The sequence below is a fragment of the Cytobacillus sp. T106 genome, assembly GCF_040492155.1.
Taxonomy (GTDB): domain Bacteria; phylum Bacillota; class Bacilli; order Bacillales; family Cytobacillaceae; genus Bacillus_AB; species Bacillus_AB infantis.
Window position 1 is genome coordinate 56,671 of the sequence record NZ_JBEUMK010000009.1, and the last position, 57,671, is coordinate 114,341.

At 48.2% G+C, this 57,671-nt stretch carries 55 protein-coding genes, 1 pseudogene and 2 riboswitches (2 of these 58 only partly in view); of the genes and pseudogenes, 15 read left to right on the forward strand and 41 right to left on the reverse strand.

The genetic code is table 11. The features are described 5' to 3' along the window. The 5 genes from ABU165_RS16175 to cax all read right to left on the reverse strand — a co-directional run. A protein-coding gene (locus ABU165_RS16175) for a GNAT family N-acetyltransferase (RefSeq protein ID WP_311225024.1) crosses the window boundary here: on the reverse strand, positions 1-280 show its 5' portion. Its footprint begins 206 nt before the window's first position; 280 of the gene's 486 nt are visible here — the first part of the coding sequence; it begins with the start codon at positions 278-280; its stop codon lies off the left edge, out of view. A 485-nt stretch (positions 281-765) separates the two neighbouring features. Beyond that, the gene (locus ABU165_RS16180; RefSeq protein WP_318060466.1) at positions 766-1,743 is read right to left on the reverse strand and encodes a ring-cleaving dioxygenase; all 978 of its coding nucleotides are present in this window, start codon (positions 1,741-1,743) and stop codon (positions 766-768) included. 162 nt (positions 1,744-1,905) lie between these two features. After that, a complete protein-coding gene (locus ABU165_RS16185) occupies positions 1,906-2,727 on the reverse strand; it encodes a YfkD famly protein (protein ID WP_318060467.1) in 822 nt (273 codons plus the stop codon). 64 nt (positions 2,728-2,791) lie between these two features. Continuing rightward, on the reverse strand, positions 2,792-3,403 hold the full coding sequence (locus tag ABU165_RS16190) for a YczE/YyaS/YitT family protein (RefSeq protein WP_009792115.1): 612 nt from the start codon (positions 3,401-3,403) through the stop codon (positions 2,792-2,794). Between the two features lie 332 nt (positions 3,404-3,735). Next, positions 3,736-4,806: a calcium/proton exchanger gene (cax, locus tag ABU165_RS16195; protein ID WP_022543387.1), complete on the reverse strand. Its 1,071-nt coding sequence runs from the start codon at positions 4,804-4,806 to the stop codon at positions 3,736-3,738. A gap of 168 nt (positions 4,807-4,974) precedes the next feature. Between cax and ABU165_RS16200 the strand changes: the two genes are divergently transcribed. Beyond that, positions 4,975-5,436 carry a pyridoxamine 5'-phosphate oxidase family protein gene (locus ABU165_RS16200; protein WP_318060468.1) on the forward strand — a complete coding sequence of 154 codons (462 nt, stop codon included), beginning with the start codon at positions 4,975-4,977 and terminating at the stop codon, positions 5,434-5,436. A gap of 43 nt (positions 5,437-5,479) precedes the next feature. On the opposite strand, the gene ABU165_RS16205 is transcribed toward ABU165_RS16200, so the two are convergent. Beyond that, entirely contained in the window at positions 5,480-5,866 is a 387-nt protein-coding gene (locus ABU165_RS16205) for an OsmC family protein (RefSeq protein ID WP_094769329.1), read from the reverse strand. 152 nt (positions 5,867-6,018) lie between these two features. Between ABU165_RS16205 and ABU165_RS16210 the strand changes: the two genes are divergently transcribed. Next, on the forward strand, positions 6,019-7,200 hold the full coding sequence (locus tag ABU165_RS16210) for an MFS transporter (protein WP_318060469.1): 1,182 nt from the start codon (positions 6,019-6,021) through the stop codon (positions 7,198-7,200). A 244-nt stretch (positions 7,201-7,444) separates the two neighbouring features. Continuing rightward, positions 7,445-9,364, forward strand: coding sequence for a heavy metal translocating P-type ATPase (locus ABU165_RS16215; protein WP_318060470.1), 1,920 nt, complete (start codon positions 7,445-7,447; stop codon positions 9,362-9,364). Positions 9,365-9,400: 36 nt separating this feature from the next. On the opposite strand, the gene ABU165_RS16220 is transcribed toward ABU165_RS16215, so the two are convergent. The 4 genes from ABU165_RS16220 to ABU165_RS16235 all read right to left on the reverse strand — a co-directional run bounded on the left by ABU165_RS16220 (position 9,401) and on the right by ABU165_RS16235 (position 12,565). Beyond that, on the reverse strand, positions 9,401-10,393 hold the full coding sequence (locus ABU165_RS16220; protein WP_318060471.1) for a DUF3231 family protein: 993 nt from the start codon (positions 10,391-10,393) through the stop codon (positions 9,401-9,403). 462 nt (positions 10,394-10,855) lie between these two features. Beyond that, positions 10,856-11,668: a YihY/virulence factor BrkB family protein gene (locus tag ABU165_RS16225; RefSeq protein ID WP_022543383.1), complete on the reverse strand. Its 813-nt coding sequence runs from the start codon at positions 11,666-11,668 to the stop codon at positions 10,856-10,858. Positions 11,669-11,685: 17 nt separating this feature from the next. After that, positions 11,686-12,072 carry a YtxH domain-containing protein gene (locus ABU165_RS16230; RefSeq protein ID WP_022543382.1) on the reverse strand — a complete coding sequence of 129 codons (387 nt, stop codon included), beginning with the start codon at positions 12,070-12,072 and terminating at the stop codon, positions 11,686-11,688. Positions 12,073-12,097: 25 nt separating this feature from the next. Continuing rightward, the gene (locus ABU165_RS16235; protein ID WP_224950995.1) at positions 12,098-12,565 is read right to left on the reverse strand and encodes a low molecular weight protein-tyrosine-phosphatase; all 468 of its coding nucleotides are present in this window, start codon (positions 12,563-12,565) and stop codon (positions 12,098-12,100) included. A gap of 170 nt (positions 12,566-12,735) precedes the next feature. Here ABU165_RS16235 and ABU165_RS16240 point away from each other — a divergent pair, with 170 nt between their 5' ends. The 3 genes from ABU165_RS16240 (at position 12,736) to ABU165_RS16250 (ending at position 14,789) form a co-directional block, all read left to right on the forward strand. After that, positions 12,736-12,960, forward strand: coding sequence for a DUF1128 domain-containing protein (locus ABU165_RS16240; RefSeq protein WP_094769334.1), 225 nt, complete (start codon positions 12,736-12,738; stop codon positions 12,958-12,960). A 59-nt stretch (positions 12,961-13,019) separates the two neighbouring features. Further along, complete coding sequence (locus ABU165_RS16245) at positions 13,020-13,841, forward strand: MBL fold metallo-hydrolase (protein ID WP_101551221.1); 822 nt, start codon at positions 13,020-13,022, stop codon at positions 13,839-13,841. A 225-nt stretch (positions 13,842-14,066) separates the two neighbouring features. Next, positions 14,067-14,789, forward strand: a complete 723-nt coding sequence (locus ABU165_RS16250) for a class I SAM-dependent methyltransferase (protein ID WP_318060472.1) — start codon at positions 14,067-14,069, stop codon at positions 14,787-14,789. Positions 14,790-14,959: 170 nt separating this feature from the next. Here the strand turns inward: ABU165_RS16250 and ABU165_RS16255 are convergent, their stop codons facing one another. From ABU165_RS16255 to treR, 7 genes and pseudogenes are all read right to left on the reverse strand, one after another. Beyond that, positions 14,960-16,165: a hypothetical protein gene (locus tag ABU165_RS16255; protein WP_129613714.1), complete on the reverse strand. Its 1,206-nt coding sequence runs from the start codon at positions 16,163-16,165 to the stop codon at positions 14,960-14,962. 27 nt (positions 16,166-16,192) lie between these two features. Then, entirely contained in the window at positions 16,193-17,380 is a 1,188-nt protein-coding gene (locus ABU165_RS16260) for a hypothetical protein (protein WP_318060548.1), read from the reverse strand. A 23-nt stretch (positions 17,381-17,403) separates the two neighbouring features. Continuing rightward, positions 17,404-18,379, reverse strand: a pseudogene (locus ABU165_RS16265) (collagen-like protein); the annotation flags it as partial. A 742-nt stretch (positions 18,380-19,121) separates the two neighbouring features. Beyond that, a complete protein-coding gene (map, locus tag ABU165_RS16270) occupies positions 19,122-19,871 on the reverse strand; it encodes a type I methionyl aminopeptidase (RefSeq protein WP_009792130.1) in 750 nt (249 codons plus the stop codon). Positions 19,872-20,468: 597 nt separating this feature from the next. Next, positions 20,469-20,993, reverse strand: a complete 525-nt coding sequence (locus ABU165_RS16275) for a type 1 glutamine amidotransferase domain-containing protein (protein ID WP_318060473.1) — start codon at positions 20,991-20,993, stop codon at positions 20,469-20,471. 61 nt (positions 20,994-21,054) lie between these two features. Beyond that, positions 21,055-22,374, reverse strand: coding sequence for a lysine N(6)-hydroxylase/L-ornithine N(5)-oxygenase family protein (locus ABU165_RS16280; protein WP_318060474.1), 1,320 nt, complete (start codon positions 22,372-22,374; stop codon positions 21,055-21,057). 108 nt (positions 22,375-22,482) lie between these two features. Next, the gene (treR, locus tag ABU165_RS16285; RefSeq protein ID WP_318060475.1) at positions 22,483-23,208 is read right to left on the reverse strand and encodes a trehalose operon repressor; all 726 of its coding nucleotides are present in this window, start codon (positions 23,206-23,208) and stop codon (positions 22,483-22,485) included. Between the two features lie 116 nt (positions 23,209-23,324). Then, a riboswitch (cyclic di-GMP riboswitch) is annotated at positions 23,325-23,407 on the forward strand. A gap of 51 nt (positions 23,408-23,458) precedes the next feature. On the opposite strand from treR, the gene ABU165_RS16290 reads away from it, so the two are divergent. Beyond that, on the forward strand, positions 23,459-26,767 hold the full coding sequence (locus tag ABU165_RS16290; RefSeq protein ID WP_318060476.1) for an EAL domain-containing protein: 3,309 nt from the start codon (positions 23,459-23,461) through the stop codon (positions 26,765-26,767). 56 nt (positions 26,768-26,823) lie between these two features. On the opposite strand, the gene ABU165_RS16295 is transcribed toward ABU165_RS16290, so the two are convergent. The 5 genes from ABU165_RS16295 to ABU165_RS16315 form a co-directional block, all read right to left on the reverse strand. After that, positions 26,824-27,813 carry a class I SAM-dependent methyltransferase gene (locus tag ABU165_RS16295; protein ID WP_094769340.1) on the reverse strand — a complete coding sequence of 330 codons (990 nt, stop codon included), beginning with the start codon at positions 27,811-27,813 and terminating at the stop codon, positions 26,824-26,826. Beyond that, on the reverse strand, positions 27,810-29,129 hold the full coding sequence (locus ABU165_RS16300; protein WP_101551211.1) for an FAD-dependent oxidoreductase: 1,320 nt from the start codon (positions 29,127-29,129) through the stop codon (positions 27,810-27,812). The genes ABU165_RS16295 and ABU165_RS16300 overlap by 4 nt, the downstream gene beginning before the upstream one ends. A gap of 1,055 nt (positions 29,130-30,184) precedes the next feature. Next, positions 30,185-31,858, reverse strand: a complete 1,674-nt coding sequence (locus tag ABU165_RS16305; RefSeq protein ID WP_318060477.1) for an acyl-CoA dehydrogenase family protein — start codon at positions 31,856-31,858, stop codon at positions 30,185-30,187. Between the two features lie 13 nt (positions 31,859-31,871). Beyond that, complete coding sequence (locus ABU165_RS16310; protein WP_318060478.1) at positions 31,872-33,389, reverse strand: class I adenylate-forming enzyme family protein; 1,518 nt, start codon at positions 33,387-33,389, stop codon at positions 31,872-31,874. Continuing rightward, positions 33,386-33,769, reverse strand: a complete 384-nt coding sequence (locus tag ABU165_RS16315) for a MerR family transcriptional regulator (protein ID WP_101551202.1) — start codon at positions 33,767-33,769, stop codon at positions 33,386-33,388. The genes ABU165_RS16310 and ABU165_RS16315 overlap by 4 nt, the downstream gene beginning before the upstream one ends. Positions 33,770-34,000: 231 nt before the next feature. Between ABU165_RS16315 and ABU165_RS16320 the strand changes: the two genes are divergently transcribed. Beyond that, complete coding sequence (locus ABU165_RS16320; RefSeq protein WP_009792142.1) at positions 34,001-34,324, forward strand: helix-turn-helix domain-containing protein; 324 nt, start codon at positions 34,001-34,003, stop codon at positions 34,322-34,324. A 139-nt stretch (positions 34,325-34,463) separates the two neighbouring features. On the opposite strand, the gene ABU165_RS16325 is transcribed toward ABU165_RS16320, so the two are convergent. From ABU165_RS16325 to sipW, 5 genes are all read right to left on the reverse strand, one after another. Next, positions 34,464-34,604, reverse strand: a complete 141-nt coding sequence (locus tag ABU165_RS16325) for an anti-repressor SinI family protein (RefSeq protein ID WP_101551199.1) — start codon at positions 34,602-34,604, stop codon at positions 34,464-34,466. Between the two features lie 35 nt (positions 34,605-34,639). Continuing rightward, a riboswitch (cyclic di-GMP riboswitch) is annotated at positions 34,640-34,746 on the reverse strand. A 243-nt stretch (positions 34,747-34,989) separates the two neighbouring features. Then, positions 34,990-35,187 carry a hypothetical protein gene (locus ABU165_RS16330; protein ID WP_094769819.1) on the reverse strand — a complete coding sequence of 66 codons (198 nt, stop codon included), beginning with the start codon at positions 35,185-35,187 and terminating at the stop codon, positions 34,990-34,992. A 49-nt stretch (positions 35,188-35,236) separates the two neighbouring features. Continuing rightward, positions 35,237-36,160 carry an LPXTG cell wall anchor domain-containing protein gene (locus tag ABU165_RS16335; RefSeq protein ID WP_318060479.1) on the reverse strand — a complete coding sequence of 308 codons (924 nt, stop codon included), beginning with the start codon at positions 36,158-36,160 and terminating at the stop codon, positions 35,237-35,239. A gap of 73 nt (positions 36,161-36,233) precedes the next feature. Continuing rightward, positions 36,234-36,827: a CalY family protein gene (locus tag ABU165_RS16340; RefSeq protein WP_318060480.1), complete on the reverse strand. Its 594-nt coding sequence runs from the start codon at positions 36,825-36,827 to the stop codon at positions 36,234-36,236. Between the two features lie 82 nt (positions 36,828-36,909). Continuing rightward, positions 36,910-37,503, reverse strand: a complete 594-nt coding sequence (sipW, locus tag ABU165_RS16345) for a signal peptidase I SipW (RefSeq protein WP_318060481.1) — start codon at positions 37,501-37,503, stop codon at positions 36,910-36,912. A gap of 273 nt (positions 37,504-37,776) precedes the next feature. Between sipW and ABU165_RS16350 the strand changes: the two genes are divergently transcribed. Further along, positions 37,777-38,124 carry a helix-turn-helix domain-containing protein gene (locus ABU165_RS16350; protein WP_318060482.1) on the forward strand — a complete coding sequence of 116 codons (348 nt, stop codon included), beginning with the start codon at positions 37,777-37,779 and terminating at the stop codon, positions 38,122-38,124. Then, positions 38,121-38,741: a class D sortase gene (locus ABU165_RS16355; protein WP_318060483.1), complete on the forward strand. Its 621-nt coding sequence runs from the start codon at positions 38,121-38,123 to the stop codon at positions 38,739-38,741. The genes ABU165_RS16350 and ABU165_RS16355 overlap by 4 nt, the downstream gene beginning before the upstream one ends. Positions 38,742-38,850: 109 nt before the next feature. On the opposite strand, the gene ABU165_RS16360 is transcribed toward ABU165_RS16355, so the two are convergent. From ABU165_RS16360 to ABU165_RS16370, 3 genes are all read right to left on the reverse strand, one after another. Then, entirely contained in the window at positions 38,851-39,762 is a 912-nt protein-coding gene (locus tag ABU165_RS16360; RefSeq protein WP_318060484.1) for a pseudouridine-5'-phosphate glycosidase, read from the reverse strand. 17 nt (positions 39,763-39,779) lie between these two features. Next, the gene (locus tag ABU165_RS16365; RefSeq protein ID WP_318060485.1) at positions 39,780-40,877 is read right to left on the reverse strand and encodes a carbohydrate kinase; all 1,098 of its coding nucleotides are present in this window, start codon (positions 40,875-40,877) and stop codon (positions 39,780-39,782) included. Between the two features lie 158 nt (positions 40,878-41,035). Then, positions 41,036-42,421: an alanine/glycine:cation symporter family protein gene (locus ABU165_RS16370; protein WP_009792152.1), complete on the reverse strand. Its 1,386-nt coding sequence runs from the start codon at positions 42,419-42,421 to the stop codon at positions 41,036-41,038. A 154-nt stretch (positions 42,422-42,575) separates the two neighbouring features. Here ABU165_RS16370 and ABU165_RS16375 point away from each other — a divergent pair, with 154 nt between their 5' ends. Both ABU165_RS16375 and ABU165_RS16380 read left to right on the forward strand, forming a co-directional pair. Next, the gene (locus tag ABU165_RS16375; protein WP_318060486.1) at positions 42,576-42,995 is read left to right on the forward strand and encodes a MarR family winged helix-turn-helix transcriptional regulator; all 420 of its coding nucleotides are present in this window, start codon (positions 42,576-42,578) and stop codon (positions 42,993-42,995) included. 78 nt (positions 42,996-43,073) lie between these two features. After that, positions 43,074-44,276 (forward strand): MFS transporter, encoded by a 1,203-nt coding sequence (locus ABU165_RS16380; protein WP_094769810.1) that lies wholly within the window; start codon positions 43,074-43,076, stop codon positions 44,274-44,276. Between the two features lie 424 nt (positions 44,277-44,700). Here the strand turns inward: ABU165_RS16380 and ABU165_RS16385 are convergent, their stop codons facing one another. The 5 genes from ABU165_RS16385 to ABU165_RS16405 all read right to left on the reverse strand — a co-directional run bounded on the left by ABU165_RS16385 (position 44,701) and on the right by ABU165_RS16405 (position 48,986). Then, on the reverse strand, positions 44,701-45,918 hold the full coding sequence (locus ABU165_RS16385; RefSeq protein ID WP_318060487.1) for an MDR family MFS transporter: 1,218 nt from the start codon (positions 45,916-45,918) through the stop codon (positions 44,701-44,703). Positions 45,919-46,025: 107 nt separating this feature from the next. Next, the gene (gene motB, locus ABU165_RS16390; protein WP_094769808.1) at positions 46,026-46,838 is read right to left on the reverse strand and encodes a flagellar motor protein MotB; all 813 of its coding nucleotides are present in this window, start codon (positions 46,836-46,838) and stop codon (positions 46,026-46,028) included. Then, positions 46,831-47,625 (reverse strand): flagellar motor stator protein MotA, encoded by a 795-nt coding sequence (motA, locus tag ABU165_RS16395; RefSeq protein ID WP_094769807.1) that lies wholly within the window; start codon positions 47,623-47,625, stop codon positions 46,831-46,833. The genes motB and motA overlap by 8 nt, the downstream gene beginning before the upstream one ends. A 141-nt stretch (positions 47,626-47,766) precedes the next feature. Beyond that, positions 47,767-48,462 carry a DUF421 domain-containing protein gene (locus ABU165_RS16400; RefSeq protein WP_101551183.1) on the reverse strand — a complete coding sequence of 232 codons (696 nt, stop codon included), beginning with the start codon at positions 48,460-48,462 and terminating at the stop codon, positions 47,767-47,769. A gap of 146 nt (positions 48,463-48,608) precedes the next feature. Further along, complete coding sequence (locus ABU165_RS16405; protein WP_009792162.1) at positions 48,609-48,986, reverse strand: DnaJ family domain-containing protein; 378 nt, start codon at positions 48,984-48,986, stop codon at positions 48,609-48,611. 149 nt (positions 48,987-49,135) lie between these two features. Here ABU165_RS16405 and ABU165_RS16410 point away from each other — a divergent pair, with 149 nt between their 5' ends. Then, on the forward strand, positions 49,136-50,968 hold the full coding sequence (locus ABU165_RS16410) for a solute:sodium symporter family transporter (RefSeq protein ID WP_009792163.1): 1,833 nt from the start codon (positions 49,136-49,138) through the stop codon (positions 50,966-50,968). A gap of 116 nt (positions 50,969-51,084) precedes the next feature. Here ABU165_RS16410 and ABU165_RS16415 read toward each other — a convergent pair whose 3' ends face one another. After that, positions 51,085-51,654: a peroxiredoxin gene (locus ABU165_RS16415; RefSeq protein ID WP_224951416.1), complete on the reverse strand. Its 570-nt coding sequence runs from the start codon at positions 51,652-51,654 to the stop codon at positions 51,085-51,087. A 191-nt stretch (positions 51,655-51,845) separates the two neighbouring features. On the opposite strand from ABU165_RS16415, the gene ABU165_RS16420 reads away from it, so the two are divergent. Further along, positions 51,846-52,004: a hypothetical protein gene (locus ABU165_RS16420; protein ID WP_022543366.1), complete on the forward strand. Its 159-nt coding sequence runs from the start codon at positions 51,846-51,848 to the stop codon at positions 52,002-52,004. Positions 52,005-52,028: 24 nt separating this feature from the next. Here ABU165_RS16420 and hutH read toward each other — a convergent pair whose 3' ends face one another. The 5 genes from hutH to ABU165_RS16445 all read right to left on the reverse strand — a co-directional run bounded on the left by hutH (position 52,029) and on the right by ABU165_RS16445 (position 56,076). Then, entirely contained in the window at positions 52,029-53,516 is a 1,488-nt protein-coding gene (gene hutH, locus ABU165_RS16425; protein ID WP_101551181.1) for a histidine ammonia-lyase, read from the reverse strand. 718 nt (positions 53,517-54,234) lie between these two features. After that, positions 54,235-54,936: a CDP-diacylglycerol--serine O-phosphatidyltransferase gene (gene pssA, locus ABU165_RS16430; RefSeq protein WP_022543365.1), complete on the reverse strand. Its 702-nt coding sequence runs from the start codon at positions 54,934-54,936 to the stop codon at positions 54,235-54,237. Between the two features lie 229 nt (positions 54,937-55,165). Continuing rightward, a complete protein-coding gene (locus tag ABU165_RS16435; protein ID WP_035401818.1) occupies positions 55,166-55,369 on the reverse strand; it encodes a hypothetical protein in 204 nt (67 codons plus the stop codon). Between the two features lie 4 nt (positions 55,370-55,373). Further along, complete coding sequence (locus ABU165_RS16440; RefSeq protein WP_101551179.1) at positions 55,374-55,538, reverse strand: YvrJ family protein; 165 nt, start codon at positions 55,536-55,538, stop codon at positions 55,374-55,376. Then, positions 55,531-56,076 carry a sigma factor-like helix-turn-helix DNA-binding protein gene (locus tag ABU165_RS16445; protein WP_101551177.1) on the reverse strand — a complete coding sequence of 182 codons (546 nt, stop codon included), beginning with the start codon at positions 56,074-56,076 and terminating at the stop codon, positions 55,531-55,533. The genes ABU165_RS16440 and ABU165_RS16445 overlap by 8 nt, the downstream gene beginning before the upstream one ends. Positions 56,077-56,359: 283 nt before the next feature. Here ABU165_RS16445 and ABU165_RS16450 point away from each other — a divergent pair, with 283 nt between their 5' ends. Beyond that, a protein-coding gene (locus tag ABU165_RS16450; RefSeq protein WP_022543364.1) for a DNA topoisomerase III crosses the window boundary here: on the forward strand, positions 56,360-57,671 show its 5' portion. Its footprint extends 785 nt past the window's final position; 1,312 of the gene's 2,097 nt are visible here — the first part of the coding sequence; the start codon lies at positions 56,360-56,362; its stop codon lies beyond the right edge, outside the window.

The window sequence follows — 57,671 nt, forward strand, 5'->3', positions numbered from 1 at the left end:
GCCTGTGAAGATAAATAGCTCCGTCTGCTTCTCCGTCCCAAATATGCCGGTCCCAGCCTGATGGCCCCTCATAGAGGGTGAAGGTCGCCTTCACCTTGCCTTTATCGCACAGCACATAGGTTTCACGGTCGAGGATCGCCTGCTTGATTTCTCCATCCTCGCCGCCGCTGAGCAGAAAGCTCCATTGACTAAAATGTTGATCATGCAGCCATTGTGCCGCCCCTTTCAAAACCAAGAACACTTCCTCAGTATCTGCCGTTCCCGCTAATCTGATTTCCATTTTCACCAGCTCCTTTGATTTGCTTACTTACTTCGCTAGGCACCTTCCCTTTTCCTTTTTCAGGAAAGTGTTTTTTCGACAGAAAAAGTTGGGAAAAAATTTGTGATCGTGTGCCTGACAACACAGCGGTTTCTTCACTGCCCAGCTATAAAAGAGCGGATTTTCCAGGACCTGAATGAGGGGAATCCTTGTCAGGCTGAAAAATAAGCGGAGGAATTCCCCCTAATTTGAAAAAACTCTCAAAAGTGGCTCAAATAGAGGGAGAAATTCCGGCTATCAACTCAAAAAACAGGAAAATGGGCAGTTTGGCTCCTCTTAACCGGAAATTTTCCGCTTATTTACACCGAACCGGGCCATGTTCTGCAGCGTAACGGGAAAATCTCCGCTTATTTTATGGCTTGCCGGCCATTCAAATGAAGATGCGATACCAGAAAAATATTTACGAAAAGAGAAAAGAGCCTCCCCGCCAAGGAAGGCCCCACTTATCATTCTTTTGTAAAATCAATCGTGCTCCTGACCGTGTCGATTGGACGGACAAGCTTTTCGATCTGCTCGCGCTTGTTTTCAAGGAATGGCGGCAATGACAGCTTTTCACCCAGTGTTTCATATGGCTCGTCGCCCATGAAGCCTGGTCCGTCTGTGGCAAATTCGAACAGAATCTGCGGTGCCACCCGTGCATAAAGAGACTGGAAGAAAAAGCGGTCCACAAAGCCGGACGTCTGGAAGCCGAATTGCGGCAGGCGCTCGGTCCATTCATCCAGTACAGCCCGGTCCTCGACGCGGAATGCGGCGTGGTGGACGGTGCCGAAGCCCTGCATGGCCTGCGGCAGAACAGCATTATGCTCGACCACGACCTGGGCGCCGTTTCCGCCTTCTCCGACCTCAAACAGATGGAAGGCGCCTTCCTGTCCGATTTCCTTGAAAAGCAGGACTTTTTCCATCATCTCTTTGAAATAATCGAAGTTTGCGATGCGGACAAAAATCGGCCCGAGGCCGGTGATTGCATGCTCCAATGGAATCGGCCCCTTCTGCCAAGGCGTGCCGGAAGCGACACCGGTATTATTTTCATCAGAAATCAATTGATATTGCTGGTCATCAAAGTCTGTGAATGACAAAGTCTTTTTCCCAAATTGCTCTTTGATTCCTGTGTGCTTCACATCAAGGCGGTCAAAGCGCTCTACCCAGTAATTCAGTGCCGCGTCATTCGGCACCCGGAAGGATGTTTTGGAGATTTCGTTTGTGCCGTGCCTTCCTTTAGGAATCCCGGGAAAATCAAAGAATGTCATATCTGTTCCCGGGCTGCCTTTGTCATCGGCAAAAAACAGATGGTAGGTCTGGATATCATCCTGGTTGACGGTTTTCTTGACCAGGCGCATCCCAAGGACAAAAGTGAAAAACTCATAATTCTTTTCCGCGCTGCTTGTGATCGCAGTGACATGGTGTATGCCTTTTAAATGGTTCATGATGTTGGACCTCCGTAATTAAGACTTTTTTTATCTATACCCGCTAAAGGGTTCAATTTATCTCGAATTCAAGATAATTTAATTATAAAACACTGCCCGCTCTGTATGCAAGGAATGTCTCTTCCTATAGAAAAAGCACCGGCTGCAAGAGCCGGCGCAAGATTAACGCGGTCGTTCTGATGCCATGAACCCGAAGGAGATATGGTCCTGGACAGGAATCCAGGCGCCGATTCCCTGGGAGGTGACATTCTTGATGACGAGGAATCTTTTGCTTCCCTTCAGCATCAGGTATACCTCACCGTAAGTGACTTTTCCCTTCTCATTGACGGCAGGTGCATATCCGTATAAATAGCCGAGCCGTTTTGGCGGGATATTGTAGACCTGATCCTTTTTCGTCCCGGCCCCGATCACGGTTTCGAAAGCGAGCGGCAGCTTCGATTTTTCCATCGCCTTCAGGAGCATCATATTCTGGACATCCTGGGCCTTCGGAATTTTGGCTGTCAGTGCGCCCCTCACGACCTTCTGGGCTTCCTGGACATAGTGGATCTGATAAGGCGCTTTGCCGCCTCTGTTATCAAAATAATTCGTGTTGATTTTCTGGTATTCCCAGTTTGGCGCCGTTTCTGTGCTTTCGTAATTGAGCGGCCACTGCCCAAGATAGACGATGGCCCTGTAGCCGAATGCAAACGGCGTGCTATTGACAGAAGACTCATTCAGCATCCTGATCAGGTCCGGGTTTTCAATCTTGACCTTGGATGTATCAAGCAGCGACTGTGTCAGCTCGCTCGGCTGCAGTGTCGGCTGATCCTGCACCGGATTGGGATACGTATTTTCCTTTGTGATATTCAGGACTGAACTGGGAATCGGAATGCTCAGCTGCTGCTTTTGCTCGGTCTTGACCTGCTTTTTCTCTGCTCCGGCATCGGGCAAAAAAGAAAGCATGGCAAGAAGAGTTATAATTAGAACAGATACATACTTTCTCATGATGTGGAACTCCTTTCAAATCCTTGTATCTGCTTTAGTTTTTTCGGAGTTCCCCTGATTTATCCTAAGTGCCGGAAAATCTTTTTAGCAGCTGCTGGCAGTAAGGAAAGAATAATTGGATGAACGGCCCGATCAGGACTGCGATAACGATGGTCCCTGCACCTACTGGCCCATGGAAAACGATGGCCAAAAGCAGCGCTCCAGCTTCCCCGATCGTTTTCGCCATCATCAGACTCACCCCGAACCGCTCTTTGATGGCCATCATAAAATGGTCGATCGGATTGAGGGGAAACTCTGCCTGCAGGTAAAGAGCTGCACCCAATCCGATGAGTGCCAGGCCCATGATCAGCGCGGCGATTTGAAAATAGATAGTCAGTATGTACACACCGGAAAAGACCCGCAATATCCAAAAGTCGACCATAAAGCCGATCAGGCATACGGTCAATAGCGCCAGATAATCCGGCTTGGCTTTTAAAAGCCAGGCATTGACCATCATCAGGATGATGCCGATGATGATGACCCAGCTCCCGATCGTGAGCCCGGCGGTCCTGGCAAGACCTGCATTCAGCGCATCCCAGGGGCCCGCCCCGAGATTAGATAGGATGGCAATGCAGATGCCCAATGTCAGAATGACCAGGCCCGCCACATAAAAAATAACCCTCACTAGCAGTTTCATATTCACTCCCCCAACTGTTACACAATTGTAAAAATCTGAATATTTACATTTTTATAAAAATAACCTATACTTACCTTAACAACAGCAAAGGAGGGCTGAAGGAATCGCTTCTATCACAGCAAAAGGAGGCTAAACACTCATTATTATCCATTTGTTCATGAAGAGCTTGTCCAACAAGACATGAAAGCGGGTGATAGATGCAGGTAGAGTCAAGCGATGATTTCTGTCTTTTACAACATATTCGTCCAAAAGGATACTTATGATAGAAAAAGCACCGCCAATAGAAAGCACAAAAAAGGCTCTGCACAATGCAGAGCCTTCTCTTGCTGCCTTTATAACAGATAAAAACCGATGCCCACAATAATATAGGCTGCGAGGAGCGTCGCCCCTTCAAACCAGTTCGTTTCCCCGTCATTGGAGATGACGACCATGAGAAGCACGGCGGTGACCATCGTGATCAGCTCCGGCAATGTAAAGACGAGCGGCATCGATGTTGGGAAAAACAGTGACGCAATCACCAGCACCGGTGCGACGAACATCGCTACCTGCAGGGTTGAGCCGATGGCAATTTCAACGGCAATGTCCATCTTGTTCTTGAACGCCATGATGATGGCGGAAGCATGCTCGGCCGCATTTCCGACAATCGCCACGATGACAACCCCGATGAAGAGCTCTGACCAGCCAAATGTCTCGCCGACCGCTTCAAAGGTGTGGACAAGGTTTTCCGATACATAGGCAACCGCTACAGTCGCAATGGCCAGTATCGCGATCGCCTTGCCTTTGCTCCATTCCGGCTCTTCTTCATGATGAGCTTGAGCTGCTGCCCCTTCTTCACCGGCCGGCTGGTAGACCCCTCGGTGAGTGACAAGCTTGAACAAAAGCGCAGCCAGGTATAAAGCAATCAGAATAACAGAAATCCCGATGCTGAACGTCATCCGCTCTCCTTCTCCCATTGTCATGGAAAATACTTCGGGAATGACGAACGCCACAACTACAGCAAACATCAGCAGGCCTGAATTATGCCTGGCATCATACACATTGAATTTCTGGCGCTTATATTTGACCCCGCCGATAAAAAAACTGAGTCCCGCGACCAGCAGCAGATTCCCAAGCACTGACCCCGTGAGTGACGCCAGGACGACCTCAACAAGCCCTTCTCTCAGCGCAAAAATCGAAATGATCAGCTCGACCGCATTCCCGAAGGTTGCGTTCAATAGTCCACCGATCCTTGGCCCGGCCACAATTGCCAGGCTTTCTGTCGCCCTGCCCATATAGCTTGCAAGGGCAATGATGGTTAAGCAATAGATAATAAAAAGTGCAACACTCGGCCAGCCCAGAAGCGTCCCGATGACAGATAATGGCACGCCTGCAAAGGTGAGCACCATAAAAATTTTATTGACCATTCTTTCCGATCCCCACCTTTCTATTTTTTGAAGCCGCGTAAAAAAACTCCTTATGTACAGGTTTTCCTGACCGGGGATAAATATCCCGGCGCGGCCCTTCAACATATATACCCGCTTTTACAAATTGCATTCCTGATGTTTTTTCGCTCGGATAATACAAGAGGAAAAATGACAGATTATAAAGGGAAGAAATTTGTAAGGAGTGAAATGACAATGGCAGACACAAAGCAGAAGGTGCTTGATATGTTCGAGAAATACAGCATCGGGACACTGGCATCCATCCGGAATGACAGGCCGTACAGCCGCTTTATGCTGTTTTTCCATGATGATTTGATTCTTTATGCCGCTACCGACAAAGACGCCCATAAAGTAGAAGACATCGAGAAAAATCCAAATGTCCATATTCTGCTGGGGGTGGAGCAGGGCGGATATGACGGGCCGTACTGTGAAATCGAAGCGAAAGCCTCATTCGAGGATTCCGGCGAACTGAAGGAGAAATTTTGGAGCGAAAAGCTGAAGGATTGGCTCTCCGGCCCTGACGATCCGGATTATCTGCTCCTGAAAATGGAGCCATCGCTGATCCGCTATTTTGAAAAAGCGGGCGCGGAGCCTGAGGAATTGTCACTATAGAAGAAAGGGGCGGACCCGTCTATGGATCCGCCCCCTGCTTTTCTTATGCTTCCACCAATGTGAATGTTTCTTCGATTTCAATGCTGTCCTTGACAGACTGAACCATGCTGCAGTTCTTGCGCGTCAGCTCCATGGCCTTTTGGATCTTCTCCTCTTTCAAGCCTTTTCCAGTGATCGTAAAATGGACTGAGATCTTCGATACCCGATTGGCTTCCTCTTCCACTCTCTCTGCCTCTGCATTGATTTTGATATCCTCGACATCGATCCTCTGCTTCTCCAGAATCTTGCGGAGCACGCCGCCGCTGCAGACCGCCACTGAGGATACAAGCAGCTGATACGGCCTGAAGCCGTACTCTTCATCACCGGCTACATCCAGCTTGCCATAGCTCGTTTCCGTGAAAAAGCCGACATCCTTCATTGTAAATTCCATCGTTTTCACTCCCTCTTTTCTGCTGTATGCAGTGATTATACTACTATTTCTGCCATAGCTATGAACAATACGCTCTTTTTTCCTTGCAAAGCCGATGGGGAGCCGTTACCATCAATTTGGAAAGAATTTTTTTAGAAACTGAGGCCAACAACATGAATAAAGAAAATATGCGTTTCTGGATTTTAATCAGCATTGTGGCAATCTCGGGTTTCAGCCAGGGCATGCTGCTTCCCCTGATTGCGATTATATTTGAAAATGACGGGCTGTCTTCAAGCATGAACGGCCTGAATGCGACCGGCCTTTATGTCGGCATCCTGCTCGTTTCTCCTTTTATGGAGCAGCCCCTCCGGAAGTACGGCTACAAGCCGGTCATCATTTTTGGCGGACTGCTCGTCATCGTCTCGCTCGTGCTGTTTCCATTATGGAAATCATTCTGGTTCTGGTTCGTGCTCAGGCTCCTGATCGGAATCGGCGACCATGCCCTCCACTTCGGGACACAGACTTGGATCACGAGCTTCTCGCCTGAACATAAGCGCGGCCGGAATATTTCCCTGTACGGACTGTTCTTCGGTGTCGGCTTTGCGGTCGGGCCGCTGATGGCGCCGCTCGTCAATGTGCATGAAACCCTGCCGTTCATCCTGTCATCTGTACTCTGCCTCGTGGCATGGGTATTCCTGTTCCTTTTGAAAAATGATTATCCGGAGCAGACAATTGAAGTCAATTCAATGAAAAATACAGTGAAGCGCTTCTCGTCTGCCTTTAAATATGCGTGGGTCGCCTTCCTGCCGCCGCTCGGCTACGGGTTCCTTGAGTCTTCCCTGAACGGCAGCTTTCCGGTCTACGGCCTGCGCATCGGGCTTGAGGTGAGCAGCGTTTCGGTCCTCTTGACCGCTTTTGCGATTGGCGGAATCGTCTTCCAGCTGCCGCTCGGGATTTTAAGTGATAAATGGGGCAGGCAAAGAATCCTGACGATTATCCTTCTGTCAGGCTCCATCTTCTTTTTCCTGGCGAGCTTCCTGGAAGGAGCTGTCTGGGCGCTGACGGCCACGCTTTTCCTTGCCGGAATGGCAGTCGGCTCCACTTTTTCACTCGGGATCAGCTATATGACCGACCTGATGCCAAAGGATCTGCTGCCGACCGGCAATCTGCTCTGCGGCATCGCCTTCAGCCTGGGGAGCCTGGCTGGCCCTTATCTGGGCGGGATCTTCATTCAATTTTTCAAGAATATCTCGTTCTTCAATATTATCAGCATCATGCTGCTCGTGATTTTCCTGGCTGTTCTGACAAACCGCGGAGCGGGGCAGAGGGCCGAACAGCATTCGCTGAGTCAATGAGGTTTGCCTTCCGGCGGGCTGGGTAAAAAAGAAATATAGGCCATTTTTATTTTTTCCCCCTAACCCCCTTTTTAAATAAAAATGACTATGATATGATAACGATACTAATCTAGAAACCTATGCGAAAATGCTGTCCCCAAAAGAGGTAGAATCCTCCGGCGGGGGCAGCTTTCGTCGTTTTATAGGGGTATTGATGTTGATTATTCTTCTCAATGAGAAACCGATAACCCAGGAGGGAATTCCAATGACGACAGAAGCCAAAGCACTATTAGAACTGAAGCAAGAACAGGAAGGCCTGCTCCAAAAAATACTCCCTCACGCCGAGCTGATCGCCGCCATCCTGAGCGGGGTCCTTATCCTTGCCGGCTGGCTGCTTGCGCGGAATGATATGGGGGCCGCCTCCATCACCGCCTATCTGCTCGCCTTTGTGATCGGCGGCTTTGCGAAAGCCAAGGAAGGCATCGAAGAAACAATTGAAAACAAAGAATTGAATGTGGAAATGCTGATGATTTTCGCCGCCATCGGCTCGGCCATCATCGGCTACTGGACGGAAGGCGCCATCCTGATCTTCATTTTCGCCGTCAGCGGCGCACTGGAAACGTACACGATGAACAAAAGCAATAAAGAGATATCATCGCTGATGGAGCTGCAGCCTGAGGAAGCCCTGCTTTTAACAGATGGCGGAGAACAGCGTGTGCATGTCTCCGAGCTGAGCATTGGGGACCAGATCCTCGTGAAGCCGGGTGAACGTGTCCCGTCTGATGGAAAAATCCTGAAGGGCACGACAACTTTGGATGAGGCTGCCATCACCGGGGAATCCATCCCCGTCAGCAAATCGAATGCCGATGAAGTTTTCGCAGGAACGGTGAATCTGAACGGCTCGATTACAGTCGAGATCACAAAGCCTGCCAGCGACACCCTGTTCCAAAAGATCATCCAGCTTGTCCAGACCGCACAGAGCGAAAAGTCGCCATCCCAGCTTTTTATTGAAAAATTCGAGGGCACCTATGTAAAAGTAGTGCTTGCTGCAGTGGCTGCCATGATGATCCTGCCCCATTACCTCCTGGGCTGGAGCTGGACGGAGACCTTTTACCGGGCGATGATCCTGCTTGTGGTCGCCAGTCCATGCGCCCTTGTCGCAAGCATCATGCCGGCCACATTATCGGCCATCTCAAACGGCGCGCGCCGCGGGATCCTGTTCAAAGGCGGGGTCCATCTGGAGAATCTCGGCCACCTGAAGGCGATTGCCTTTGATAAAACCGGCACCCTGACGAAGGGCCGGCCTGAGGTGACTGATTATCTGGTCGGCGAGGAAATGGTTGAAGAGGAAATCCTTTTGGCGGCCGCGTCGATTGAAAGCCACTCCAATCACCCGCTTGCAGGGGCCATCGTCAAATATGCGAAGAATGAGCTGAAGCAGCCGCTGGTGAGCCCGGAAAGCATTGAAGATATCTCCGGGTTTGGCGTCAAGGCGATGCTGCAGGATGAAGAATGGAAGATCGGCAAAGCTGATTTCATCGGCCGTGAAGAAGCGGAGAGGTTTGCTGATGGAGCAGCGCTTTCTCTGGCCGGAGAAGGCAAGACGATTGTTTTTATTAAAAAAGGTCCACGTATCGCCGGACTGCTTGCACTGAAGGATGTTGTCCGCGAGGAAACGAAGGCTGCGATCAGCACCCTGAACGCTCAGGGCATCTACACAGTGATGCTGACCGGCGACAGCGAAAAAACCGCCCAGGCGATTGCCGCGGAAAGCACCGTGGATGAATATATCGCCGAGTGCCTGCCGGCCAATAAAGTTGAGCATTTGAAGGACTTGAAAAACCGCTACGAAAATGTGGCCATGGTCGGCGACGGCATCAATGACGCCCCGGCCCTCGCCGCTGCCAATGTCGGGATTGCCATGGGCGAAGGAACAGACGTTGCGCTGGAAACAGCAGATGTAGTCCTGATGAAAAATGAGCTTCCGAAGATTGCTGAAGCCATCACCCTCTCTCAGCGGATGAACAAAATCATCAAGCAGAATGTGATTTTTTCCATCACGGTCATCATGCTCCTGATCGCCTCGAACTTCCTGCAGATCCTTGATTTGCCGTTCGGTGTCATCGGGCATGAAGGCAGCACCATTCTGGTCATTTTGAACAGCTTGAGATTGTTGAAGTCATAGGAAAAAACGCTCGGGAATGGTGCCCGGGCGTTTTTTCTATTGCTCCAGCACTCTCCGGTCATCCGCATCAGGCGGCTGCTCGATCCAATTCTTCTCGATCATCAGCTTGCCGAAGCTTCCATACACAAGCAGATCATCCAATATCGCTTTCTCGGCAAGCACGGCGATATCCGCCCTCATACAGGCAACCGCAGCTGCGCCGTAATACGAAATCGCCGCCGCAAAGAAAAAGCCGGAATGAAACAGCATCAGCTTTTCCGAAAAAGGAGCAGTCGTCGAGTTCGTGATCTCCGACTCGAATGGCCTTGGCGAATGGAGCCCTTCTTTTAAAAGCATAGAAGCAAAGCTTGCGATATGCTTGTTTTTATTATTGATGCATTTATCCAGGAACCTTTGCACATCACTATTCCGGGAAACCTGCTTGAACGCAATAAAGCTGCTTTTCGCGATATAGCTTTTCTGCAGATTGAAAAAGATATTGCCCGCCTCGATTGTATTGATTTTCCGCTTTTTCCCGAACACATCGGTGACATATTTAAAGTCCGGGACAAACACCGGTTTTTCGGGCGTTGCGTAAAGCGGCGGTTTTTCGAGCAGATTTTTCTCGGACAGAAGGTCGATCGCTTTGTTGTAGAGATCGTGCGTATCCTGATTGCACCGGCCATAAAAATCGCGGACGTCCTTCCGGATGGACACGCTTGAAGCCAGGCCATACGCCTGCATCCCGTGCATCGTCATTGTGTGCATGTATAAGAGGCAGTAGGCGTCTGTGAACAGTGCTGGTGCATCCATATTCACATCTTCCTTCGAAAACCCCTTGGGGATTGGGAACTTCTCTTTTTTGAAAAGCTCAGTGAGCGAATCGATATGCTGAAATGACAGATCGAGCGCGTATTGAAGAAAATCGTATATCTCCTTATCTTTTATGCCCTTCAGCATATATTTCGTAATGCAGACCGCCATCGTTTCGCGGATATAATGAGTCCATATATTTGATATTTCTGATGAAGTCAGCCTTTCCTGCTGCATGTAGAACACCTCCGGGACTTAGTTTTAGCTATTTTGGGGGAGATTAACCGGGGGTTGGGGTGTGGAGGTGGGATTTTGTGCGGTGTGAGGGTGTGGATATTTGGGTTATTAGCAACTTTTGGGTTTTATTAGCAACTTTTCATTTTTATTAGCAACTTTCCCGTTTTATTAGCAACTCTCCCGTTTTATTAGCAACTCCCGCTCGACCACCGCCTCGGCAGCTTCACTAATCCCCCGCCAAACCCAAAAAAAGAACGCCCCCCAAAGGGCGTCCTCACTATTAATGATAACCATTCGATTTATTAGCAGATCCCGATGTTTTATGCTTCGGGCTGTCTTTGCCTTTTTGCTTGGTTTTGCCTTTTCCCATGTGCTTCCCCTCCTGATGATGGTGGTGTGTTCCCCTTTAATAGTGTGAACATCACTCCTGCTTTCTAAGAAGGCAATATCAGGGGGTGTATCCTAGCAATCCCCATTCTTCCGCTTGCTGACATAGGCGTTGACCTCGCCGCCAAGGATGATGATGACGCCGGTCAGGTAGAACCAGACCATCAGGACGATGATGGCGCCGATGCTTCCGTAAGCGGCGGTGTAATTGGCAAAATTGCCAACATAATAAGAAAATGCGAGTGAAGCAAGTATCCAGCCGGCGGTGGCAAAAATGGCGCCGGGCAGCGCGCTGATGCATTTCATTTTCACATTGGGGGCAATCCAGTAGAGCACAAGAAAAACAATGAACAGGATGACGATACTGACAAGCCAGCGCAGGGCGTTCCAGGCTGAGAGGAATTCGGATGACAAATCAAAAGCGGAAAACAGGAAAACGCCGATCTGCTTCCCGAACACCGGCAGCAGAAGGGCCACGACAAATACAAATATCATGGCGAACGTCAATAAAATCGCCATGCCGCGCGCCACGATCAGCGGACGGCTTTCTTTGACCTCATAAGCCAGATTGAAGGCTTTAACAATTGCATGAATTCCATTGGATGCCGACCAGATAGTCCCGATGATCCCAACAGACAGAAGCGTTCCGCTCCGGTCTGCGATCTGGTTAAGGTTCGACTCAATCAGCGCCATCGTATCGCCTGGCGCATAATCCCTGATGAAGCCGAGGATATCCACCTGGCTGACGGGCAGATAGGTGATGAGGGTGACGAGGAAGATGAGGAGCGGAAAAAGGGAGAGCAGAAAAAAATAGGCCAGCTGGGCTGCGAGGCCAAAGATATCGTCTTCGTGGATTTTTTTCCATACATACGGAATTCCCGGCCTCATTGCAGCCCCTCCTCTGCTCATTCTTCTTCTGTACTGATAGCTGAAGTCTTCTTTAATGGCTCATCCTCGGCTAAAGGAGCTTTCTTGCTTTCTTTTGAAAAAGCGGAGCGTGTTTCCTGGACAATATCCACCACCTGGGGAGTCACTTCCCTCAACTCCTCGACTTTTTCCGTGATAAACGCAACATCTTCCGTTACCTGTTCAATGGTCGTGCGGATCGAGCTGGCCGTCTGTTTGACCGACTCGGCTGCTTTTGAAGGATTTTTTATGTAATAGGCTGCACTTCCCGCTGTTTTGCGGCTTGTCTCCAGTACGGCCCGGCGTGTTTCTTTATCAAATAATGACAATGCACCGCCTGCAATCGCACCAAGCAGCATTCCCTGCAGTAATTTCGTTTTCCCCATGCTTATCCCTCTTTCCATTTTTACTTTATAAATGATGATTTATGCTTATTTCTTTCAGGAGCCTTTCGCAGCTCTCCTTCAGAAGGCTGTAGACTTCCTCGAAGTTGCCGGTATAGTATGGGTCCGGCACGTCTTTATCCCTGCGGTCGCTGTAGTCGAGGAGCCTGACTACCCTGGCATCAGGATTGCCTTTTTTAAGGCTCAGAATATCTGCCTGGTTTTGGCTGTCCATCGCCACGATCCACTGGAATTCATCCAGGTCGGCTGCTTTAATCTGCCGTGCGGCCAATCCTGCAGCATCCACCTTGTATTTCTCAAGGATTTTCCTGGTTCCTTCATGGGGCGGCTTGCCGATATGCCAGTCACCTGTCCCCGCAGAATCAGCCTCAATAGCATGCTCAAGCCCTTCCTTTTTGACCTGGTCCCTGAACAGGGCTTCTGCCATCGGCGAGCGGCAGATATTGCCGAGGCACACAAACAAAACGCGAATCACAATCACATTCCCCCTTAGCTACATTTTCTTCTATTTCACTGCTTTCATGCAACTATAAGCAGGAAGGCCGCTCTATAATTTGATTGACATTCCGCTCTTATCATGGAAAGATGAAGAGTAAAGAAGACAGGCAAATCCTGTTGATATCGTTATGAGAGGATGACTCCCCCATGAACCTATCGGAAAAATCTACGGAAAATGTAGAATATATGATTGAACAGATCAAGGAAAAGCTGAAGGTCCTGAACCTCGGTGCCATCAAGCCGTCCCATTTTGACGAGGAAATGTACACAGAGCTGAAGGAAATCTACGATCTTGTCATGAAAAAAGACTCATTCAGCCCCAACGAAATGCAGGCGCTCGTAGAAGAGCTCGGCAACTTGAGAAAAATGTAAGAAAAGCAGCAGGCCTATAGGGTCTGCTTTTGTTTTATTACCATCAAAGGAGGATTCCCATGCTCATCCATAAAGACCAAAACACAGCGATTTTTCAGAGCAGCCTGTTTAAGACCAATTCTGCCGTCATTCAAACAGAGGATCTGGTTCTCGTCATCGACCCATGCTGGCTTCCCCGTGAGATTGAAGAAATCCGCTCCTATGCATACCGCGCAGCCGGGAGCCTGCCGATTTTTGTCCTGTACACCCATTCCGACTATGATCATATTATCGGCCACGGTGCTTTCCCTGATGCAAGCATCATCGGCAGCAAAGCACTCAATGAAAAAGACGGCCAGGAGAAGGCAAAAATACTGGATCAGATCCTCTCATTTGATGATTCCTATTATATCGACCGGGACTATGCACCTTCCTATCCGGGAGCTGACATCGTCATTTCACAGGACGGGCAGGCACTGGCTGTCGGCGGGACAGAGCTTAAATTTTTCCTGACGCCCGGCCATACTGACTGCGGGATTGCCTGCATCATCCCGTCCCTGGACCTGCTGATCGCAGGAGACTATCTCTGTGATACAGAATTCCCTTATGTTTATTTTTCCAGCACCGATTATCTGCTCACTTTGGAAAAATTCGCGGACAGCCTCGCAGACCACAGCTTCCGGCTCATGATGACCGGGCACGGACTGCCGGCCTACAGCAATGAGGAGATTTCATCCCGCATCCACTCCTCTGCCGGTTATCTTGCAAAACTGAAGGAATATGTGGCTGAAGGGAATGCAGCCGAAAGCTATGTACTGTTTGAGGAATATAAGTATCCCCGCATCATGAAAGACTTCCATGACGGCAATATTGAACTGATGAAAAAAGAATTCGGAAACTGATTGCCCGGCATATGCCGGGCTTTTTCTGTGGATAAGACATTTTCCAATAAAGATGACCCTGTGGATAAGTGTGATTTTTCAGAAAGATATACACTTTTGTGGATAGTTTGACTGTTTTATGGGGATAAGCCTCATAATAGTAACCTTCCATTCACTTTTCCATATTTATATACTACACTGCGCGCGCGTTCCAATATGGATCATTAAGAATGGAAAGGATGCACAATGACAGACACTCAAACACCATATCATTGCCCTTTTTGCAATCAAAGCTTTGACTCATTTTTCCCGTGGCCGGATATATACGACTTTCCCAGCCATATCTATGAAATGTGGAACAAAGAAACCGCCATCTGCCCTCATTGCCACTCCCTTGACCGTGAGCGGCTCTACAGGCTTTACATCGAAAGGGAAACAGATCTGCTGGAAAAAAAGCAGAAGCTGCTGCATATCGCCCCTGAAACGAATTTACGGCGATGGATCAGCAAAGTTTCAACAGTTGACTATCTGGCGGGGGATCTGATGCCCGCGGATGCAGAAACCATACAGATGGACATTCGGGCCATTCCTTATCCTGAGGGCAGCTTCGATGTGATTCTGTGCAGCCATGTGCTGGAGCATATACTTGAAGATCAAGCTGCCATGGACGAGATTTACCGGGTGCTGAAGCCCGGCGGCTGGAGCATTCTGCAGGTACCCATCAGCCTGAATCTGAAGAAAAGCCTTGAGAATCCCTTGATCACCTCTCCCGCTGATAAGCTGAGGTATTTTGGCCAGAGTGACCATGTCAGACTCTACAGCAAGGAAGATTTTACGGGCAGACTTGAAGCTGCAGGCTTTATAGTGGAACAGTATGATTTTGCTGAGCATCACGGCCTTGGGGAAGCAAGGAAGTATGGATTGTCGGCAGGCGATACCCTGTATATCGGAAGGAAAAAGGCCCTGTGAGCATTCACGGGGCTTTTCTTGAGAATAAGCAGAGATCGACGTATAAACGAGGTAAATAAAGACGGGCTAATGCGGCTGCGTGATAAATCTCTTTTGACACTAACCCGATTACCCAAGAGGTCCTTATGTATAGACTGTCCCAATCGCATTGGAACAGTCTGTAATCTCTTTTACCAGCTTTCTAAAACCAGGAACGTAGCATTAACGGTTGCAGTACCTCCTTCAAGGTTAGCTACAGCCAATGTTACAATTTCATCATCGGGCAGTTGAAAGTCAAGCAGTTCTGCCTGAGCTGTTACCCGGCTGATACTGCTTCCTCCTGAACTCACTCCCTGATAGACTACTTCCCCTCCAGTAAAGGTAGTGGAGTTATTATTTACCAATAAACTGGTTTCATCATCAGGAATATTGGTAGTGGCTGTCGGAAAATTAACGAATGTCCCATCGACAGTTCCCCCTACCAGCACCTGGAATGCAATATCAAGAGAGGATACTATATTTACTCCTTGAAGAAGTACATTTACCGAGTTTGGCCTTCCGGAACCTGCCGGGAACTCTGCTTTTCTTCTAAAAGAGATAACAGGCCTAAGTGTTGCCCCGACTCCTGATACAGACCTTACCTCTGAGGTAATCCGAAATACTGGATTGAACTTTCCTATAATTGTATACTGCCGTCCACCCATGAATAAGGTGAGACTGCTGGCTGTACCCGCATTATCTACTTCACCTCTCAAGGGAAGGTTCGGGTCAATGAAGCTTGTTTGTCCGCTTGGCACATATCTATGGACAGTGACGACTTCCTGGGCAAGTGTTAATGGATTTGGAATAACAACTCTAAATTCGACTACACCGTAGCCATACCACGTAAAAACGATTTGATAGATGTTACCTTCACTTAAACTCAATGTGGCACCGCTGGGTCCACTGCCATCCAACGGATCCACATTCCATGAAGCCTGCGGTATGACTGTATCAACACCGCCTCTGCGGATTGCAGCAAATATTGTACTGCTTGTTGTACCGAAAAAAGCACCATTTTCACTGTCAAACAATCCCCATCTTGCCACTTGAGTGCCTGTCGGGTTCACGGGCAGCCGTACACCGACTCCTGCTTCACCTGCGTACCCTGGCTGATACCGTCCTCTCAGTGCACTTTCAAGAATTGCGGTGTCCGTTCCTCCAACTCCTGTACTGATGAGATATTCGGTACCATCATTTGTAACTGTACCGCCGCCGGCAGTTGTGACCACATCCCTCAAATCTGACAGGCCGTAAACTGAAGTTAATTCTACAACGGGAAATTTACTCGCAACCCGGAGCTCGTTGAACTGAGAATTAACATTGGGGCCAATATTTGAAATTATGATATCTGACAAAATATTCCCTCCCTGAATTTTCTACTGTTACCACTCTTCCGTCACCCTAAAGGCGGATATCACTGAGCTTGTGCCTGTAAACGTCGCTATTGCTAGAGTTACGATGCTGTCATCAGGAAGTTCGAAGTCTAACAGTTCAGCTGAAACCAATACCCGGTTGTTCCCCGGTGCACCTGATGCAGCTAATCCCTGAAAGACGACCTGGCCCCCTGTCAATGTTGTTGATGTTGTGTTTACAAGCAGTGCCGTTTCATTGGAAGGTATATTTGTTGTAGCTGTAGGGAAGTCAACAAATGTTCCGTTTATAACTGGGTCCAGAAGAATTTGGAAGTAGATATCTGTGGTTGGCAGCAGATCTACCCCTTCCAATTTTACACTCACAGAGTTCGGCCTCCCTGAGCCAGCCGGGAATATCGCTTTTCTCTGGAATGAGATTACAGGGGTTAAAGTTGTGGTAGCTGTTACCTGCCTTCTTTCCGAGGTAATACGGAAAACAGGATCATATTCACCGATAATTGAGTACTGCCTTCCTCCCACAAATAAGCTGAGTGGACTTGCAGTGCCGTTATTTTCCACCTCTGCTCTTACTGGCAGATTAGGATCTGTAAAGCTTGTTTGGCCCGTCGGCGAGTACCTATTAACAGTAATAACTTCCTGGGCAAGGGTGAGTGGATTTGGTATAACTACGGAAAAGGAGATCACTCCATACCCATACCAGGTAAAATCAATTTGGAATATATTACCTTCAGAAAGATCAAGTGTAGCCCCGCTTGGACCCGTTCCGTCGAGAGGATCCACATTCCATGAAGCTTGAGGAATGATGTCTATATCTGTTCCTGCTCTCCTGATTCCAATAAAAATACCCGTTGCATCCTGTCCAAAAAACGCTCCGTTTTCATCGTCAAATAGTCCCCATCTGACAACCTGGGAACCAGTCGGAGGGCTTGGAAGACGTACACCAATCCCGCTTTCCCCACTAAAACCAGGCTGATATCTGCCTCTTTCAGCCGTTTCCAGCACAGCAGAATCTGTCCCATTAGCAGTTGTGCTTAATATAAACTCTGTATTATTAGTTCCTACCGTACCGCTCCCGGTAACAGTAGTGACATCCCTTAAATCAGATAGGCCGTATACTGATACAAGCTCTACAATTGATGTTCTTGCGGCAGTCCTTAATTCATTAAATTGAGAATTTACATTAGGTCCGACATTCACAATGGTTGCGGCCGGGTCAAATACTCCTGTTTCTCCCTGCGGACCTTGAGGACCTTGAGGGCCTTGCGCTCCGGTGGCTCCGGTTTCTCCCTGCGGCCCTTGGGCACCGGTGGCTCCGGTTTCTCCCTGTGGCCCTTGGGCTCCGGTGGCTCCGGTTTCTCCCTGTGGCCCTTGGGCTCCGGTTGCTCCGGTTTCTCCCTGTGGCCCTTGGGCTCCGGTTGCTCCGGTTTCTCCCTGTGGCCCTTGGGCTCCGGTTGCTCCGGTCTCTCCTTGCGGCCCTTGCGCTCCGGTGGCTCCTGTTTCTCCCTGCGGCCCTTGCGCTCCGGTTGCTCCGGTTTCTCCCTGCGGCCCTTGGGCTCCGGTTGCTCCGGTTTCTCCCTGTGGCCCTTGCGCTCCGGTGGCTCCTGTTTCTCCCTGCGGCCCTTGGGCTCCGGTTGCTCCGGTTTCTCCCTGCGGCCCTTGGGCTCCGGTTGCTCCGGTTTCTCCTTGCGGGCCTTGCGCTCCGGTTGCTCCGGTTTCTCCTTGCGGGCCTTGCGCTCCGGTTGCCCCTGTATTTCCTTGCGGCCCTTGGGCTCCGGTGGCTCCTGTATTTCCTTGCGGCCCTTGCGCTCCGGTTGCTCCTGTTTCTCCCTGCGGGCCCTGGGCTCCGGTTGCTCCTGTGTCTCCTTGCGGGCCTTGCGCTCCGGTTGCTCCTGTATTTCCTTGCGGCCCTTGGGCTCCGGTTGCTCCTGTATTTCCTTGCGGCCCTTGGGCTCCGGTTGCTCCTGTATTTCCTTGCGGTCCTTGCGCTCCCGTTGATCCTTGCGGGCCCTGGGCTCCGGTTGCTCCTGTATTTCCTTGCGGGCCCTGGGCTCCGGTTGCTCCTGTATTTCCTTGCGGCCCTTGCGCTCCGGTTGCTCCTGTATTTCCTTGCGGGCCCTGGGCTCCGGTTGCTCCTGTATTTCCTTGCGGGCCTTGGGCTCCGGTTGCTCCCTGAGGACCCTGAGGGCCCTGCTCCCCATTACCTTCACCTAATAGCTCGTCTGAAACTAATCGGTGGGCTGCTACAAGCTGTCCATTGGCATCTTTTCCCCATACAGACACTTCTATTGCCTCTTCAGCAGCCCCGCCTGTCTCAAAGGTGTACTCAAAAGCGTTTAAATCTGCAAAGTAATTTTTTGTGACCACTGAATTTGGAGCCAGTGAAAATTGCTCCAATACATACAAACTGCGGCTTCCAGTCAGATTATAGCCTTCGATCTTAATATTGCCGCTAAGAGCAATACTTCTATTTGCAACCTTAACTGTTACCTGCCTTGTGGGACGGCTACCTCCAACTGGATTATTTTCGATAGGTCCCGTTAAGAAAAATGTCAATATATCCCCGCCTTTTTTAGCTCCTTTCAGAATTTTTTTATTCATTGGGAGCTATTAATCTTGCAATAAATCTCCATCCATTCATGGTGATCATCAAGAAAACCGAGGTATATTTAAATCTGCTTCTTTATGTTTTTCATCTATATAACTCGGTTTTCTCATTCAGTCTATTCAAAAATTAAGAGATGGCTTATCCAAAAACCTATGTCTGCAAACTATTTATAGTGGCAGGCAGAAGTTATGGGAGAAAAGGCTGCCTTTTCTGAAGCGGCCACGACTCGCTGGCCCCAAAAGGCGGGGATTGAACCGAATCAAAATGTAAAAATAATAGCCCCATGTAATATATTTATCAAAAAAAAAGAAGGCCTGAGAGCCTTCCTTCCATTTATTCCTGATCTGTCAAAATCAACGTGCCTTCCTTCGTAACGGCAATGGTATGCTCATACTGCGCAGAGAATTTGCCGTCTGCCGTCCTCGCTGTCCAGCCGTTATTGTCCATCTTCGTGTCATATACACCGACATTGACCATCGGCTCGATTGTGAAAACCATCCCTTCCTTGATGCGCGGCCCTTTTCCAGCAAGGCCAAAGTGCGGTACATCCGGCTTTTCATGAATCACATTGCCGATTCCGTGCCCGATGAAATTGCGGACAACAGAGAAGCCCTCACCCTCGACATAGGTCTGGATGGCGTGGCCGATATCCCCGATCCGCTTGCCAGGCACAGCCTGCTCGATCCCTTTATAGAGGGCTTCCTTTGTGACCTCCAGCAGCTTGCGGTGCTTCTCGGACAGATTGCCGACCGCATAGGTCCAGGCAGAATCTGCGAGCGCCCCGTTATATCTGACAACCATATCAATCGTGACGATATCGCCGTCCTTCAATTCTTCCCTGCGCGGAAAACCGTGGCAGATTTCATCATTGATGCTGGCACAGGTCGCATATTTATAGCCTTTATAGCCTTTCTGCTCCGGAGTCGCATCATGTTCCTTGAGGAATCCCTCCACAAACTCATCGATTTCCCAAGTGGTCACACCCGGCTTGATTCTTTTCGCAATCTCTTTATGGCACGAGGCGAGAATTTCGCCCGCTTTTTTCATCGCTTCAATTTCACGCGCTGATTTCAATACAATCATCATTTTACCTGCCTTCCCCGCTCATTTATGTAAAACTGTATATGGTTCAGATAGCAAAAAAGTCCCTTTCTCTATCTTATCGCGACAAAGGAAGAATTTCAAAGGAATGGCGCCTAATGCCTTTTACCACTATATGTTTGGAGGGCTGGGTGTGCCACAAAACAGGAAATGGCCATTCTCCCTGGATTTAGGATTATTCTGCCTAGAATTTGATTTTTTCTCCCCGGATTGCGGTTTTTTCACCCCACTTTAAGCAGGATTCACCCCAAAAACAGCCATAATTTTTCCTTCTTACAAAAATCCCCAACCATCATCAAAAAAAGAACGGTCACCACTGATGTAACCGCCCCGCCCCCTTCTATTTTGAGTGTGTTTAATCGGGATTTTCAGCTGGGAAAAAAGCCACTGTCTCTACATTTTAAATTATTCATGCCAAAATCTGATTTTTTCTCCCTGGATTGCGGTCTTTTCACCCCACTTTAAGCAGGATTCACCCCAAAAACAGCAATAATTTTTCCACTTTACAAAAATACCTAAATCCAAGCGCAAAAAAAGAGCGGGTCACGCTCAACCAAGCGCCCCCGCTCCTGCTCCATTTTATTTTGAAAGTACATTCAATGACTCTTTAATGAACGCCGGGATGTCATCCGGGTTACGGCTTGTTACCAGCTGGTTCTGGCATACGACAACTTCCTGGTCCTTGAAGTTGACGCCGGCGTTTTCCATGTCGACGCGGATGGATTTAAAGCCTGTCGCATCTCTTCCATCAAGCGTTTTTGCTGTGATGAGCAGCTGCGGTCCGTGGCAGATTGCCAATACCGGCTTCATGTCGTCCATGAAGGATTTTGCAAACTGGACAAAACGGTCATCGGCACGAAGCTGGTCAGGAGAAAATCCGCCTGGCAGGAATAGTGCATCAAAGTCGGAAGGTTTTACATCATCGATCCCTTTATCAATCTGCACGGTTGCTTCTCCCTGCTTGCCTTTGACAGATTTGCCTGCTTCCTTCTCGATTGCCGTAATTTCATGTCCAGCTTCTTTGAAAGCTTTCGCAGGATCTGTATACTCTACGTCTTCAAACATTTCGGTAATTAAGCATGCGATTTTAGCCAATTTGGTCATCTCCTTTAAATTTGATCACATTAATGAGATTTCCCTCCCTGGGCAGTGATAAAACCTTGTTTTACAGTACAACTTCTTCTTCCCGCGGGACAAAGCGGTGAAAGACGTTTTTCTTGTTGCTTTTATAGATTTCTTTTTCAGCAAGGGTGTTGATGATCCGCCTGTTCCTGTCGACTGACAAGCCGAGATGGGTGGCAGCGGCCCCGTGGGAATGCTCAATATTGGTCAGGGTGAAGATCCTGTTTGTGCGCTTCTTTTTAAAAAGGATTTCATATGAGAGAGACACTTTGAATTCGCGCTCTCCCTCCCAGATGATTTCGTCCCCATAGCGGCTGAGCAGCCAGTCAGGCAGATGCGGCCGATATCCTGTCGCCAGGACCACCTTGTCAGAATCCAGCTTGAAAGGTGTTTCTGACTGCTTCTGCTGGAGCTGCAGCCAGAAGCCGGATGATGTGCGTTCCATCCCCTGAAGCTCCGCGTGCGGCTGAATCCTCGCTAGGCTGGACTCTCCGCCGATTGTCTGGTGATAAAGCTCTTTGTAGATAAGGTCCAGCAGCCCCGGCTCAATGCCATTGCGGAGGCCGTTCAATGTATCCAGTGACTGGATCCGTTCCTCATATGGCAGGCTGTGAAAATAATTCACGTATTCCGGTGAAAAAAACTCCTGGCCGAGCTTTGTGCTTTCCAGCTGCAGGAATCCGGCAGAGCGGGCCAGCCAGTTGAGCTGAAAATCATGCGTTTTCTGGCATTGCAGAAGATCATAAAAGATTTCCGCGGCACTCTGCCCTGAACCGATGACACTGATGGACCCGCCCTCAACCAGCTTGTCCTTGTACTGCAGATAGCGGCTGGAGTGGATGCAATCCTCCCCCAGGAATTCCTTCATATGGCCCGGCACCAATGGTTCATTCCCTGTGCCGAGAATCAGATTATAGGCAAAATAAGTCTCTTCCTGCCCATTGTCCATATTCAGCACTGTCACCTCAAAAAAGCGCTCTCCATTCTCCTCCCTGTCCCGCACATCGGCCACTTCCATGCCGAACCTGCAATTGTCCAGGTTTGAAGCTGCCCATTGGCAGTAATGATTATATTCCTTCCTCGGGATCTCCAGCCGGTGAAAATAGGAAAACTGGGTCAGCCGGTCATGCTCGTGCAGATAATTTAAATACGTGTATGGGCTTGTCGGATCAGCCAGTGTGACCAGATCATCCAGAAACGGCACCTGCATCTCCGAGCCTTCAATCAGCATGCCGGGATGCCAGGAGAATTCCGGTGTTTTGTCAAAAAAGAGCCCCGTCAGTCCAGGGACCTTCTCCAGCATAACCGCCAGGCTTAAATTATAGGGACCAATGCCGATGCCAATCAGATTATATATGTTCATGCTATTACCCCTTCTCAAGGATTTTTCACAACAAAAAAACTAACAGACTTTAATCTGTTAGTTTTTACCCATTTTCTTATTTTTTCAAGCCCGATCCAGCACATCCTGTCAGCCTGAAGGCATGTCCATCCGCCTGGCAAAATCGACAAATCGGAACTTGTCCGGCCGGTGGCGTGATTCAGTATATTGGAAAAGGGATGCATCATCAAAATAGATATAATTTTTCACGACGACGACGGAATGGTATCCTTCCAGGTCCAGCATCCTCCGGTCTTCCTCTGTCGGCTCCTCGACAGTGAATTCCTTTTTCGCAAAACTGATTTTCTGGTTCAGCGTGTTCTCGATATATTCAAATATTGAATTGCGGCAAATCTCTTCTGTCAGGCCGGGAACCAATTTTTCTACCAGGAAATCTTTATCGAGGATAATCCGCTCGCCCTCGATTTTCCGCACACGGCATACCTTCCATATCTTTTCCTCTTCCCTGATATGCAGCTGCCTCATCAAATCATCATCCGGGAACGCAAGCGCAAACTCCGCGACATCGGTTTCCGCCTTCTGGCCCATCTTTCCTGCCAGCTCCTTAAAGCTGACCAGGCCGGAAATCGGGAACTGCAGCTTCTTGAGATCAAGCACAATCGAGCCCTTCCCCCGTATCTTCTGGATGAACCCGTTCTGCGCCAGCAGATTCAGCGCCTTCCGAATCGTTTCCCTCGATGTCTCAAACATCTCCGTCAATTCATTTTCAGACGGCAGAATGCTTCTTGCGGGATAATATCCATCCTGTATCTTTGATGCCAGTTCTTCGTATATGAGCAGATATTTATTCTTCATTATTAATCACCTAAGGTTATTTTACCGTTATAGAAGCGGTTTGAGAATGCCTAATCATGTTATCAGTTATATATTACCAAAATAATTGCCAGGATTTCCACATTAGGGATATGTTACTATATAAGTGGCAAATTTTATGAAAGTAAAAGACGCAAAGCTGCGGGCCTAAGGCTTTTGCTATGGCAGCCGGGCTGCTTGCTATTTTTTTAGCATGACACCTTGCCAGATTACTAGAAAGGTGAAGAAATCATTGAAAAAAATAGAAAATCAAAAATTGAAAACAACTATTCAAGAACCAGGTGCCCCACTGGTTGAAAATATACATATCTATGAAAGCTTATTCCTGAACACATCAGACCTGGCTTACATACTGGATAAAGAAGGCCAAATCCTTAAAGTAAATGAGGCGGCCGTTAAGGCCACAGGATTTAGTGCAGAAGAAATTCAAAAGAGGGGATTTTTTCCCTTTGTCTGCAAGGAAGACCTCCCCAAGGCAGAGACAAGCTTCCAGGCAGTATTGCAGGGTTCTACCCAAACACATATTTTCCGGATCAACCGCAGAGACGGCGGGCTGATTCTGTTAAACAGTGTCGCCATCCCGATTATCCAGGAAAACCAAACCATCGGGATCATTGGGATCTCAAAGGATATTACAGCCGAGGAAAACTTAAAGCAACAGCTCAGCATAAGTGAACAGATGTACAGATCTCTTTTTGACAACCATCCGGATGCCGTATATTCACTGGATCTAAACGGAGATGTGACAGCCTTTAACGAATCCCTCGTCCGTTTGTTCGATTATGATCCCGACAGGCATGGAATATCTTTCAGGCAATTTGTTGCCCCAGAATCTATGAGCCTTGTGCTGCGCATGTTTAAACTGGCCGCAAAAGGAAAACCGCAAAACTACAATATGACCGGCATCAACAGATCCGGGGAAAAGTTTGATGCAAATATCACAAATATTCCTATCATTACAGATAATCAGATAACCGGCGTATTCGGGATTGCCAAGGATATCACCGAACTGGCTGAAAAGGAGCGCAAGCTGCAGAAAGCGGAGGAAAGGCTCAATCTCGCCCAGAAGACGGCTGACTTCGGATATTGGGACTACTATTTCAAGGAAGACTCCGCCTACTGGTCTGAGCATATGTATGAAATGTTCGGAGTATCAAAAGATGAATTCATTCCTTCTTTTGATTATTATAAAGACTTTATCCACCCGGAGGACCTTGCACCGTTTCTGAAAAATTACCATGCATCCCTGGAGGAAAAGCCCCCGGCAAATCTGGAATACCGGATCATCCGGAAGGACGGCCAAGTACGCCGGCTCCATCATCAGTCCACCTTGATCCTCGATGGTGACGGCAATCCTGAACGGGCGGTCGGCATTTCGCGCGATGTTACGGAACAGCGGGAAATAGAGGACAGACTGGCTGAGAACACAGAGCAATTTAAGAGCTTTTATAATAATTCAGATGTGGGTGTATGGTCGCTCGACCCCGCTGGCAAAAAGGTTCTGATCTGTTCTGATGCGATCCTTGCTATCTATGGGTATACCAAAAAAGAACTGTATAGAGATCCCCGTATATGGAATAGATCTATTCATCCGGATGATATGCGGGAAGTGATGAACAATCAGAATAAAATATCAGAAGGAAATATTATCAAGCAGCAATACAGAATCATCACGAGGGATGGAAAGCTCAAATGGGTAAGCGACCACCTCATCCCCATCTATGATGAAAATGGCCGGCTCATTCGCCTGGATGGCATTGTGGCTGATATTACAGCCCAAAAGCAGGCCGAGGCACAAATGGAATTCCTCGCCTATCATGATTATATGACAGGCCTGCCGAACAGGCGCCTGTTCGACCAGACCCTGAATGGCCTGTTCGAGGACAAAAATCCGGAAAAATTCGCGATCATGTATCTGGATCTTGACCGATTCAAGCATATCAATGACACCCTGGGCCATCCGATTGGCGATCAGGTGCTGAAAGAGGCGGCGGACAGGATAAAGGCCTCCATTCGGAAGGATGATTTTGCTTCCAGGATGGGCGGCGATGAATTTGCCATTATCGCGCCGAACGTTGAGAGCATTGAGGATGCAAGCAGACTGGCAGCGGAAATTACAGGCACCATCCAGAAGCCATACGAGATTGAAGGCTACGAATTATTCATTACGGCAAGTATCGGGATCAGCCTGTATCCCAATAATGGCAGCACGCCGGAGGAACTGGCGCGCAATGCCGATGCCGCCCTGTACCATGCCAAGCAGATGGGCAAAAGCAGCCATCAGGTTTACAACGCATCCATGAATATTGAATCATTCAAAAAGTACTGCCTGGAAAGAGATATGCGGAATGCTTTGAAGGATGACCAATTTTACGTGGAATTCCAGCCAAAGATCGAGCCAAGGACCCATAAGCTGGCAGGCGCCGAAGCCCTGCTGCGCTGGAACCATCCTGACTGGGGGATTGTATCCCCGATGGAATTCATTCCTGTTGCGGAAGAGTCAGGGCTGATCGTTGAAATCGGCGACTGGGTAATTGAAAATGTGATAGCCAAGATGGAGGAATGGCAGAAAGGCGGCCTCTCCCTTGTGCCAATCTCCATCAATGTGTCAGGACAGCGCTTTTACAAAAATAATCTGGCCGAAATGATCGGGGACCTTTGCCAAAAGCATGGAATTTCCCCCAAGCTGCTTGAATTGGAGCTGACCGAATCCAGCCTGATCCACTATTCGGACCAGGTCCTCCAGGAGCTTGAAAAGCTTGGGCAGCTAAAAATAAAACTGTCTCTCGATGACTTTGGAACAGGCTTTTCATCGCTTACGCACCTTAGGAAATTCAAGTTCAATACGCTAAAAATAGACAAATCTTTTACCAAAAATATCATCTCCAATCTGGAGGACGCCACCATCACCTCCAGCCTGATCGACATGGCCCATGGTCTGAATATGAAGGTAGTCGCTGAGGGTGTCGAGGAATTTGAACAGCTGGATTTTCTCAAAAAGAAGGGCTGCGATGAAATCCAGGGCTTTCTCTTTTCCCGGCCTGTTTCCGGCAGTGTGTTCAGGGACTTTCTAAAAGAAGGGTATATTCTGCCGAACGGCGGTAAAGGCTTGGACAAGCTGAAAAAACAAAGGAAGTATTTCCGGATCGATCTTCCCCTCCCTCTCGGTGCTGACCTGACCATCCTCAAGCTGAAAGATAAACAGGTCGAGATGGGCAAAAATGAAGTGCTGATCGAAAATATCGGACCCGGCGGCGCCAGATTGTATACCAACATCAAACTGCCGATCAGACAGGATATTCTCTTTCAGATCCAAACAAAGATTCTTGGAGAAACACTCAGCCTTGATGGGCATATTGTCTGGAAAGAAGAAAAATCGGATCTTGTCACACAATATGGGCTGGAGTTCAGCATAGATGACAAGCGCCGGGAAGAGCTCACCCAGCTTCTGAATGAAATACAGGGACCTGCCGAAAAAGGCACAAAGATTCCCGGCTCCCGGCAAGTAGAGGCAGAATGCCCGGTTGATTATTTCGGCTAGAGTGCCTTATTGCCATCTGCACAGAAAAAGACGGAGCACCTGCCCCGTCTTTTTTTCTATGCCCGTCCCAGCTCAACAAAATACCATCCGCCTTCTGTGATGATTGGCTTGAAGGTCTTAATTTCCATCCCAAGCTTGCCGGCTATTTTCATCATATCTTCTTCCGTCGGGGTGGCATACAGATTTTCGAATGCCGAGAAAAAACTGTTGAAGACGCTTGAAAACTCCTCGCCCTTCTTGGAATGAAGAATCGGGGTAATGACAGTGATCGTCCCCTTATCCGACAGCCAGCCGCTCATCCGCTCAAACAGGCCTTCCCGTTCCTCAGGCTCAATATAATGAAGGAGATTATTGATCATGATCAAATCTGCCTTTTTCTCCGGTTCATATTCCTGCATATCCGCATGGACGATGCTGATATTCGGATTGTCAGCACAATTGCCGGCTGCAGATTCTGCAACATCTTCATTGATTTCAATACCGGTCATGGTAATGTCCGGATGTTTCTGGCTGATCCGTTTAAGATACCCTCCTTCGCCGCATCCTACATCCAGAATCGACCCAATTTCATTATTTTTGATCACCTTGGACATCTTTGGCAGTGCGAGCTGCTCCAAGAGGGAGGAGGTCCGCGCCACGGTCGGTCCGTGCTCGTCATTGTCAAATGTGTTTCGCTCATTTTTCCGCAGCATATCGGGATAGGTCAGCAGTGTCGGGATATGAAGCTCCATCATTTCCTTCAGGATGACACCGGTCGAACGCGGATTCTTAGGCGATGAGGGGAGGCTGAATTTTGAGGCGGTCTTGATTTTTCCATCGCGCTTCTTCTTCAGATGCTTGACCGCCAGTCCCACCTCCACCCATCTGGTGAGGAGCTCCTCCTGGTAATCATGCGCCGCCGCCACCTCGCGGACCGTCTTCGGATCCTTGAACTGGGAGAACAAATCCAGCTCAAATCCCACATAAGCATGCCAGCTGTACAGGAAAGGCTGGTTTTTCTTCATCCAGTTCCTTGCTTTTAATAGTCTTATATATTCCGAGATCATAGCACGCCTCCTGCCAATTTCGTTTTCCAAGGATAGTCATCCTTTTCTTTGTAAAAATAACTTTCCTTCTCTGCAGGCGAGAGCTTCTTCTCGCGGGCAGGCAGCATCCCGATCTGAATGGCGCGGTCCAGCAGGCTTTCCTGCCAGAATCCGAGTCCTGAAATATTCAGCATCTGTTTGAACTGCAGCTTCTTGTCCCTTTCGATCTGCTTCAGCCCCTTCTGCCTGATCCCTGTCACAAGCTGATAAGGATAGGAATAGGCAAGTGCTGATAAATGGCTGAACTTGATCATTTTTTCCGCCCGGTGCTTGCGGACTTTCTCATAGCAGCTCAGCCATTTCGGGCTGAGATTCCCCGTCTCATACATCGTCACCAGCAGCTCGCCGAGCACATCGGCATCCTGGATCGCCATATTCATGCCCTCACCGGCCATCGGATGGACCGTATGCGCCGCATCGCCAAGGATGACATGGTTGCCGTCCACATATTTGTCTGCATAAAAGGCGGTCGGAATCATCAGCTGGATATCCTTCCAGCTCTTCAGCTTCGTCACATAACCGTCAAGCTCCGGGTACAGCTCGATGTACTTCCGATGGAAATGCTCGATCCCCTTCTCCTGAAACTCTTTATAAGTCCCTTCAGGTATGAGATACACCGAACGGACCTTGTTGTCCGGAAGCGGGAACAATCCGAGGAACTTATCCTTCGCCGTAATGATCTGCCCTTCTGTCAAACTGTCCGGCCGCGGGAAAGTCACCGTCAGGAAATGATGATTATAATCAATCTTCTTCGTCTCGCTCTCAATCTTCTTTCTCGTCAGCGAGTTCCGCCCCTCTGCCCCGACATAGAAATCCGCCTTCAGCGAAAACTGCTCCTTCCGCTTCCGCACCTCCACAATCAGCCGGTCTTCGCAATACCCTTTGCCAAGCCCGCCTTTTATATATTCGAAATTGGAATAGCTCATCGCATGCTTCAGGAGAATGCCCTTCAGCGTCTCATGCTCAATCATCAGCGCATAATCAAATTCCCCGGGAAGCACCTGGTAATCCATCGCCAGCTCTTCTTCCTCTTCATCAATCTCGGAAAAATTGATCCTCGAAAACTTATGGCCGTTATACTCAATCTCACTCAGGATCTCCAGCTGCTCAAAAATCTGCAGACTCTTCGGCTGCAGCAGCTCTCCCTTATACACCGGCGACGGACCATCAAGCTTTTCAATCACCGTCACATGCACATCCGCCTGCGCCAGCTTCAGCCCCAGCGTCAACCCGCCGATTCCGCCGCCCAATATCGCCACCTCTGTCTTAAGAACCATCCAGTCCACCACCTTTTTCTCATCTTATAGCCTGGAATTGGGATTTTGAAACCAGGGGGTGTGCTGGGGTTTTTGGAGTGGTGCCTGGTACCGGAGCTGCGGGGATGCAGAAACGGCGCTGTTTTGTGCGGGGTGGTGCCTGGCACCGGGATGCGGTGGAGAGCTCTGACGGCGGAGTTGCTAATAAAACCTAAAAGTTGCTAATATAAATGAAAAGTTGCTAATATATGGCGAAAGTTGCTAATATACCGAGAAACTTCCTAATAAAACGAAAAAGTTGCTAATATCCGCCCGGCAGCAGCTCCCTTCCAGCCAGCCTCACGCTCAACCGAGCCACCCCCGCCGCCCCAAGTCGCAAATAAAATCGAAAACTCGCAAATAAACCCAGCAAAGTCGCAAATATATCCCAAAACTCGCAAATAAATTCCGAAACTCGCAAATATCCTCCCAAACTCGCAAATAACCGCCCGCCGAACCACCAGCCAACCACCCCCACAGCACAAAAAAAGCGCCAAATCCCCAGATTCAGCGCCCCACTCCACTCAAACCTCCACTTCCGCCGCTTCCCCCACATGCATCAGCACATCAAAATGGTATGCCAGGCACCTTGGCAGCGTGAAAGCAGAAATGCTCTGTTTTGCGGGGCGGAGTGCCTGGCACCGGGGGCTGTGGAGCTGCCTGACGGCGGAGTTGCTAATAAAAACTGAAAGTTGCTAGTATAAATGAAAAGTTGCTAGTATAAATGAAAAGTTGCTAATATATGGTGAAAGTTGCTAATATACTGGAAAACTTGCTAATAAAACGAAAAAGTTGCTAATATCCGCCCGGCAGCAGCTCCCTTCCAGCCAGCCGCCCCCTCAACTGTGCCACACCCACCGCCCCAAGTCGCAAATATAATCGAAAACTCGCAAATAAACCCAGCAAAGTCGCAAATATATCCCAAAACTCGCAAATAAATTCCGAAACTCGCAAATAACCGCCCGCCGAACCACCAGCAAACCACCCCCACAGCACAAAAAAAGCGCCAAATCCCCAGATTCAGCGCCCCACTCCAATCAAACCTCCACTTCCACCGCTTCCCCCACATGCATCAGTACATCAAAATGCTTCACCGGCAGCATTTCTTCATCCAGCACCTCAGTCAGCCCCCACGCATCATTCAAAAACACCCGCGCTACAATCTCTTTCCGCTCACCACCGACAGCTGCATCCTTCAAAGCAATCACACTTTCATAGATTTTCCCCATCAGCACAGCTGCCCGCTTGCAGTGGTACGTCTGCATATCGCGATCTCCGTGTCCAACAGCCGCAAGCAATTCCTTCAACCTCAACAGACCCTCATAAACAGGCACCGCAAACTCCTGCAGCCGCTCATCCAGCCCCTCAAGCTCCGCCTCCATTTTCCCGACAAACAGCTCATCTGCCCGAAACTTCTCTATCAATCTCAAAATCTCAAGCCCCAGAATATTAGCTGTACCTTCCCAAACCGTCAGCACCTGCGCATCCCGCAATAGCCGCGGTGTGACAAAGTCTTCAATATAGCCGTTCCCGCCATGCATCTCAATCGATTCATGCGCAAAATGAATGGCCTGCTCGGCTGTCTCCTTTTTCAGCACTGCTATCAGAAGCCGGTTCATCGCTTCCTCTTCACGCGAAGCCTCGCCTGCCGCAACCCGGTCATACAGCGAAATCAAACTGAACACAGCACTGGTCTCAACCTCCTGCTTGCAGGCAAGCTTGGCAAGTGTCTCTTTTATCATCGGAAAGTCAGCAAGCCTGCTGCCAAAGGCATTCCGCACAAAAGCGTATTGTTTCGCCTCCAAAAAAGCCCGCTGCATGATGCCAATGCTTGCCACACTATTGCAGATCCTCGACAGATTAAGCGCTTCCATCATATAATGGATTCCTTTATCCGCATCGCCTACCAGATGGGCCTCTGCCCCGTGGAAGACCACTTCTCCTGACGGCACAGCGCGGACGCCAAGCTTATCCTTCAGCCGCCTGATCTCAAGTCCGTTCAGCTCGCCGGTCTCCTTCCGCCATGGAACAAGGAACAAGCTCAAGCCTTTCGATCCAGAAGCCGCCCCCTCTCTCCTTGCCAACACCATCGCCACTCCGCATGCACCCGCATTGGAGGCAAAATATTTTTCCCCATAAATCCGGTACTGCCCGTTCTCCAGCACAGCCTTCACCTCATTGGCGCCTACATCAGAGCCGCCCTGCCTCTCCGTCAGAAAGGTCGCACCTTCAAACAGCTCGGTCTCGCCCGTGCTGATCACATGAGGCAAATACTTCTCCTTCAGCTCTTCATCCGCATAATGATCGATCAGATAAGCGGTCGCCATCGTTAAAGTGACCGGGCAGTAAAAGCCAGGCTCCGTCTGTGACAGCAGATATCCCTGTGCATACGAATACACATAATTCCCCTTGCGCCCAAGCTCGGGAATTTCCTTATGGACATAGCCGACAATGCCGGCATTATAAGTCTGCTCCACCGTTTTCCTGTATCCCTCATTCAGCCAGACATGGGAAATATCATTGCCCATTTTGTCATACTTGATCAGCCGCGGCTGGCCTTCCCGGTCGGTATGGACTGCACGCTCGTCAATCTCCCTTGCACATAAGCCTCCAAAAGCCTCCAGCTCTTTCTCAGCCCATGCAAAAAATTCCTCATCCATATACTGCTTCAGCACAAATGCCAAATTCGGATCTTCCTGATAAAAATTCATAGGTTGCCCCTCCTCAAACAGATTGCTTCTGCTCTCTCAATGACTGCTTCAAAATCTTGCCTGTCGCATTCCGCGGCAGCGCCTCTATTTCTTCATATAATTTAGGTATCTTATAATCAGCTATTTTTCCTGACAAAAATGCCTTTAACTCACTCTCATCCAGACTGCCCGGCTGCTTAAGCACAACATAGGCCTTTACTGTCTCGCCCCACTCCGGATGCGGCACGCCGACAACCGCTGTCTCGGCAATGGCAGGATGCGAAGCCAGCAGCTCCTCAATCTCTTTCGGAAAAATATTGACGCCGCCTGAAATGATCATATCCTTCTTACGGTCGACGACCCAGATATAGCCGTCCTCGTCATACCTGGCCATATCGCCGGAATAGAGCCAGCCATCCTTGATCGTTTCCGCTGTTTTTTCGGAATCCTTATAATACCCCTTCATCACGCCTTCGCCCTTCAGAAGGATTTCGCCAGCCTCGCCCGGCTCGACTGGATTGCCTTCTTCATCGGCAATCATCATTTCCGTTCCAAGCGCCGCTCTCTTCCCGATGCTCCCTGCCTTCTGTCCATGCTCGCCAGCCAGCAGCAGGGTCCCGCTCGGACCGGCCTCTGTCAGTCCATACACACAATAAAGGCTGTCCGTTTTCAGCCGCTCCTTCACCAGCCTGACTTCCTTTTCCCCAAGCGGAGCCCCGCCGTATACCCAATACTCCATTGAAGACAAATCATATTTTTCGATATCAGGCTGCTTGGCTGTGAAAAGATAGGCAACCGGCGCACCGAAGAAATGAGTCGCTTTTTCCGACGAGATTAGCTTTAACAGAATCTCTGGTGTAAAAACCGGCGCAAGAATATGGGCTGCCCCCACATAAGTGCCTGCAATCAGGAACAGATGAAGCGGCGCCGAGTGGCTCAGCGGCATCAAATGGAGCATGCGGCTTTCCGGCTGCATGGACATTTCCACCGCCATCATGATCGCTGATGAAAGAATATTGCGATGAGTGAACAGCACCCCCTTCGGACTTCCGGTCGTCCCTGATGTATAAAGGATCGCGGCCTCGTCATCCTCCATCAAAGGAATTCCCGCATCCATATCCCGGCCGCCCGTCACCAGCTCTTCAAAACTGGCCCATCCAGCCGCTGCTGCACCTGTCTTCACACACTCGAGACCAGCCCTTTCATTCAGGGTTCCCGTCTGTTCAAGCAGCATTTCATGGGCAAATAAAGCTCTCGCTCCGCTATGTTCGAGGATATAACCCAATTCCGAGGCCGTCAGCCGGCTGTTCACCGGGACAATCAGCGCACCAATCCTAATCGCCGCGAAATACGTAACCACAAATTCCGAAACATTTGGCATGAAAAGCAGAATTCTATCTCCTTTCTCATAGCCCCTCGTCCTCAATGCATCTGCCAGCTTATTGACCCTGCTGTTCAGCTCTTTATAAGACAGCCTCTCCTCCCCGGAAATGACAGCCTCCCTGTTTGGATATTTCCTTCCGTTCCTCGCCAGCAATTCAGATACGTTCATATATGATCCCCCTTTTCGTTCAGCCTTTTTTCAAATTGGTCCAGCATCTTTTCCATTTCTTCTTTTAAAAAAAGCAGCTCCTCGATGCGGGCGTTCACCTCCTTTACTCTGTCCCTGCCATACTCGACCGTCCGCTCCAGCTGTTTCCGCCCTGAACGGTCCTGGTCAAAGAGCACGATCATTTCTTTTATTTCATCCAGCTTAAATCCGAAGCGCTTGCCCCGGAAAATCAGCTTCAGGCGGATATAATCCTTTTTGGCAAAAATTCTTCTTCCATTTTCATTTCTATTAGGGCATAATAAGCCAAGCTCTTCATAATATCTGATGGTCCTGGTGCTGACATCGAAAGCCTTTGCCAGCTCAGAAATGGTGTATTCCACACTATCACCTAAATTCTTTAACTATTCTGACACCAATATAACATTTACGTTAACGTAAAGTTCAAGTCTTCAGCGGATTCAGTTTCTATTAAGAAAAATTTGATTTTTTCGTCTGGACTCTTAGGAAAAGATATTACAATTGTGTTAAAATGAAATATAGTGATTGAACAAATCGTTCTTAATAAATAACTCTTCGATCAAATAACTTCTGGATAAAAGGTGTGTGGAACAATGATTGGCGAACGTGTAAAAAGACTGCGTCAGGAGAGAAAGATGTCATTATCAGAGCTCGCTGAACAGGCAGGCGTAGCAAAATCCTACCTAAGCTCCCTGGAAAGAAATCTTCAGACGAATCCTTCCATTCAATTTTTAGAAAAAATTTCTGCTGTTCTTCATGTTCCGGTTGATACACTGATCCTGGACCAGCCCAATAAAGAAGAATTGGATTCTGAATGGATGAACATCGTCAAAGAAGCAATGGATTCCGGCATCTCAAAGGACCAGTTCCGCGAATTCCTCGAATTCAATAAATGGAGGATCAATCAAAAAAAATAACTGCTCCGAGGCTGTTATACAAAAAAGGACAACCAGTCATCAAGCTTGACAGCCTCCGTAACCTCCAATGTCCCCGCAAAATAAAAAAGCATTTCTCCTGCAGAGAAACACTTAGCTTTCTATATTCTGTTGTTAGTTTTCAGCCGTTATCCGCTATCAGATCCACTGCCGGCTGGCCGGCAAGAAAGTTAAGTATATCTTCTTTTTTCAGGCCAATATTCTTTGCTTCAGCAATTAGTGCTACCCATTCCAAGTCCAATTCCTGCAAATTATTTTTCATAACCCTTCTCTTCCCCCTAAAATACATTTCGTATTCCAGGCAATCCAGCCGTCCTGGCGCCTCATCCGACTTTACTATCGATAAGCGCGGTAGACCTGTGACTTTGCGTCCCCATCTTTCAACAGGTTTGCCTTTTTCTGCTCACTCCTGCTTTTTTCATATCCTCTTAAGACTACTATAAAAGTTTTCCCAGCATTTGCGTGTTGTATTTTGTCAAATTCTTCAAATTATTTTAAGATATTATTCGACAAAATGAAGGATAATTGGATAGATTTAGAAATCTTCCGGAAACCCATAAGACTTCTGGCCCGGTAAATCTGAGGGTATAGTGTAAGATTTTTGCTCATTCCGTCGACAGCTTTTAGGTAGGCCTTATTTCCTCTATCTATTTAACGGCCCTTCCCTTATAGCTCTCCATCTTCCTCTTAAAAGGCACCACCTTCACCGGCAGCTGCTCAAATGTAAACGCATCAAAAAAGGGAAACAGCGTCAGATCATTGCCGCACACCGGACAGAGCCATTCGCCTATTTCACTGCTGCTGTAGGATGGGCGGTGGCATTTAGGGCAGTTTTTTCGGTACATGGGATTTCCTCCTTAAAGAACAGGCCTTGAATAGCATTCCAAGGCCCTGTTAATGGTCTTTCCTGATTCTGTGGTATCTTACTGCCAATAATATGCCGCCTGCCCCCAGCAAAATGCCTCCGAGAAGCATGAAATTATATGTGTTGGTTGCCGTGTCAGGGAGAATATTTTCTCTGATTTCTGGTGTAACAGTTATACCATCACCTGGATTGCTGCCTGGATTTCCGCTTGCCGGTTCATCGGGATTATCGCTTGGGTCTCCACTGTCATCATTCGGATCTTCGGATGGATTGTCTTCACCTGGGTCCTCAGTCTCCCCATCACCTGGATCCTCGCCATTATCACCGTCGTCTGGATTATCTTCGCCTGGAGGGTCTTCATCGCCCGGATTCTCTCCTGGATCTTCATCGCCCGGATCCTCACCATCACCAGGGTCGTCCTCTCCTGGCGGATCTCCATCATCAGGTGGATCTCCTCCTCCTGGCGGATCTCCACCTCCATCAAGTGCTTCTGCTACAAAAAAAATCTCCACCTCTGCAGAAGAGTTTTGAAAAGCATTCCCAAGTTCATACGGCATCATTACTTGGAAAAATAAAGTTTCTGTTTGGCCCTTTTTTAGCGGCCTTGGTGTGAAGCCTTTGAAATCTTTTAATTTTCCTTCGTAAAGAATGGTGCTATCTTTCTTTACCAGCAGCTCCAATTCTTCAAATAAGCCTTTGACAGACTTCTTTTCGCCGATGATGGAACTGTATTTGAAATCCTGTTTTCCATTATTAATGATGGTAATATCGCGCGGCATCCAGTCACCGGGCTTCAAATCCCCTACATGAAAAAAATAGCCGTTCAGGTTTGTATGGATGTCAATTTCCTTATCTTCTGCAAAAGCTTTATAAGTGGGAGATAGCGTAAGAATAAGTAGAGTTAGTATCATAAAAATTGCTTTTGGTTTTGCCAGCTTAAATCGGTTTATCATGGCATTACCTCACTGATTGGTTATTTAGGAAAAGGCGGGATAGAGAGCCATCCCGCCTTTTTTCTGGTTAAAATTATTTTGCTTCGCCAGCGCCTTGCTCTGCATTGAATGTCCATTTAAGCTCTAGAGAGTCGCCTTGGAATTCATTTTGATCCTGGCCATTATCTACAAACTCATATTGGACATACAGCTTATCTGAAGTGCCGGCAGCAAGCTTTCCGCCTCTTTCAGCAAGCCAGCCGCTGAAGATGTTTCCTTCAATCAGGTCAGGAGACATAGATTTCAGTGCTGATAGTGTTGTAGAGTAGATTGGTACATCCACTTTATCTGCATTCAGCAGGAAGTTCACTCGGATGTGTTTACCAAAGTCATCACTGTTGTTGCCGTTTGCATCACCTACAGTGTAATCTGTATCCAGCGTGATAGATGCAATGTCCAGAGTTCCTCCATTTACCAGATCAAACGAACGCAGCATAGTATCGCCTGGCTTGATGTTATCTACATCAATGATTGTTGTTGGATCAGCGCTCAGATCCAAAGTTCCGGCAGCAAAACTTCCTGTGGCTTCAGCAGTATCACTGAAGTATGCAAATGTCCCTCCGCCGACTAAAGATACGCCAAGTGCTGCAGATGCAATCCCCAAACCGAATTTCTTTTTAAAGCTCATGTTCCATTTCCTCCTCTTACCCTTTGGGTATGTATAAGTTTTTATATTGAATCCTGTGTTGCCACAGGAATTTCAACCTGATTTAAGCCGTTTTTTCTGTTGTGTCGCCTTTGCCCTTTGCTCTTGCTTCAAGCTCTCTCATTGCTTGGTAGATTGTGAAGGCTGCATATCCCAGCATCAGGATGCCAGGGCCAATCAGTAAGATGGCGGCGCCTTTTTGCGATTTAGCGAAGTCTATGAAATAACCTGCATATGGCAGGGTGTACCCTGTGTAGATGGCGGTGACATTGTCGGAAAGAACCGGGTCCAAATCCTTGGATTGGTTGTTATCCCCTTTAGTTTCGTACATGACGTGTTCGCCGCTGGTGGTTATACCTGTGATCCTATGGGTGATCAGTTTTTTATCTTCATCTATGAAGGTAATGATGTCACCTTTTTTCAGCTCTTTCTTTGCATCTCCTTCAAGCGGCTTAACTGCAATGACTGATCCAGTCATGAAGGTCGGCTCCATCGAACCGGAGAGAACAGTTTTTATTTGATAGCCAAATGCCTGGGGCTCACCACCGGAGGCTTTTGACGAAATCACGAGAAATGCCATTAAGATGAGATTGATAAATAATAGCCATGTGATAATGCTGCTGATGTTTTTTCTGACGGTTTTCCAGCTGAATTTCAAGCTTCGTTCACCTTCCTCTATTTTCTCTATTAATCTGGCTGTTTCTTAGTAGCTGTTCATTTTTGTTCTTTTTATCGAACCGATAAGTTGAGTATAGTACAGATTCCTTAACTTTGAAAATTACCAAAATTAGCCGTTTTTTCTTTTTAACGAACAGTTTTCACGAGTTTCCTTCAATTATCTCGATTATTCTTACTTTTTTGTATTTTTTAATGAACTTTATGTTCGTTATAATGAAGTTGTGTCTATACTATAAATAGAGGGGATATTTTAATGGTAGGTGGGAGGATAAAACGCTTGCGGCTCCTTAGAGGCTTTTCCATAAATGAGCTTGCTGAAAAATCAGGGGTTTCCAAGTCCTATTTGAGCTATATCGAAAGAGATATCCAGAAAAATCCCTCCCTGCAGGTTCTGTCCAAGCTGGCAAAAACACTCGGGACATCTGTTGAGGAGCTTCTTGATTATAGGATAAAACCTGATGTGGAGACGGCAGAACTTGATCCCGAGTGGCAGGAACTTGTCCAGGAGGCGATCGACCAGGGCATTACAAAAGAGGATTTCAGCTATTACCTTGATTTTATCCGCTTTAAAAACACACATGGAGGCAATGACGGCAAGTGAAGGCTAAAGGCACATTACTATTATACTCAGCTATAATATTCATTCTGGCTGGCGGAGGGCTGCTGCTGTTCTCTGTAAAGGAAGCAGCAGAACAAAGCAAGCAAACTGAGGAAGCCCTTGAGGCTGCAAAGAGAACACTTCCAATAAAGGAAGCAGCTTTGCCCTCGAAAGAACGCCCAGCTGAGAAGCCAATCATCCCTGTCTTTAAAACAGGCGACATTATCGGCATTTTAGAAATCCCGGCACTAAAAGCAGAGCTTCCTATAATAGAAGGAACCGATGAAGAAGAACTGGAGAAAGGAGTCGGGCATTACGCTGGCACTGTATTCCCTGGGCAGAAAGATCAGATACTTCTCTCCGGCCATAGAGATACCGTTTTCCGCAAAATAGGTGAACTAAAAATGGGGGATGAGCTGGTTGTGAAAATGCCCTATGGCGATTTCACATATGAAATCATCGAGTCTTTTATTGTCGATGCAGATGATACTACTGTCATTAAGCCGACGGCTCCGGAGGAAATACTGACCCTTTCAACATGCTATCCATTTTATTTTGTCGGCAGTGCACCGGAGCGGTATATTTTGACTGCAAAGAGGGTTGAAGCTCCACACTCTTGACGAATCTCTGCGATTGAAAAATTGACACACGAGTGCAGCCAGCACTGATATCTTGATGTCAGCACCAATCAAAAAAACCGGCCCCCACCTCGGGACCGGCTCTCCACCATCATTTCTGCAGCCCAACCGCAATCTTCGCTCCAACTTCGGCATTATGCTTAACTAGCGCGATGTTGGCTGTGAGGCTTGTTCCTTCTGTCAGTTCTTTTACTTTGCTTAGGAGGAAAGGTGTGACCAGCTTTCCGGCAATCTGATTGTCTTTCGCTTCTTGAAGCGCTGTTTCGATGACGTTGGTGATTAAGCTTTCTTCCAGGGCATCCCCTTCTGGTATCGGATTGGCAATGACGACTCCGCCGTTCAGGCCAAGCTCCCATTTTGTGCGGATCAGGCTGGCGGCATCTTCAGGCGCATCCACGCGGTGGTTGACGTCAAATGGGCTTGTCCGGGTGTAGAATGCCGGCAGCTTGTCTGTTTCGTAGCCGACGACCGGGACGCCGTGTGTTTCCAGGTATTCAAGGGTCAGACCGATATCCAGTATGGATTTGGCGCCTGCACAGACGACTGCTACATTGGTCTGGGCGAGCTCCTGCAGGTCAGCAGAGATATCCATGGTTGTTTCCGCTTCACGGTGGACACCGCCGATGCCGCCTGTGACGAATACTTCAATGCCGGCAAGCTCTGCGCAAATCATGGTTGCTGCAACAGTGGTTGCGCCATTTTTGCCCTGGGCGATCAGATAAGGAAGGTCGCGGCGGCTGGCTTTTTCAATGTCCTTGCTTTGGGCGAGGAATTCGAGCTCGTCCTCTGAGATGCCGATTTTTATTTTTCCATTGATGATGGCGATGGTTGCAGGCACCGCACCATTTTGGCGGATGATTTCTTCTACTTCTTTGGCTGTCACGATATTCTGCGGGTATGGCATGCCATGGGAAATGATTGTTGATTCCAATGCGACAACCGGTTTATTTGCTTTTCTTGCTTCCAATACTTCTTCTGAGAATTCAAGATAGTTTTCTAACATAGTATGAGTCTCCTTTTTTAGCTGAAATTTTGCTGAAATGTTTCCTGAAGTCTGACATTATTTAAAACCGGACTGACGGTTTCTTCTGATTGCAGTGTCAGCATGCTGCAGGCAATGCCGATTTTGCAGGCATTTTCTGTATTAAGCCCTTTCAGGTGGGCGTAAAGAATTCCGGCAACCAGCGAGTCGCCTGCCCCAGTCACATCCTGTACCTTGATCTTAGGCGGAAGCAGCACCCCTGCCTCGCCTTCCTTCGTGTAGAAAATCAGCCCTTTGTCTCCTCTTGTGATGACGACCTTCTCCACGCCTTTTTTCATGATCTTCTCGGCTGCTTTAAAGAAATCTCCATCACTATTAATCTTCATTCCTGACAGTGTCTCGGCTTCGTCATGATTGGCGATCAGCCATGTGACACCCATCAGATTTTCAGGCAGCTTCTTCACCTTTGGGGACGAGACCGGCGTGATGCAAAGCGGAACAGACTCTTCATAGCAGCGGGAAATCGTCTTTTTCAATACTTCTGCCGGAAAATTGGTATCGAGCAGGACAATCTCTGCTGAGGCAATATAACCCCATCTTTTTTCGATAAATTCTGAATCTATGCTATCGTATAAGGCCATATCGGCAAAAGCGACTGTCATTTCGCCGTCATGGTCCAAAACAGCTGTATATGTTCCTGTTGCTGTATTAGGCAATGTCTGGGAAGGGGAAATGTCGACAAAATCCTTTGTATAGCCCAGCAGCCAGCTGCCCTCAGCATCATCGCCCACTGCCGTCATAAGACTTGCGTCGCAGCCAAGACGCCCAAGGTTTTCGGCAATATTCCTGGCAACGCCCCCGCATGACTGGGAGCTGGCAGAAGGATTCGAGGTACCGCTTTCAATTTTGCCAATCGCCTGAATTTTCCGGTCAATATTAGCCCCGCCGATGCAGAGAACTTCTTTCTTGTTCGGCAGCATATAAGCCCTTCCCAGGATTTTACCCTGCTTGGCAAGCGAGGATATATAGCCGGCTGCGGCCGAGCGTGATAACCCGGTCTTTTCTGCAATTTCATTCTGGGAAATGAACGGGTCCTCTTTTATCAAGGTTAAAATGGATTGTTCTTTTTCATTCACAGCGTGTCACCGCCTTCATAAACTTTTGTCTAAATTATAAACATTTGTTTACATGAAGGGCAATGGTTTTTAGGTAAAAAGATAGGTCTGACTTATAGGTAAGAAGTCAGACCACACAAGGGAGTGCAACAAAAAAGACGGGGAAATCCCCCGCCTCTTTAAGCAGCATCATCTTTCTTTTTAATATCCTTCAAATAATATTTCTCTGAGGTAAAGAACTCATTTTTAAGCTCTTTCACCTGCTTGCTCAGCAGAAGGACGGCTATGATGTTCGGAAACAATATGGCGGCCAGCGCGAGGTCAAGGAACTGCCAGATTGTTTGCGCGGCGCCGACCGACCCAAGCACGATTGCTCCGATATAAACAAACTTGATGGCCTGTCCTGCGAAATCGCCAAACAGGAATTCCGCCTGCTTTGATCCGTAGAAAATGACAACAATGATGGTTGAAACCACAAAGAATATGAGTGAAATGGTAACAATGAGGCTGCCTGTCTGTCCGAAATATTGAGAGAAGGCTGCTGTTGTCAGGGATGATGGATCATCCATGGCCCCTTCCCTCTGCCAGACGCCTGAAGACAGCACGACAAAAGCTGTCGCGGAGCAGACAATCAGTGTATCAACGACTATGCCGACAATCGCCCAGAAGCCCTGCCTGACAGGATGGTCCGTCTGTGCAGCCGCATGGGCGATCGGAGCCGTCCCAAGTCCTGCTTCATTGGAATATAATCCTCGTGCAAAGCCCCAGCGGATGACCTCGCCGATGGCTGCACCTGCAAAACCGCCCATTGCCGCTGCCGGCTGGAACGCGTAAGTGAAGATTAATTCCAACACCTCAGGAACCTTGCTGAAGTTCATAAAAAGGATCACAAGCGCTGTTCCCACATAAATCAATGCCATAAATGGAACCAGGATTTCGGTTACCTGCCCGATCCTCTTGATGCCGCCGAATACGATCAATGATACAACTGCTGCAACGGCAATTCCCGTCCACAGTCCATTGATTTCAAAAGTCTCTGAAACAGCAGATGAAACGGCATTTCCCTGCACCATGATGCTCGGGATCAGCTCGATCATCAGGGCAAAGGCAAACCAGACGCCCAGCCACTTCATATTGAGCCCTTTTGTCATATAATACATCGGCCCGCCGACATATTCGCCGTCCTCATTTTTCTCACGGTACTTGACCGCCAGAACGCTTTCCGAAAATTTAATGGCCATGCCGATCAAAGCAATTACCCACATCCAAAAGACGGCTCCCGGTCCGCCGAACATGATGGCTGCCGGTACACCGACGATATTTGCTGCTCCGATTGTCGAAGACAGTGCAGATGTCAGTGCCTGAAGCGGAGTGACCGTCCCCTCCCCTTTCGGCTTTTTAAACACGCTGCCGAAGGTCTGCTTGAAAATATAAATTGGGTATCTGAATTGGAAGAATCCCAATAAAAAGGTTAAATATATGCCTGTTCCAGCCAGGATAATAATGATCGGCGGCCCCCACAGCCAAGCCGATATACTTCCCACAAGCTCTAAAAATGAGTCCAATTGAATTTCCCCCTAGTAGATAAATTGCACATTGCTGCTGTTTAACCCTTTCCCTTCAAGCTACTCTTCAAACCTGTTTCTTAAAACGGACTGGACAAAAATGTCTTTTTACCTTATAGTTAGCTAGGCAACTAATTGAAACGGGTGATCGTTTATGAATAAAATGGATCCTTTTTTTCACAGCTTCAATCAATGCACTCGGCAGTTCTCCAAAGGCCTGAACGATGTGCTGACCCCCATGGGGCTTTATGCCGCACAATGGCCGATCATCTACAGGCTGAAGACTGCAGGCACCAGCACACAGGTTGAGCTATCCACCTATCTCAGCGTTGAGGCCCCGACCATGACAAGAGCCCTTCTGCGTCTTGAAAAATCCGGCTGGATCAGCAGGGTGCAGGGGAAAGACAAACGGGAAAAAAAGATTCTTCTGACGGATGCGGCCCTCACTCAATATCCGGATTGGCTGGCCGCTGTAGAACAATACGAACAAAAAATGCTGGAGGATATATCTGAAGAAGAATTAATGGCTGCCATATCAGTCATGCAAAAAATGAAGCAAAATTCCGGACGTTGATCAGCCCCGCAAGATCTTCCGTTTTTCTTCTCACTACTTCACAGACTCTCAGTAAACAAGACATCAAGGAGGACAAACATGAAGAAACAACCCCTTTGGACAAAGGACTTTTTAGGCGTTTCCATTACTAGTTTTTTCTTATTTATTGGCTTTTATATATTGCTGACGACCCTTCCCATTTATATTCTTGATGATTTAAAAGGAAGCGAATCACAGGTCGGCCTCATCATCTCGGTATTCCTGATTGCCGCCGTCATTTCCCGGCCCTTTACCGGAAAATGGATCGATGAAATCGGCCGCAAGAAAATCCTGATGATCTCTATGGTTATTTTTACAGTGGCTTCTGCACTTTATTTTACGGCAGACAGCCTGCCCATGCTTTTGGCAGTCCGCTTCCTGCATGGCGCGGGCTTCGGAATGGCCACCACGGCCACTGGTGCCATTGTCGCTGATATCGTCCCGGCTGAAAGGCGCGGCGAAGGACTTGGCTATTATGCCATGTTCATGAATCTTGCCATGGTTATCGGGCCTTTTACCGGGCTGACCATCATTCAATATGCCGCATACAGCTGGATTTTTGTTTTATGTACGGTGCTTGCCGTTCTGGCTCTGGTGCTTTCATCTATCATCAGCATCCCGGAAAACAGCGGCGAAAAAACAAAGCAGCCATCATTCGCATTTTCAAGCTTGTTTGAAAAAAATGCCGTTCCGGTTTCGATTGCAGCCGGCACGCTTGCGTTTGCCTATTCAGGCGTATTATCCTTCATTTCCGTATACGCCAAGGAGCTCGGACTCATGCAGGCGGCATCCTTTTTCTTTGTCGTCTATGCAGCCTTCATCCTGATTTCACGCCCGTTCACTGGCCGCTGGTTTGACATGTACGGAGAAAACCGGGTCATCTATCCGGCAATCGTTTTATTTGCCGCCGGCCTTTTCCTGCTCAGCCTTGCAGACAACAGCTTCCTGTTCCTGCTTGCCGGCGCCGTGATCGGCCTGGGCTACGGCACCATCGTGCCAAGTATGCAGACCGTTGCAATCAAAAATGCGGATCCTTCGAAAAGAGGGCTGGCCACCTCCACCTTCTTTACGATGTTCGACTCCGGCATTGGCCTGGGCTCCTATGTACTCGGCATCGTCGCCGTCTACACAGGGTTTGCCAAGCTATACATGGTGCTCGTTCTTGTCTCGCTGATCGGCCTTGGGCTCTACTATATCCTTCATGGGAAAAAAACAGCAGCAGCCAAAGAAGAAATGCAGTCAGAAGTGAATATATCTATGTAATATTGAACAGGACCCTCCGCTGGAGGGTCCTGTTTTTGTGTTTGGGGAAGGAATTTGGGCGTTTAGTTGCGGTTTTTGGGCTGCTGGGCAGCTTTACACGTTCATTGGGCAGCTTCATTTTGCGGTTATTAGCAAGTTTTTCGTTTTATTAGCAAGTTTCCACTTTTATTAGCAACTTTTTCATTTTATTAGCAACTTTTCCAGTATATTAGCTATTACCAGCTTTTATTAGCAACTCTGCAAAACCGGCCCGCGGCTCTTATTTGCGACTTTTCAGGTTTATTTGCGGGTTTCGGAATTTATTTGCGAGTTTCCCATTTTATTTGCGCCTCTCCGACTTTATTTGCGAGTTTCCCCAATATATTTGCGACTCCGTGCTTTGCCAGCTGCTCCTCCCCCAGCACCTCACCCATTACAAAACCCCCTACCCTTCCACACTCCGCACTCCCGCCTTCACCGTCACCAGATTCCCCATCCTGTAAAAGACGATACTGCCCAATGACAGCCCCGCGATCATCCAGAAGGCAATCTGCCCTCCGGTCTGGCCGAGCAGGAAGCCGCCGAGGATCGGGCCTGCGAAATGGCCGATTTTCCGGAATTGGCTGGCCCCAAAGTAGGTTCCTCTGTTCGTATCGTCTGCCAGCTGGTCAATCATGATGCTGCTGGAAGGGAAGATCAGAATTTCTCCGATGGTAACGATGAGCATGGCCAGGATGCCAATGATCCAGCCGTTTGTAAAGCTGAAGCATACCAGTCCAAGCGATAGAAGGACAGAGCCGCACATCATCACCTGCAGCGGCTGGAATTTTTCAGCAAAAGAGCTGATCGGCAGCTGCAGGATCACCACCATCACAGCATTGATGGAAAGCAGGCTTGAGTATACAACTATGCCATTGGCCAGTTCGTTTTCCAGAAATTGCGGGAGGGTTGAGTCAATCTGGGCATAGCCGAAATTGATCAGAATGCTTCCCAGTATCAGGAAGAGCAGTGCTTTGTCCCGTCTGACCACACGGATCGACTCCTTGAAGGTAGCCCCCTTCTTGGCGGGATCTGCTGTTTTTTTAATCTTATATCTGGCCAAAAATAATGCCAGGAATATTCCATACAGCAGATAGATCGTCCCGGTTATCACAAATGTGCTGTCTGCGGAAACAGCAGCCAGATAGGCGCCAAGCAGCGGGCCGGCAGATGCGCCGACATTGATGGCGGTATAGCGGAGCGAAAAGGCCTTCAACCGGTATTTCTTGTCTGTCAGATCCGCTATAAGCGCCTGAGAGGTCGGCTCAAAAAAGGAGCTGCACAAGCCGTTTAAAGCATTCAATATGACAAATAAGGCCGGTGAATCAGCCAGGGCAAACCCGTAAAAAACAAGGCACCACATCATCAGGGCACTCAGCATGACGGGCTTTCGGCCAAATCTGTCCGAAAGATAGCCGCCTATAAAGCCGCCAATGGTCCCGGTCAGCGGACTGATCCCAATGGTCAGGCCGATCAAAAGCGGGTGGAGGTCCATTGTACTGGAAAGGTAAATGGCGAGGAAGGGCAGCGTCATAAAGGAAGCGCCTCTTGCCAGTACCGTCCCTCCCAGAAGGACCCATACCACTGGATGGAACTGCTTAGCATATAACTTTAGTCTGTTCATTTTCATAGCCTTCTTTTAGTAAATTTTGTGATTTCTAAATTTTATCAAAGCAAAAGCAGATACACTATATAAATTTATATAAAAAAACCGAACCATTTCGGCTCGGCTTATGTTCTCGGCAATATTAAAATTTCAACCCGCCTGTTTTTGTCCCGGCCTTCTTTTGTGTCATTGGAGGCGGCCGGCTGGAATTCGCCAAATCCTTTCGCACTGAAGGCCCGGGCGTCCAGGTCTTTGTTATGCAGCAGGATTTTCATGAAGTTTACGGCTCTCATGACGCTTAATTCCCAGTTGGATTCAAACTCGGAGTTTTTGATCGGCATATTGTCAGTATGGCCGCTGATGACGATACTTCGCGGGGGATCCATCACTAGCAGCTCGCCAATCTCGTCAGCGATCGTTAAATCACTTGCCCGCACCTCAGCAACTCCAGAAGCGAACAGAACGTTGTCGCGGATGGTGACGAGGAGACCCTCATCTGTCAATGAAGTCTCAAGCTTGTCTGTCAGTCCATTCTTCTGGATATAAGTCTGTACCTTCTCTTCGACTTCCTTGAGCTCCTGCTTATCGGTAAACTTCTGTATTTTGCCGTCCACCTCTATCTCATTCTGGCCTTCTTCAAAACCGCCGGCAGCAGCGGAAGTTTTCTCGACTTCCTTTTTATTCTCAGTCTCTGTTTCATCTGCAGACTGCATGGCGCCATCAGGCAGCGGGCTGGGGAAATCAAAGAAGCCTGTCCCGCCATTGAATGCTTCGTTGAATGCCTTTGAAAGAGACTGGAACTTCTGGGCATCCACTGAGCTCATGGCAAAAAGGACAATGAAAAGGGCAAGCAGGAGTGTTAGAAGATCAGCATAAGGGATCAGCCAGGACTCGTCAACATGGTCCTCATGATGTTCCTTTTTCTTCCGCTTACTCATCTGCCTTCACTTCGCTTTCTTCGAGAAATTGCTTCCTCTCTCCTGCAGGCAGGTAAGATGCCAGCTTCTGCTCGATGACGCGGGGCGCTTCTCCCTCAAGAATCGAAAGGACTCCTTCTATCATCATATATTTGAGTTTTGACTCCTGCTTTGATTTGCGCTTCAGCTTATTGGCAAACGGGTGCCAAAGTACATATCCAGTGAAAATACCAAGAAGTGTTGCTACGAAAGCTGCACTGATGGCATGCCCCAGCTTTTCGGTATCCGACATGTCATTCAAAGCTGCGATAAGTCCTACCACAGCGCCTAAAACTCCAAGTGTCGGAGCATATGTACCGGCCTGTGTGAATATTGCAGCCCCGGATTGATGCCTTTCTTCCATAGCTTCAATTTCTTCAGATAAAACATCCCTGATGTAGTCTGCACTTTGGCCATCTACTGCCAGCGACAGACCATTTTTAAGAAAAGGATCTTCAATATCATTCATCTTTCCTTCAAGAGCCAGCAGCCCTTCTTTTCTCGCCAGCTGAGCCCACTCTGAGAACATTTTAATTAGTTCTCCAGGCGCCATCTGTTTTTTCTCCTTGAATAATATGCCAAATAGCTTGGGTGTTTTTTTCAATTCACTGGATGGGAAAGCAATTGTAACCGCCGCTATAGTACCGACAATAATGATCAGGATTGCAGCTGGATTTACCAGAGCAATCGGGCCCACACCTTTCAGCACCATGCCCACACCAACTGCGATGATTGCTAATATTATACCTATTAATGATGATTTATCCATATACGTCACCTGTCTTAATAAAATGTCTATTTCTATTTATTTCGACAGGGACCCTCATTTATTTAGGACATTCCTAATATTAATCTGCAATTCTTTTACTTTTAAAATAAAATCGCCACAATAACCAGGTCCATATACCTGCTATTTGGCTGTTTCTCTTTCTTCATCATAGCCTTTGATATAAAAACCGTCCTCTTTATTCCATTCTGCATAATAAATATCTTCTGCTCTTTCGTACCCCAGCTTTTCAATTTCCGAGAGAAGCCAATCAGTGGTTTTCCCTGCAAAATTAAGATTTTCCTTTTCTATGGCTCCTTCATCGATCAGCAGAATGCTAATTTCCTTGGAAGGCGGCTTTATATCCATCATTTTAGCTGTCGGCGGCTCTATCTCAGCGGTTTTCATGACGCTGAGCGTTCCTCCTGTTTCCAGGATGGCATACTTCACATCACGAAGTGAAAACACCCCCTTGCCCCTGAGCATCGAGAGCAGCTGCTCCAGTTCCATATGGTTTTTATCCATCGCTTTAATATTAATATTGCCGTTCTCAATAAGGAGGGCAGGCTGCCCTTTAATGGGTGCCCGAAGATTATCCTTCCGCTGGACGAGAATTTCAATCGCATAGATGAGGACAGCCCAGACGGCGAAGGTGAACAGAATATGTAAAATAGAGACTTTGCTGTCGTACAAACCTTCCTCAAGAATCCCTCCAAGGACCAATGCATAAATAAAATCGAATGGAGTTGCCTGTGCCATCTCCTTTTTTCCCAGCACCCGCATGATAACCAGCAGGGATATCAGTCCCAGCAGGAGCTTGATTGCAATTGATAAATACACGGACCAACCCTCCCATTTTTATTCTATTCCAGTCAATTCCCAACTCTGAATTTCGGCAAAACATTCTAACCAAAAAGGGGAGAATTTCCTCATGCTATTCGTGCAGGGTGATTTTAAAAGAAAAAAAGCCCCTGACACAGGAGCTTTCAATCAACTAATTTATGATGAATTTTATCTTCATAGTTTTTAAATATCGAGGAGTTTGTGCTTGCCCGCCTTTTAGACATCATGCTGTTGAATTTCAGCAGCTTCTGGTTCAGCTGCTTCTGAAGATCTTTCTTTTCTGCAGGGTCCTCGCATTTTTTTATAAGATCCTCGATGGTGGCCATTTCCTGCTTCACAGCATTGTCTTCTTCTGTATAGCCTGCATTTTTCATCATTCTGTAAGCCATGCGCAAATCGTCAGGAACATGGGAGAGCTCATCATGCGGAAGCGGTTTTCCAAAGCCGGGAAGGTTTTCAAATTCGCCTTCTTTATAGCCTTTCTTGATCCGTTCTTCTGAAATGATTCCAAAAAAGTCCATCTGCGGCCTCCTTTCAATCCTTTCCTTTATTATAAATGCCTTTCTCTCTATTTGAAAGCTGATGGCATTATATCCCACTAGAGCAAAAGGTTTGAAATGTGCCATTTCAGGTTATTAAACGAACAAAAAAGAGAAAAGGAAGTGCACCTATGTTTACTGGGGGAATTGCTTTCACTTTAATATCCTGCGCCTTTTTTATGGCGATCGTTGCCTGGATTTCGTATGTGAAAACGAAAGGGGCAGTCAGCGATTCTACAGGATATTTCCTGGCAGGGAGGGGACTGACAGGGGGCTTCATCGCCGGATCGCTATTGCTGACAAACCTGTCGGCCGAGCAGCTGATTGGCCTGAATGGACAGGCCTACCGGACCAATTTGAGCAATATGGCCTGGGAAGTTACCGCTGCTTTTGCCATCATCTTCATGGCTGTTTATCTACTGCCAAAGTATTTGGGCGGAAACTTCACGACACTGCCTGAATTTTTAAGCAAGCGCTTTGATGAAGGGGTGAGGCGCTACACCGTCATCCTGTTCATGCTTGGCTATATCCTTGTTACTATTCCATCCATGCTTTATTCGGGGGCATTGGCTGTGCTGCAGCTGTTTGATGTGCCGTCCCTGTTGGGCATTACATACCAATCTTCTGTTTGGCTCGTCATCTGGATCATCGGCATCATCGGAGCCATTTACGCCATCTTCGGCGGACTGAAGGCTGTTGCTGTTTCTGATACATTAAACGGGATCGGCCTTTTAATCATCGGTATTCTGATCCCGGTTCTTGGCTTTTTCGCCCTTGGTGACGGCAATTTCTTCAGCGGCCTGAAAACCATTGCCACTGAGCATCCTGAAAAATTGAACAGCATTGGGACAAAGGAAGATTCTGTTCCATTCGGCACCATTTTTACCGGGATGATTTTTGCCAATCTCTTCTACTGGGCTTCTAATCAATATGTCATCCAGCGTACATTAGGCGCGAAAAACCTGGCTGAAGGCCAAAAGGGTGTTATGATTTCAGGCTTTTATAAGCTGCTTGTCCCTGTTTTCATGATGATTCCCGGCGTTATCGCCTTTCATCTTTACGGCAATTCGCTGAAATCAGTCGACCTTGCCTACCCAACCCTGATTTCAGATGTGATGCCCGGCTATCTGTCCGGATTTTTCCTTGCGGTCCTGCTGGGAGCCGTGTTCAGCTCCTTCAATTCATTGCTGAACAGCGCCGCCACCCTTTTTGCACTGGATATCTACAAGCCAAGGATCAATCCTAATGTGAGTGATGAAAAGCTGATCAGCATCAGCAAATGGTTCGGAACCATTCTCGCCATTGTCTCTTTATTCATCTCTCCGATGCTGATGAACGCATCTGACGGCCTTTGGGACCTGATCAGAAGATTCACTGGATTTTTCAACATACCGATCATCGCCATCGTACTCGTCGGTATTTTCTCGAAATATATCCCGGCACTGGCACCGAAAGTGGTCATCATTTTCCATGTGATAGCTTATTATATGCTCGTATGGGGCACTGACCATCTGTTTGGCTATACGGTGCCGATCCACTTTATCCATATCTATGCCATCCTGTTTGCTGTCGAAATCCTGATGATGATCATTATCGGTAAAATAAAGCCGAGAGCCTCTGCCTATCATTTCCGTGCAGATGCCCAGGTGAATATGGTTCCCTGGAAGGGCGTCATTCCGGTTTCCATCATTCTTCTCTCGCTCGTCGCTTTTACGTATATCGTCTTTTCAAAAATCGGCCTTGCTTATGAAGCTGCTGTCGTTTCCCCAGCCTTCTGGCCAGCAACAGTTGCCATCTTGATCATTGCCGGCATCTTCATCTATCTGTCCATGAAATACTGGAACAGAAAATATGCTTCCTATCTGGAAGGCCAGAACACAGAAGGCGCCACACAGGTCAAAAGAACAGGTTCAGGCTTGAACCCGCTGATTGTGAATGCCAAGCAGAGTACGGTTAAAGACTAGGCAGCCTGCGTTCCGCAGTTCATATATCAAGCTGAAAGACCCGCTTTAAGGAAGGCGGGTCTTCTTTTTTGGGATACCACTGTTCCCTGCTGCATTCCTATACCAGCAGCTCCAATTTATATTTTCCCAATCATATTCGGGTCGCTCATCATCCCCTGCTGGCCCGGCATCCAGTTGGCAGGGGTGCCTTTGCCAGTCTGTTTTGCATATTGGAGGGCCTGAAGGATGCGGACATGCTCATGGAGATTGCGGCCGATATTGCCGGGATAAATCAGTTTTGCCTGGATGATCTGCTCCGGGTTCAAGAACACAGATGCCCGGAATGATGCGCCTGAATTTTCATCAAGCACGCGGTATGCCTTGCTGATGCTGTGGGTCCGGTCGCTCAGGAGCGGGAAGGTCACATGCTTCAGGGAAGGCGATGTTTCTTTGAACACTTTGTGGGAATAGACGCTGTCCGTGCTGATGGCAAGGACTTCCACATTCATGTTCTTTACATAAGGGTAAATAGCGGCGACCGCCGCCAATTCTGTCGGTCAGACAAAGGTGAAATCACTGGGGTAAAAAAACAGCAGCACCCACTGGCCCTGGAAATCCTGCAGGCTGACCTTCTGGATTCCCTGGTCAATCACAGCATCCGCTGTAAACAGCGGGGCTGGATCCCCTTTTGAAGCTGTAAAAGGCATGGGCTGTTTGGCCAAATCCTCCGCCTGGAACGCTTCCCGCATATGCACCGCTCCTTTCTAATTTGCTATATATCAATATAGATATGCACTTCCTGCAAAAGCTGAACAAGTTTTGCGCACATATCCGGCGGCCGGGGCGGGAAAGCTACGGAAAGAACCGATTTCCACCTATGAAAGGAGACGATCTGCTTATGTCACGCGGAGAGCATTTTGACCATAAACGAAAAGGGCATCCCGGAAAATTCCCTGAGGGGACGCTAGTGGAAAGGCACTCTAAAGACGCGATTGAGGATGAAGAATTCATCGTCGTCCAGGAAGCCTTCAAAAACCGGATCGAAGAAGAAGATTAAACATAAGGGGAGGCAGTCCTCCCCTTATTTCATTATTCCTTCCTTCAGCCAGGCCGCACAATTTTCAATATCCTTTGAGAATACCCTGTCTTTTGTAATGGATGGGACGATTTCCCTTGCTTTTTCGTAGATTTTTCTTGTTTTAGGGGCCATTTTTTCAACACCCCTGAACTCGGCTGCCTGCATCGCGCAGATCAGCTCGATCGCCAGCACCCGGGTCGCATTCTGGATGATCTGCCACGCATGGCGGGATCCAATCGTCCCCATGCTTACATGATCCTCCTGGTTGGCGGAGGACGGAATAGAATCAACGCTCGCCGGATGTGCCAGCGTCTTATTTTCCGAAACCAGAGATGCCGCACTGTATTGCATGATCATCGCACCTGACTGCAGGCCAGGCTCCGGACTTAAGAAAGCAGGCAGGTCACTGAGCTGCGGATTGACGAGCCGCTCGATTCTCCTTTCCGAAATATTGGCCAGCTCCGCAACAGCAATTTTCATAAAATCCATCGCAAACGCAATCGGCTGCCCATGAAAATTCCCGCCGGAAATGACCTTTTCCCCCTCATCAAAAATCAGCGGATTATCGGTCGCCGCATTCATTTCAATCTCCAATTTTTCTTTTACATAATCGAGCGCCTGCCAGCTTGCCCCATGAACCTGGGGGATGCACCGGAGAGAATAGGCATCCTGGACACGCAGCTCACCTTGAACGGTCGTCAGCCTGCTACCGGCCAGATAATCCCTCATACGAGCGGCTGTATCTATCTGCTGCTGGTAGCCGCGGGCCTGATGGATTCTTTCATCAAATGCGTCTGTGATGCCGTTCAGGCCCTCCATCGTCATAGCAGCGATCATTTCACTTTGAAAAGCCAGCTGCTCGGCTTCCAGATAGGCGACCGCCCCCATGCTCGTCATCGCCTGGGTGCCATTGATGAGGGCAAGCCCCTCCTTCGCCTCCAGATGGAACGGCGGGAGTCCGGCAGATTCGATGGCCTCTGATGAAGGCATCCTCTTTCCTTTATAAAAAACCTCCCCCTCACCGATCAGAGCAAGAGCAAGATGGGACAATGGTGCAAGATCCCCGCTCGCCCCAAGCGACCCTTGCTGCGGAATGACAGGATGGATTTCTTCATTTAAGAAAGCCAGCAGCCTTTCAACCAGCTCCGGCCTTACACCTGAAAATCCTTTCAAAAGCGCATTAGCCCTCAGCAGCAGCATCGCCCTTGAAACAGACTCCGGAAAAGGCTCCCCCACCCCGCATGCATGGGAACGGATCAGATTCAGCTGAAGCGCCTTTACATCCTTCTGGTTAATGAGCACATCGCTGAACTTCCCAAAGCCGGTATTGATGCCATAAATGACCCTTTCTTCTTCAACAATCTTCCGGACCGCCTCATGGCTTTCCTTCACCCGCTCCATGCTCCCGGCTGATGCTGCCGCATGCTCTTTATCAAAAACAATCACCTTTACCTGTTCCAATGTCAATGTGCTGCCTGTCAATTCAATCATGATCTTTCCCCCTCAGCATATTAGCGAAATAAAGAAGAGGCTGCCATCAAACCAGGGGTTTGACATGCAGCCTCTTTCGAAAATTATAAGTTGATGTGTTTTTTCTCTTCATTGCGCATCATCCATTATGATTTATTTATTCTATTCTTCATTGTATGAATAAAATTTTTATAGTGTCAACAGATTTTTACCATATTTTAACATATTAAATTGGCAGATGATTAGCATGGTAGCGGGGTGAAGTTTTTTGGCAGCGGACTGTTTTGTGGCTTTTCGGGTGGATGAATGATTGAGTTGGTAGATTATCCGCTCAATTGATTAAATTAATCGCTAATTCGGTAGATTAATGCTCTCAATCGGTAGAATCGTTAGCTAGTTCGGTAGATTCCGCTCTCATACCATTAAAATAGCCGCAATGGAAGCACCCCACTCATAAAAATACCGCGAACCCTGGCTGCTCCCGCTCTCCAACTGGTTAAAAACCACGAATTTGCAGCCGATTTCGCGGAGTTGGTAGATTATCCGCTCAATTGGTTAAATTAATCGCTAATTCGGTAGATTAATGCTCTCAATCGGTAGATTAATTCGCTAGTTCGGTAGATTCCCCGCCTCACAGAGCTCTCTCCCTTCATCCGCACACCTCATTAACCACATTACCGGATCATCCTCCGCCTCGAAATCTCCGCCCAATCAAAAAAACCGCTTCTCAGCGGTTTTTTCAGTCGATATCCTTCTTATTTTTCCCTTTTACAAAGATATAGGCCAGATAGGCGATATACATGGGTGCTGCAATATAGATCAGGTAGGGAAATTGGCCGTATGTCCCTTTGTAGATCAGATACAGAAGGCAGCCGAGAAAGATGGTAACGATGGTTCCGTATTTCGGAAGCGGGACTTCCTTCAGGCTTGGGATCCTGATTTTCGAGACCATTAGAAAGCATAATGCGGTAAAAATGACAGTCGTGACGATATTCGGGATTTTGTCCCCGAACAGCGTGAGGAGTGCCATGATGCCTCCTGCGGCTGTGATCGGGACGCCGACGAAATAATTCATGGACGATTTTGGGGAACTGATATTGAACCTGGCGAGCCTGAATGCTCCAAAGAGCGGGAAAAGGCCAGCGATGGCAAGGCCAAGAAGGTCGAATTGATAGAAATATGTATAATACACTAAAAAGGACGGCGCCACTCCGAAAGTGACGATGTCTGCGAGCGAGTCGAGCTCTTTTCCGAGCGCGCTGTCAGCCTTCAGCATCCGGGCAAGTCTGCCGTCCATGCTGTCGAGCATCATGCCGATCAGAATGAGGATCGCCGCATTTTTGAATTGGCCGTTCGCTGCAAATCCTATAGAGAGGAAACCGCAGTACAGGTTTCCTTGAGTGACCAGATTGGGGATAGATTTCGTAAATCGTAATCGCACAGGCTTCCATCACACTCCAGCAACATAATATGTACGCCGGTGCCAGGCACTAGTCTCATGCCTGGCACCCGCAGCTTACAGCCATTATACCACTTCAATGCGGCAGGGAAGAAAAAAACCGGGTAGAAAGTTTGTCTTTCCCTTTACCCGCAGTCCTGAACGGCTAACCTCAAGCCGTTTGCAACTGGTCTATAACTGGTATAGGTGCCTGTCACCTTCTCTGCCTTCTCTACCTTCTCTCCCCTCCCTCCATCATCTCGAAAAAGCCGGGAACTTCCTCAAGTTTGTTGTCGCGGAGCTTGCGGAGGACGGCTTCGCGCAGCTCCTGCTCGAGGTCCTCCCGGTTTTCCTTGCCTGTCTGGTATAAGGATTTTTTGATTTTAGGCTCGATGGCCTTCATGATTTCCTCTATTTCCTGCTGTGACAAATTCATGCTTTCACCCTTTGTCTTTTTCAATCTGTGCGATGCTTCGGGAAATGTCCTCCATTTTCATTTTCAGCTGTTCGAACCGGTTTTCATAGCGGTGCAGCAAATACATGGTGATGGCGATGGGGAATCCAAAATTGCCGATGATCTGCAAAAGATTCAGCTGTTCAAGCATTGTATTTCCTCCTTATGGTTTCAATCGCTTTATTTTTGGTCTTTGATACTGCCTGCGGGCTGATGCCGAGCAATCTGGCTGTTTCGGCATCAGGGAGGCTGCGGACAAATGCGTAAAAGAGAATTTCCTGCTGCCTTGGTGTCAGTTCTTTGATGATTCTGGCGAGCCGGGGATCGGCTGTGTAATCTTCCAGCCTTCCGGAGGGGATTTCCATGAAAGGCTGGAGCGCCGTCTCATCTTCGAGGAGCTGTGTCAGCGGTTCTGCGCCGCTCTCTGCTTCTGCTGCAGGCCGATCCAGGGTGAGCTGATACCTGGCGCGCAATTCCCGCGCCTTCATGTCGAACTTCCTTGACTCATAATATATAGTCTTATTTAAATAAGAAACGAAGCGGATATGTCTGAAGTACCTTTTAAAGGCTGCTTCGAGCCGGGCTTTATTTTTCTCATGGGGATCATCCAGATAAGTCTCATACAGCTTTTGATGCTCTTCCTGCCTCAAAAATTCACGAACCACCAAACTTGGCTCCCTGCCTTCCATTTTGCCACCTCCATCTTTAGAACGTATGTTCTGTTTTTGGGTTAAAAAAAGGAGAACAAGCTTGCCTGTTCTATTTTATAAAGTATAAAAATGAGGAAAAAAAACAACCTGTCCTGCATTATTTTAACATCGCTGCCCCTTTTTTATAAGGGTCTTTGGTGCCAGGCACTGATATTTACTGTATATCCTTTTTATCGGGTTCCCATTCCGTTTTGTCCATTACAATTTTTCCTGCGTTTCCGTTATACTTATAGAGGAAGCACAGATTTGAAAGGAGCTTTACATGAAATCACTCGTACTTGCGGAAAAACCGAGCGTGGCCCGGGAGATTGCCCGTGTGCTCGGCTGTACGCAGACACATAAATCTTATATAGAAGGAAATAAATACATTGTCACTTGGGCGCTCGGCCATCTGGTTGAGCTGAAAATGCCTGAGAATTATGATACAAAATTCAAGCATTGGAACCTGGAAGACCTGCCGATCATCCCTGACCGGATGGGGCTAAAGGTCATGAAGCAGACGAGCCACCAGTTCCGGGCCATCGACACGCTTTCCAAGCGGAAGGACATCAATGAAATCATCATCGCGACTGATGCCGGACGTGAAGGTGAGCTGGTAGCCCGCTGGATTCTTGAGAAGATTTATTGGAAAAAGCAGGTCAAGCGCCTGTGGATCTCCTCTGTCACAGACCGTGCGATTAAAGAAGGCTTTCAAAGCCTGAAGCCCGGGGATCAGTTCCTCGCCCTTTACGATTCAGCGGTATGCCGTGCTGAAGCCGACTGGCTGATCGGTTTGAATGTGACACGTGCCTTGACGACGAAATATAATGACCCGCTGTCTGCCGGGCGTGTACAGACACCGACGCTTGCCCTGATCATGGAAAGGGAGAAAATGATCCAATCCTTCACCCCGAAGGAATACTGGACGATTTCCGCCCAGGTTGGGCCGTTTAAGGCAGACTGGGAAAAGAACGGCGAGAAAAGGACTTTTTCTAAAGAAACAGCCGAAGCCATCGTTGCAAAAACCGATTCAGCAAAAGCCGTAATCCAGTCTATCAGCCGCAAGGAAAAAAGCGAGCAGCAGCCGCTTCCTTATGATCTGACCGAGCTGCAGCGGGATGCCAATAAGCGCTTCGGTTTTTCGGCGAAAAAGACATCCAATGTCCTGCAGCGATTGTATGAGCAATACAAGCTCGTCACCTATCCAAGGACAGATTCCCGCTACCTGACAAAGGATATGGAAGCAACGATGCTGGACCGCCTCCATGGAATCGCCTCAGGCTACAGGGATGAAGTGAAGCCGCTACTGGCCAAAAAAGGGAAGGTCCTTGCCAAGCGCGTGTTCAACAATGAAAAGGTGACCGATCACCATGCCATCATCCCGACCGAGGAGCGCCTTCATCTGAGCGACCTGGACAGTGATGAGAAAAAGCTGTACGACATCATTGTCCGCCGCTTCCTGGCCCTTTTCCATGAGCCGTACAAATATGAAACCATTCAAGCTTCCTTTGATCTGAACGGCGAAATCTTTTCAACAAGAGAAACCGCCGTCATTGAAGAAGGCTTCCGGCAGGTGACAGGCAAGGGAGAAGAAA

Coding starts and splice junctions, on each gene's coding strand:
- ABU165_RS16215 (WP_318060470.1), top strand. CDS start 7,445: ATGACGACAGAAGCCAAAGCACTATTAGAACTGAAGCAAGAACAGGAA.
- ABU165_RS16275 (WP_318060473.1), bottom strand. CDS start 20,993: ATGACCAAATTGGCTAAAATCGCATGCTTAATTACCGAAATGTTTGAA.
- ABU165_RS16350 (WP_318060482.1), top strand. CDS start 37,777: ATGGTAGGTGGGAGGATAAAACGCTTGCGGCTCCTTAGAGGCTTTTCC.
- ABU165_RS16310 (WP_318060478.1), bottom strand. CDS start 33,389: ATGAACGTATCTGAATTGCTGGCGAGGAACGGAAGGAAATATCCAAAC.
- ABU165_RS16250 (WP_318060472.1), top strand. CDS start 14,067: ATGACAGACACTCAAACACCATATCATTGCCCTTTTTGCAATCAAAGC.
- ABU165_RS16320 (WP_009792142.1), top strand. CDS start 34,001: ATGATTGGCGAACGTGTAAAAAGACTGCGTCAGGAGAGAAAGATGTCA.
- motA (WP_094769807.1), bottom strand. CDS start 47,625: ATGGATAAATCATCATTAATAGGTATAATATTAGCAATCATCGCAGTT.
- ABU165_RS16200 (WP_318060468.1), top strand. CDS start 4,975: ATGACAGATTATAAAGGGAAGAAATTTGTAAGGAGTGAAATGACAATG.
- ABU165_RS16190 (WP_009792115.1), bottom strand. CDS start 3,403: ATGAAACTGCTAGTGAGGGTTATTTTTTATGTGGCGGGCCTGGTCATT.
- ABU165_RS16210 (WP_318060469.1), top strand. CDS start 6,019: ATGAATAAAGAAAATATGCGTTTCTGGATTTTAATCAGCATTGTGGCA.
- ABU165_RS16405 (WP_009792162.1), bottom strand. CDS start 48,986: ATGGACTTTTTTGGAATCATTTCAGAAGAACGGATCAAGAAAGGCTAT.
- ABU165_RS16335 (WP_318060479.1), bottom strand. CDS start 36,160: ATGATAAACCGATTTAAGCTGGCAAAACCAAAAGCAATTTTTATGATA.
- ABU165_RS16375 (WP_318060486.1), top strand. CDS start 42,576: ATGAATAAAATGGATCCTTTTTTTCACAGCTTCAATCAATGCACTCGG.
- ABU165_RS16385 (WP_318060487.1), bottom strand. CDS start 45,918: ATGAACAGACTAAAGTTATATGCTAAGCAGTTCCATCCAGTGGTATGG.
- ABU165_RS16180 (WP_318060466.1), bottom strand. CDS start 1,743: ATGAACCATTTAAAAGGCATACACCATGTCACTGCGATCACAAGCAGC.
- ABU165_RS16440 (WP_101551179.1), bottom strand. CDS start 55,538: ATGCTTGAACAGCTGAATCTTTTGCAGATCATCGGCAATTTTGGATTC.
- ABU165_RS16360 (WP_318060484.1), bottom strand. CDS start 39,762: ATGTTAGAAAACTATCTTGAATTCTCAGAAGAAGTATTGGAAGCAAGA.
- treR (WP_318060475.1), bottom strand. CDS start 23,208: ATGAAGAATAAATATCTGCTCATATACGAAGAACTGGCATCAAAGATA.
- ABU165_RS16325 (WP_101551199.1), bottom strand. CDS start 34,604: ATGAAAAATAATTTGCAGGAATTGGACTTGGAATGGGTAGCACTAATT.
- ABU165_RS16280 (WP_318060474.1), bottom strand. CDS start 22,374: ATGAACATATATAATCTGATTGGCATCGGCATTGGTCCCTATAATTTA.
- ABU165_RS16380 (WP_094769810.1), top strand. CDS start 43,074: ATGAAGAAACAACCCCTTTGGACAAAGGACTTTTTAGGCGTTTCCATT.
- map (WP_009792130.1), bottom strand. CDS start 19,871: ATGATTGTATTGAAATCAGCGCGTGAAATTGAAGCGATGAAAAAAGCG.
- ABU165_RS16295 (WP_094769340.1), bottom strand. CDS start 27,813: ATGATCTCGGAATATATAAGACTATTAAAAGCAAGGAACTGGATGAAG.
- ABU165_RS16410 (WP_009792163.1), top strand. CDS start 49,136: ATGTTTACTGGGGGAATTGCTTTCACTTTAATATCCTGCGCCTTTTTT.
- ABU165_RS16245 (WP_101551221.1), top strand. CDS start 13,020: ATGCTCATCCATAAAGACCAAAACACAGCGATTTTTCAGAGCAGCCTG.
- ABU165_RS16330 (WP_094769819.1), bottom strand. CDS start 35,187: ATGTACCGAAAAAACTGCCCTAAATGCCACCGCCCATCCTACAGCAGC.
- hutH (WP_101551181.1), bottom strand. CDS start 53,516: ATGATTGAATTGACAGGCAGCACATTGACATTGGAACAGGTAAAGGTG.
- ABU165_RS16185 (WP_318060467.1), bottom strand. CDS start 2,727: ATGAGAAAGTATGTATCTGTTCTAATTATAACTCTTCTTGCCATGCTT.
- ABU165_RS16445 (WP_101551177.1), bottom strand. CDS start 56,076: ATGGAAGGCAGGGAGCCAAGTTTGGTGGTTCGTGAATTTTTGAGGCAG.
- cax (WP_022543387.1), bottom strand. CDS start 4,806: ATGGTCAATAAAATTTTTATGGTGCTCACCTTTGCAGGCGTGCCATTA.
- ABU165_RS16420 (WP_022543366.1), top strand. CDS start 51,846: ATGTCACGCGGAGAGCATTTTGACCATAAACGAAAAGGGCATCCCGGA.
- ABU165_RS16230 (WP_022543382.1), bottom strand. CDS start 12,072: ATGGGGAAAACGAAATTACTGCAGGGAATGCTGCTTGGTGCGATTGCA.
- motB (WP_094769808.1), bottom strand. CDS start 46,838: ATGAGTAAGCGGAAGAAAAAGGAACATCATGAGGACCATGTTGACGAG.
- ABU165_RS16340 (WP_318060480.1), bottom strand. CDS start 36,827: ATGAGCTTTAAAAAGAAATTCGGTTTGGGGATTGCATCTGCAGCACTT.
- ABU165_RS16300 (WP_101551211.1), bottom strand. CDS start 29,129: ATGGTTCTTAAGACAGAGGTGGCGATATTGGGCGGCGGAATCGGCGGG.
- ABU165_RS16305 (WP_318060477.1), bottom strand. CDS start 31,858: ATGAATTTTTATCAGGAAGATCCGAATTTGGCATTTGTGCTGAAGCAG.
- ABU165_RS16240 (WP_094769334.1), top strand. CDS start 12,736: ATGAACCTATCGGAAAAATCTACGGAAAATGTAGAATATATGATTGAA.
- ABU165_RS16225 (WP_022543383.1), bottom strand. CDS start 11,668: ATGAGGCCGGGAATTCCGTATGTATGGAAAAAAATCCACGAAGACGAT.
- ABU165_RS16205 (WP_094769329.1), bottom strand. CDS start 5,866: ATGGAATTTACAATGAAGGATGTCGGCTTTTTCACGGAAACGAGCTAT.
- ABU165_RS16220 (WP_318060471.1), bottom strand. CDS start 10,393: ATGCAGCAGGAAAGGCTGACTTCATCAGAAATATCAAATATATGGACT.
- ABU165_RS16435 (WP_035401818.1), bottom strand. CDS start 55,369: ATGAATTTGTCACAGCAGGAAATAGAGGAAATCATGAAGGCCATCGAG.